The following is a 57,671-nucleotide window of genomic DNA, read 5'->3' on the forward strand; positions in this document are numbered from 1 at the left end:
GCTGGCCGTACCCGGAGGCGGCGTACCCGCCGTTCGAGCCCGACCTGGTGGCACCGGAGCCGTCCGACGGGGCAGCGGAACCGCGACCCTCCAGGTCACGCAGCTGCGACTCCAGGTAGGTCTTCAGACGGGTGCGGTACTCCCGCTCGAAGGTCCGGAGCTCGTCGATCTTCTTCTCCAGAACGGACTTGTCGCGCTGGATGGCGCCCATGATCTCGTTCTGCTTGCGCTCGGCCTCGCTGACCAGGCCGGACGCCTTCTCGCGCGACTGGCGCTCGAGCGTCTCGGCCCGCGTGCGGGCGTCGTTGAGCATGGTCTCGGCACGCGAGCGCGCGTCGTTGACCAGGCCGTCGGCCTTCGTCCGGGCGTCCGAGAGGAGCTGCTCGGACTTGTTCCGGGCGTCCGACAGCATCGTGTCGGCCTCGTTCTTGGCCTCCGCGGTCAGGCGGTCCGCCATCTCCTGGGCGAGGCCCAGGACCTTGGCGGCCTGCACGTGGTGGTCACCGCCGTCGGCATCGGCGGGTCCGGCACCGGCCAGCTGCGGAGCGGGAGCACCCGCACCACGGCCCATCGGCGACGGGGAGGCGGCCAGGGCCTGGGTCTGCGCCGGAGCCGGCTGGCTCCGCGCCTCCTCCAGGTCGGCCTCGGCATCGCCGAGACGCTGCTCCAGCTGCGCGACCTGGTCGCGCAGGTCGTCGTTCTCCCCGATCAGCCGGGCCAGTTCGGCCTCGACCAGATCGAGGAAGGCGTCGACCTCGTCCTCGTTGTAACCCCGCTTCCCGATCGGGGGTTTGCTGAACGCGACGTTATGAACGTCGGCGGGCGTCAGCGGCATCGGATCACCTCATGCGGTCCTCGGCGGCACTCCCGGGTGACTGGGGCTCATCCCAGGAGCTGTGATCTGACGGCGCTCATCGAGATGAACACCACCAGCAACAGAACCATAATCGACAGGTCCAGTCCTACGCCTCCGATACGGACCACGGGGATCACTCTCCGCAGCAACTTGACCGGAGGGTCGGTCACGGTGAAGACGACCTCGAGCGCCACGGCGGGCGCTCCGGCGGGTCGCCACTGGCGCGCGAACGACCGGACCATCTCGACGACGATGCGGGCCGCGAGCAGCAGCCAGAAGAAGAACAGGACGTAGTAGATCAGCGTCAGGATCGGGTCGGCCACGACTCAATCCTGTCGGAAAGCTCCGCGCTCGGCGAGCCTCCGCGCGTCGTCCGCGGAGACCTCGACGTCGGCCGGCGTGAGAAGGAACACCCGGTCGGTGACCTTGTCGATGCTCCCGCGCAGTGCGAACGCCAGGCCCGCGGCGAAGTCGACCAGGCGTTTCGCCGCCGCGCCGTCCAGATCCGTGAGGTTCATGATGACGGGCACACCGTCGCGGTAGCGCTCGCCGATGGTGCGGGCCTCGTTGTAGCTGCGCGGGTGCAGCGTCGTGATCGACGCCGGTCCCGCGGCGGCCCGGTCGCGCTGCTCCGGAACCGGCGCGGGAGCCACGACGGGCTCGCTCCGCTCCTCGCGTGCCGGGCCCCGGAGGGTCTCCGGGTCCATCGCCAGCGCCCCGCGGACGGCCGCTCCGGCGCCCCCTCCGAGAGGGGTGGGAAGGTTCCCGCGCTCCGGGACCAGCCCGAGCGTCTCCCGCTCGCCGCGTGGATCCTGCCGCACGGCGCGCGCCGGACGGAGGGTCTCCCGCGCCGGGCGGGCGCCCCATCCGTCCTCGTAGCGGACCGCGGTCTCGTAGCGGTCGTCGTCGTAGGACGCCTGGTCGGCGAACCGACCGGCCCCGGCGGACCAACGGTCACCGCGCGGGCCGGCGTGGTGCTCGTGGCCGCCCCGGTAGTGATCCGGTTCGTCCACGTAGTCCATCTCGTCGGCCGGGACCATGCCGAAGTACGCCTTCAGCCGGTACATCGCGCTCATCCGCTGTCCCCTCGCAGTACTGCTCGACTCCGTACGCGTCCCAACCGCACGCGCACCCCGCGTTCTGGCGACGGTCTCGCCGGCGGTGCGGTCTCCGCCACCTGCTCAGTACCCACACCCACCAGCGATTACTCGGAGGCTATCCGCCGATCCCCCACAAGGGCCGTACCGACACGCACCACCGTCGATCCGTGACCGATCGCCGACTCCAGGTCCCCGCTCATCCCGGCCGACAGGACCGTCGCACCGGGGTGCCGCCCGACGGTCTCCCGGTGCGCCTCGGCGATCCGCTCGAACGCCGCATCGGGCTCCCAGTCCAGCGGCGCGACGGCCATCAGCCCGGCCAGCTCCAGCCCCGGCAGCTCCGTGACCAGGTCCGTCAGCTCGACGAGCCCCTCCGGGGCGACGCCGCCGCGGTCGGCGTCGCCGTCGACGCTGTACTGCACGAGCACCGGCAGCGGGCCGCCGCGATCCCCCGCGTCGCGGGCCTTCGCGACCTCCTTGTCGATCGCGCGGGCCAGCCGGGTCGAGTCGACGGAGTCGATCCGTGTCACCCACGGGAGCACCGTCCGTACCTTGTTGCGCTGCAGCCCGCCGACGAAGAACCAGTCCGGGGAGACGCCCGGGCGCAGGGCCCGGACCTCGTCCACCTTGGACGCCGCCTCCTGCGCGCGGTTCTCGGCGAAGGCGTCCAGCCCGAGGTCGACCAGTGCGGCCACGTCGGCGGCCGGGATCGTCTTGGTGACGGCGAGCAGCCCGACCTCGGAGGGGTCGCGGCCGGCGGCGCGGCAGGCCTCGGCCACCCGCTCGCGGACGGCGGCCAGTCGGTCGGTCAGTTCGCCGACGCGGTCGGCGGTGGGGGTGCGGGGATCGGACACGGCGTCCATCGTTCCCGCCCGCGGGGGCGCCCGCGAGCCCCGCGTGGCGTGGATCGCCGGACCGGGGCGCCGGTCAGCGCGGGTCGAGCCAGGTGATCCCGGCCTGGCGGCCGCAGCGGCCGTCGCGGCGGTGGCTGAACAGGTCCGGGTCCTCGACGGTGCAGCGCGGGTCGGTCGCGACCTTCGTGACGCCGAGGTCGGCGAGGCGGCGGGTGAGCCCGGCACGCAGGTCCAGGCCGGCGGTGCCGGTGCGGGTGGTGGACGCGCTGCCCGGCAGCGCGGCGTCGACCTCGGCGCGCATGGCCGCGGGCACCTCGTAGCAGCGGCCGCAGACCGACGGCCCGAGCAGGACCTCCAGCCGTGCGGGCTGCGCGCCCAGTGCGGTCATCTCGGTCACGACGGCGTCGACGACGCCCGCGGCCGCGCCGACGCGGCCCGCGTGGGCGGCCCCGACGACGCCGGCGACCGGGTCGCCGAGCAGCACCGGTACGCAGTCGGCCGCGAGCACCGCGACACCGAGCAGCGGCACGTCGGTGACGACGGCGTCGACGTCGGCGATGTCCGGGGCGACCCCGCCGGTGCCGGGGCGGGCCCGCGGGGACTCGCGCAGCACGGCGACGTCGCGGCCGTGGACCTGGTTCAGGAACACCAGTCCGGACAGGCCGAGCTCACGCACGACGCGGGCCCGGTTCCCGGTCACCGCGGCCGGGTCGTCCCCGACCCCCGACGACAGGTTGAACGAGGTGAACGGGCCCTCGGACCGGCCACCGGCGCGGGTGGTGGTGACCCGGCGGATCCGCGCGCGGCGGGTGCCGCCCGCGCGGGCCGCCGTGGCCGGTGTCGGTGCGTCCGGCACGCGGGTCAGCGCCGCATGAACGGCGGGACGTCCACCTCGTCCTCGACCGGCTCGGCCGGACGCGCCGCGGGGTTCCCGCCGACGGTCCCGTGCTGGGCCGGGGCCGACGTCGGCGAGGCCGGCGCGGACATCGGACCGCTCGGGACGGACGCGCCGTCGCCGCCGTGGTGCTGGGTGTCGCCCTGGCGCGGGGCCGGGGCGGTGGGCTGCGCGGGCGGCAGCGTCCCGGTGCGCTCGGGGGCCTGCGCCGTGGCGGGCAGGTGCGGCGCCGACGGGGTGGTCGCGGTCGTCGCGGCCCAGCGGGACTGGCCCTGCGGCTGCTGGCCCTGGTGCTGCTGGGTGTGGTGCTGCTGGGTCTGCTCGGCCTGCTGCGGCGCGGGCGGCGCGGACTGCGGTGCCGGCTCGGCGGACTTCTGGGTGCCGCGGGCGAACACGGCGGGCTCGAGCTTCTTGTGGGTCGGCGTGCCGCCCTCGAAGCCGGCCGCTATCACGGTGACCCGCACCTCGTCGCCGAGCGAGTCGTCGATCACGGTGCCGAAGATGATGTTCGCCTCGGGGTGCGCGGCCTCCTGGACCAGCGACGCCGCCTCGTGGATCTCGAACAGACCGAGGTCCGAGCCGCCCGCGATCGACAGCAGCACGCCCTGCGCGCCGTCCATCGACGCCTCGAGCAGCGGCGAGTTGATCGCCTTCTCGGCGGCCTGCACCGCGCGGCCCTCGCCGCGTGCGGACCCTATTCCCATCAGCGCCGACCCGGCCCCGGACATGACCGACTTGACGTCGGCGAAGTCGAGGTTGATCAGGCCGGGGGTGGTGATCAGGTTGGTGATGCCCTGGACACCGGAGAGGAGCACCTCGTCGGCGGAGCGGAAGGCGTCCATCAGCGAGACGCCGACGTCGCCGAGCTGCAGGAGCCGGTCGTTCGGGATGACGATGAGGGTGTCGCACTCGTTGCGGAGCGCCTGGATGCCCTCCTCGGCCTGCCCGGCGCGGCGGCGCCCCTCGAAGGTGAACGGGCGGGTGACGACACCGATGGTCAGCGCGCCGAGCTTGCGGGCGATCGACGCGACGACGGGTGCGCCGCCGGTGCCGGTGCCGCCGCCCTCGCCCGCGGTGACGAAGACCATGTCGGCCCCCTTGAGGACCTCCTCGATCTCCTCGGCGTGGTCCTCGGCGGCCTTGCCCCCGACCTCGGGGTTGGCGCCGGCACCGAGGCCGCGGGTCAGCTCACGACCGATGTCGAGCTTCACGTCGGCGTCGGACATGAGGAGGGCCTGGGCGTCGGTGTTCACCGCGATGAACTCGACGCCCTTGAGGCCGACCTCGATCATCCGGTTGACGGCGTTGACGCCGCCGCCACCGATGCCGACCACCTTGATCACTGCCAGGTAGTTGTGCGGGGGCGTCATGCGCGGCACCTTCCAGTCGCTCGGGGTCCGGGGTTCGGGTGGGTCAAGCTCCGGGTGCCCCGGGCCTTCGGGTGCGCACGCTAAGTGGAGTGCGGTGCCCGGGTCCAGCAGGCGCGCCGCACGACGACAACACCCCGCCCGGGTGGTTCGACCTCGCCGCCGATGGAAACCCGCACGGTCGTCGGACGGTCACCCACCGCGACCATCGGGCCGGGTGCGGCGGGTCAACGCTGCCGGACGGTGACCAGCGACGGGCTGGAGACGTCGTAGACGGCGCCCTCGCGCTGCAGCACCGGTCCGAGGACCCGGGCCCGGGCGGCGGTCCGGTCGGTGTCCGGCCACGGGCCCCACAGGACCCGCCGGTCCTCGGTGAGCCCCAGCTCGAAGGTGGATCCGCCCCCGCCGAGCGACAGCGTCTGCACCTGGTCGCGGACCGGGGCCGGCAGTGCCTGCAGGACGCCGACCGCGGCGAGGGTGGCGGGATCGTCCGGGGCGACGCGCGGCAGCTGGAGCCGGGGCAGTCGCACGTCGGGCGGGGCGTCGCGGTAGACGAACCCGGTGACGTCGACGAGCTTCGGTCCGTCCGGGGTGTCGAGCAGCGCGGCCGGGGTGCGTTCGGTCACGGCCACCACCAGGGTGTCCGGCCAGGACCGGTCCACCTCCACCGCGGCGACGCCGGGGATGGCCGACACGCGGGCGGCGACGCCGTCGGTGTCGACCGCGGCGAGCGGGACACCGGTCTGGTCGCCCGCGGCGTCCTCGACGTCGCGGACGGGGATCTGGCGGGTGCCGTCGACCCGCACGGTGGCCACCGGGGGGCCGTACCGGCCCAGCGCCCACCAGCCGGCCGCGGACACCCCGAGGAGCACGACGGCGGCGGTGGCCAGCAGGGCGACGAGGCGACGGCGCCGGTAGCGCGGGTCGCGGCTGCGGGACCGTTCGGCCGCGCGGGCCGCCGTGCGCTCCCGGACCGCGGCAGCCGCGCCGCGCCCGCTCCCCCGGCCCGCCGGGCCGGCCACCTCGTCGGTGTCGGCGGCCCGGTCGCCGGTCTCCCCGGGCTCGTCGGGCTGGTCGTGGCCGTCGGCGGCGGGGGTCCCGGCGGCGGCGCGGCGTTCGGCGGCGCGGCGCTCCCGGATGCGCCGGGCGCGCTCGGCGGCGCGGCGCTCCTGCTCGGGGTCACGGCGGCCCGGCGAGCGGGCACCGTCCCGGGCCCGGTCGTCGCCGGTGTCCTGCTCGTCGCTGCTCATCGTGCCCCCGCTGTGCCGCCGCCGTGTCGCGCGCTCACCCCTCGCCGGCGAGCTCCCGCAGGATCTCCGGCCCGAGCGCGGTGACGTCACCGGCGCCCATGGTGATCACGACGTCGCCGTCGGTCGCGAGCGCGGCGATCGCCGCGGGTGTCCGCTCCCACGAGGGGGCTCGGTGCACCCGCCCGGCCGGCAACGTCACCGCGTCGGTGATGAGCGCCGGACCGACGCCGGGTTCGGGATCCTCCCGGGCACCGTAGACGTCGAGCACCATCACCTCGTCCGCCAGCGACAGCGACGCGCCGAACTCGGCGGCGAACAGCCGGGTGCGGGAGTAGAGGTGCGGCTGGAACGCGACCAGGACGCGGCCGCGTCGCCCGTCGCGGACCGGCGCGGCCTCGCGGGCGGCGCGCAGGGTGGCGGCGACCTCGGTGGGGTGGTGGGCGTAGTCGTCGTAGACCGACACGCCGCGGGCGCGGCCCTTGAACTCGAACCGGCGCTGCACCCCGCCGAACCCGGCGAGACCCTCCAGCAGCACGGCCGGGTCGGTCCCGACGGCGACGCCGGCGAGGAACGCACCGAGCGCGTTGAGGACCATGTGCTCGCCCGGGACGCCGAGGGTGAGCTCGTGCTCGGCGTCGCCGGTGCGGAACCGTGCGCGGCAGCCGGTGCCGTCCGGGGTGAACTCGAGCAGCCGGGCGTCGTGCGGGCCGGTCGCGGTGCGGCCGTAGCGCAGCACGGTGACGCCCGACTCCTCCGCCCGCACCGCGACCTCGGCGGACCCCGGGTCGTCGGCGCAGGCGACCAGCGTGGCGCCGGGGACGAGCCGTTCCAGGAACCGCTCGAACACCGCCCGGTAGGCGGCCTCGTCGCCGTGGTGGTCGAGGTGGTCGGGCTCGACGTTGGTGACGATCGCGACCGACGGGGCGAACGCGGTGAACGAGCCGTCGCTCTCGTCGGCCTCGACGACGAACACGTCGCCGCTGCCGTGGTGGGCGCCCGACCCGGACACCGACAGATCGCCGCCGATCGCGAACGACGGGTCGGCCCCGGCGTGCTGCAGGGCGACGGTGACCATCGACGTCGTCGAGGTCTTGCCGTGCGTCCCGGCGACGGCGACCAGCCGCCGTCCCTCGGTGAGCGCGGCCAGCGCGACCGCCCGGTGGACGACGTCGTAGCCGCGCTCGCGGGCGGCGGCCAGCTCCGGGTTGGTCTCCCGGATCGCGGTGGAGACGACCACGGTCGGCGGGGTCTCGCCGTCGTGGCGCAGGTGACCGGCGTCGTGCCCGGTCTCGACGCGTGCGCCGAGCGCGCGCAGCGCGGTGACCGTGCGGGAGTCCCGCGCGTCGGACCCGGAGACGGTCGCTCCGCGGGCGAGCAGGATCCGCGCGATCCCGCTCATCCCGGCGCCGCCGATCCCGATGAGGTGGACGTGGTCGGAGAGCACGCTCACCGGCCCGCCACCTCCATGACGATGCGGGCGATCCTCTCGTCGGCCTCGCCGTGCCCGGCGGCGCGGGCGCGGCGGCCCATCGCGAGGGCCAGGTCGGGGTCGGTGAGCATCGGCATCAGCTCGTCGATCGCGCGGTCGCCGTTCATGTCCTCGTCCTGCACGAGCTTGCCGCCCCCGGCCTCGACGACCGGGCGGGCGTTGAGCGCCTGCTCACCGTTGCCGTGCGGCAGCGGCACGTACACCGCGGGCAGCCCGACGGCGGTGAGCTCGGCGACGGTGGTCATGCCGGACCGGCCGAGGACGACGTCCGCGGCGGCGTAGGCGAGGTCCATCCGCTCGATGTAGGGCACCGGCACGTAGCCGGGCCGCGGGTCGGCGGGGGTGCCGTTCTTCCCGTACGCGTGCAGGACCGAGATGCCCCGCTCGGTGAAGGCGGGCAGGGACTCGGCGACCGCGTCGTTCAGGGTCCGGGCGCCCTGGGAGCCGCCGAAGACCAGCAGCACCGGTCCGTGCGGCGGGAGGTTGAAGTGCGTCCGGGCCTCCGGCCGCAGCGACGCCCGGTCCAGAGTGGTGATCGAGCGGCGCAGCGGCATCCCGACCACCTCCTCGTTCGCGAGTCCGGTGCCGGGCACCGCGACGCAGACGGCGGAGGCGAACCGCGCACCGACCTTGTTCGCGAGCCCGGCGCGGGCGTTCGCCTCGTGCACGACGATCGGCACCCGGCCGCGGGCGCCGAGGTAGGCGGGCAGCGAGACGAACCCGCCGAACCCGACGACGACATCGGCCTCGGCCGCCTCGAGCACCTCACGGACACGCTTCACCGCGCCCCGGACGTTCCCGGGGAGCTTGAACAGGTCGGCGGTGGGCTTGCGGGGCAGCGGCACCGGCGGGATCAGCTCGAGCGGGTAGCCGCGGGCCGGGATCAGCTGGGTGTCGAGGCCCTTCTCGGTGCCGAGCGCGGTGACCCGGGCTCCCGGGACGAGCCGCCGGATCGCGTCGGCGACGGCCAGCGCGGGCTCGATGTGCCCGGCCGACCCACCCCCGGCGACGACGACCGACAGGCCGCCCCGCACCGGTGCCGGCGCCTGCTCCCCCGCGGGTCGCGTGGTGGCGGGACCGAAGGTGCGGGTCGCGTCGGGGCCGGTGGGTCCGGGCACGCCGGGCCCGGGCACGCCGTCGCCCTGCGGGTTCTGCTGCGGGCCGTTCGGCTGGGGGCCGGGTCCCTGGGGGCCGGGTCCCTGGAGGCCGTGCGGCTGCGGGCCGCCGGGGCCCCGGGGGTCACCCGGGCCCTGCGGTCCGGGGGCGACCGGACCACCGGGGCCCTGGCGGCCGGGTGCACCGGGTCCGCCGGGGCCGTACGGCCCGGGGATGCCGGGGGCGGCCGGACCGGACCCGCCCGGGCCGACCGGGCCGACCGGGCGGAACGGGCCGGTTCCCGCGGGACCCGGGCGGCCGGGGCCCGCGTACCCGGGCCCCTGACGTGCGGGGCCCTGCTGACCCGGCGCCTGCGGACCGGGACCCTGCGGACCCGGGCGGGCGGTGCCCGGGCCCTGCGCTCCGGGGCCCTGCTGTCCGGGGCCCTGCTGTCCGGGGGCGGCGGGGTGGTGCGGGCCGGTGCCGGTCAGGGCGTTCGGGCCCGCGGGGCCGGGGCGCCCGAACTGCTGCGGGCCGGGGCCACCGGGGACGGGGCCGTGGGGACCGGCGCCGGGACGTCCGGGCGCGTACGGACCGGGGGCGAACCTGCCGTGCGGGGGGACCGGGCCACGGGGACCGGTCGCCGACAGCGCGCCCGGCTCGGGCGCGCTCTGCGGACCGGTGGCGGTGACGCCGGCGTGCTCACGCTCGCCGGGGTGCGCCGGGCGCTGCTGCGGGGCCGACGGGGTCCGGGTCTGCTGCCCCCCGGTACCCGACGGGGTGTCCGCCGAGGCGGCGGCCGGGAGCCCGGCGGCGTCGCCCGCGGGGTGCGCGACGGTCGGCGGTTCGCCGGCCGCCTGCTCCCGGCGGGCCGGGGTGGATCCGGTGGACTCCGGCCCCGGGGTCGCCGGGCCGGTCCGCCGGGGCTGCTGCGGGCCGGTCCGCTGCGGGGTGCCCCGCCCGGGGTCGGTCGCCGTGGGGTCCTCGGCCGCTGCGGTGCCCCGGCCGTCGGCGACGGGCTGCTGCGGGCCCGTCCCGGCGTCCGGTCCGGTCGTGTCGACCGGGTCCGGGCCGGTGGCGGCGACGGTGGGGCCGGTGTCCGTCCCCGGCGCGCCGGGGACGTGCGGCCCGGGACCGGCGGGTGCGGGGCCGGCGGTGGGGCCGTCCTCCCCCGGGCCGGTGCGCGGCACGCCGTTCGCCGGGGCGCCGGACCGGGTCGGGTCCGGGCCGCTGCGTCCGGTGCTCCCGCGGGGGGTGAACAGGTCGTCGGCCGCGCCGGGGCGCGCCGGCATCGCTCCGGGCGGCACCGGTCCCCCGGGCCGGCGGCGCGGCAGGCCGCCCGGCTGCTGTCCGGCGTCGTCGGCGGGGCGCGGTGCGCCGTTCAGGCCGCGCGGGCCACCGTCCGGGGCGACGCCGTCCGGGCCGTGGGACACGCCGTTCGGGCCCTGCGGAGCGCCCTGGTCCCCGCCCTCGGCCGCGCCGCGCGGGACACCGTTGCGCGGGGCGCCGTTCCGGGCGCCGCCGTTGCGGGGGGCGCCGTTCTGCGGAGCGCCGTTCTGCGGAGCGCCGTTCTGCGGAGTGCCGTTCTGCGGAGCGCCGTTGCGCGGGTCACCGTCGTGCGGGGCGTCGTGGCGGTCGGCACCGTTGCGTGCGACGCCGTTCCGCGGGCCGTCGGTGCGCGGCCCGTCGTGGCGGTCGGCGCCGTCGGGCCCGAGGTCCTCGTGCGCGGCGCCGTTCGCCGGCCGGGCCGCGCCGCGGTCGCCGTGTGCGACGCCGTTCGTCCCCTGCGGCCCGTCACCGCTGCGCGGGGCGGCGCCCGGGCGGCGGGACCGCGCGTGCGGGTCCCACCCGGTACCGGGCAGCCGCTGCGGACCACGCGGACCCGACTCCACGGACGGCTGCGACGCGGGGGCCGGCGCCGACGCGGACTCCGGAGCAGCGGAGGCACCGAACAGGTCCGCACCCGACGGGGACTCCGCGGGCCAGGCCGGGCGACCGCCCGTGCCACCCGCCCCGTCCGGGGCGCCGAAGACCACACCGTCCGGCCGGACCTCGTGGGGCCCGGGGGCGCGGCCGCCCATGGTCGGACGCCGGCCGGGCTCCCGGCCCGAGCCGGTGCCGTCGTTCCCGCCGGTCTGATCCGTACCCGTCACGCTCTCGTGCCCCTTGCGTCGTCCGTCGTGTCCGCTCCCACCCGGAGTGGGAGCGCCCTAACGCGCCGCCCACCGCGACACCGGTGCCGGTGCGCGGTAGGGCTGCGGCAACGGCAGGCGCAGCAGCTTCGCCAGCCGCCCCTGCCCGTCCTTCCGGAGCGCGGCGACCGCCTCCGGCTCGTGCCGGGCCGCGTTCGTGAGCAGCCCGAACAGGAACATGGTCACCACCAGCGAGGTGCCGCCGGAGGAGATCAGCGGGAGCTGCAGCCCGGTCACCGGCAGCAGTCCCACGACGTACCCGATGTTGATCGACGCCTGCACGACCATGCCCGCCGTCGACGTCGCGACGACGATCCGCAGCCACGGGTCGGTGTTGCGGGCGGCGATCCGCATGCCGGTGTAGGCCAGCGTCGCGAAGAGCGCGAGTACCGCTCCCGCCCCGACCAGGCCCAGCTCCTCGCCGATGATCGCGAAGATGAAGTCGTTGTGGGCGTTGGGCAGGTAGTCCCACTTCGCCCGGCCCTGGCCGAGACCGACGCCGAACAGGCCGCCGTCGGCGAGCGCGTACAGCGCCTGCGTCGCCTGGTAGGCCGGGCCCAGCGGGTCCGCCGACGACGACAGGAACGCCGTGATCCGGCTGGCCCGGTACCCGGCGGTCAGCCCGAGGATCACCGCGCCGGCCAGGCCGCCGCCCGCGATCAGCGCGAGCAGCTTCACCGGGGCGCCGCCGAAGTACAGCAGCGCGAGCATGATGATCCCGACCGAGATCGTCATGCCGAGGTCCGGTTCCAGGACGAGCAGCGTGAAGATCACCAGCGTCACCGGGACGACCGGGTTGAGGGCGTGCTTCCAGCGGTGCATCACGGCGCGGCGGGCGGCGAGCACGTGGGCGCCCCACAGCGTCAGCGCGATCTTCACGCCCTCCGACGGCTGCAGCGAGACCGGGCCGAACGCGAACCAGGACCGGGCGCCGCCGCGCAGCGCACCGATCCCCGGGATCAGCACCAGGACCAGCGCGACCAGGCCGATGATCAGCAGCACCGGTGCCGCGGCGCGCAGGCGACGCGGGGGGACCCGCAGGCCCACGTAGAACAGCACCAGCCCGACCACGCAGAACATCAGCTGACGGGTGAACACCGAGTACGACGAGCCGTCGCCGACCGACGACGCGGACAGCACCATCACCAGCCCGAACAGGGTCAGCAGCCCGAAGACGCCGAGGATCAGGTGCAGCGAGGTCAGCGGGCGGCGCAGCCAGCGCCGCAGCCGCCGCACGGCCCCGCGGGTGCCGGTCACGGCGGCCTGGCCGAGCGTGCGGTCCGGCGCGGCCGGGCTCACCGGGACACCCCGGCGGCGGCCAGGCCGGCGACGGCGGCGGCGAACGCGTCGCCGCGGTGGGCGTAGTCGCGGAACTGGTCCATCGAGGCGGCGGCCGGGGCGAGCAGCACGACGTCGCCGGGGCGGGCCAGGCCGGACGCGCGGCGGACCGCGGCCGGCATCGGGTCCTGCGGGTCGGAGGGCGCCATCGGACCATCGTGTCCCGGCGCGACCTCCTCGACCGGGAGGCCGGGCGCGTGTCGCGTCAGCGCCTCGACGATCGGTGTCCGGTCCGTCCCGATCACGACGATCCCCGCCAGCCGCTCGGCGTGCGCGGCGGCGAGCCTGCCGAGCTCGGCCGGGTCGACCCCCTTGAGCAGCCCGCCGACCACCCAGACGGCGCGGGCACCGGGCCGCCGGGCGGCGACGGCGGCCAGCGCGGCCCCGGCGGCGTGCGGGTTGGTCGCCTTGGAGTCGTCGAGGTAGGTGACACCGGCGTGCTCACCGGCCGGGGCGCTGCGGTGCGGGCCGGGGGTGAACGCCGCCAGGGCGGCGCCGACGTGTTCCGGGTCGACACCGTGCGCGCGGGCCAGCGCGGCCGCGGCGAGCGCGTCGGTGATCCCGGGCGGCCCCGGGGGGACGACGGCGTCGGCCGCGAGCAGCGCCCCGCCGCCGAACGCGCGGTCGGTCAGCACCCCGTCGGCGACGCCGAGCTGGTCCGGTCCGGGCGGGCCGAGGGTGACCCCGACGCGTCGCGGTGCCGGGGACTCCCCGAGCAGCCGTGCGGCCACGGGGTCGTCGACCCCGCCGACCGCGACGTCGCCCAGCAGCGCGCGTGCCTTGGCCGCGGCGTAGGCGTCCATCCCGCCGTGCCAGTCCAGGTGGTCCTCGGCGACGTTGAGCACCAGGCCCGCGGCCGGGCGCACCGACGGCGACCAGTGCAGCTGGAAGCTCGACAGCTCGACCGCGAGCACCGCGTGGCCCTCCGCGACCGCGGTGACCACCGGGTGGCCGATGTTGCCGCAGGCGACGGCGTCGACCCCGGCGCGCGCGAGGATCGCGGCGAGCATCTCGGTGGTGGTGGTCTTGCCGTTGGTGCCGGTCACGACCAGCCACGACGGCGGTGTGTCGCGCAGCGCGCCGAGCCGCCAGGCGAGCTCGGGCTCCCCGATGACCTCGACGCCGAGCCCGGCGGCCTCGGCGACCAGCGGGTGGTCCGGCCGGCGCCCGGGCGAGGTGACGACGGTGCGGACCCCCTCGGGGATCCCGCCGCCACGCCACGGCTCGACGCCGTCGGGCAGCGCGGCCAGCGCGTCCGCGCGGTCGTCGGACAGGAGCACCCTGGCGCCCGCATCCACCAGGGCCGTCGCGGCCGCGAGGCCGGAGACACCGGCCCCCGCGACCAGGACCGGGTCCCCGCCGAACGGGCCGCTCACCCGGAACCCGACATGGACAGCCACTCGGAGTAGAAGATGCCCAGCCCCATCGCGGCGCAGATCGCGGCGAGCAGCCAGAACCGGATGATGACGGTGGTCTCGGCCCATCCGGCGAGCTCGAAGTGGTGGTGGAACGGCGCCATCCGGAACAGCCGGCGGCGCGACGTGCGGAACACGATGATCTGCAGCGACACCGACAGCGCCTCGACGACGAACACGCCGCCGATGACGACCAGCAGCAGCTCGGTGCGGGTCACCATGGACAGGCCGGCGAGCAGGCCGCCCAGCGCGAGCGACCCCGTGTCGCCCATGAAGATGCGGGCCGGGGCGGCGTTCCACCAGAGGAACCCGATGCAGCCGCCCATCGCGGCGGCGGCGACCAGGCCGACGTCGAGCGGGTCGCGGACCTCGTAGCAGCCCGCGGTCGCGGCGATCGCGCAGTTGTTGCGGAACTGCCAGAACGCGATGATCACGTAGGTGCCGAGCACCATCGCGGCGGTACCGGCGGCCAGGCCGTCGAGGCCGTCGGTGAGGTTCACCGCGTTCGACCAGGCGGCGACGATCAGGTTGCACAGCAGCACGAACCCGACGACGCCGAAGCTCAGCACCGTGATGTCGCGGACGAACGACAGGCTCTCCGAGGCGGGCGCGAGGTTGCGCTCGTTCACGAAGCGCACCGCGAGCACACCGAAGATCGTCGCGGTCAGGACCTGGCCGACGATCTTGGAGGTCTTGTTCAGCCCGAGGTTGCGCTGGCGACGGATCTTGAGGAAGTCGTCGAGGAACCCGACGACGCCCAGCGCGGTGGTCAGGAACAGCACCAGCAGCGCCGAGGCCGTGATCGGCTCCCGGGTGAACGCGTGCGAGCCCAGGTAGCCCACCCAGATGGCGAGCAGGATCGCCACGCCGCCCATCGTCGGCGTACCGCGCTTGGACTGGTGGCTCTGCGGGCCCTCCTCGCGGATCTCCTGCCCGAAGCCCTGCCGCGCGAAGAAGCGGATCAGGTACGGGGTGAGCAGGATCGACACCGCGAGCGCGAGACCCGCGGCCAGGAACAGGCCCCTCACCGGCACACCATTCCCTCGGTCGTCAGCAGGCCGGCGGCGAGCCGCTCCAGCCCGGCGCTGCGGGAGGCCTTGACCAGCACGACGTCGCCGGGCCGGGTCCGCTCCCGCAGCAGGGTCAGGGCGGCGGGCACGTCGGCGACGTGCTCGGCGCCGGGCCCGTAGTCGGGTGCGCCGACGGCGACCACCCGGGCCCCGGCGGCGCGGGCGTTCTCCGCTGCCGCGGCGTGCTCGGCGGCCGCGCCGTCCCCGATCTCGGCCATCGGGCCGAGCACCGCCCAGGCCCGGCGGTCCGGGCCGGCGATCTGCCCGAGCGCGGTGATCGCGGCGCGGACGGACTCGGGATTGGCGTTGTAGGCGTCGTTGACGACGGTCACCCCGTCGGCGCGGTCGGTGACCTCCATCCGCCAGCGCGACGCCGGCGTCGCGGCGGACAGCGCCGCCGCGATCCCGTCCGGGGTGCCGCCCAGCTCGAGGGCGACCGCGGCGGCGGCGAGCGTGTTGGAGACCTGGTGCTCCCCCACCAGCCGCAGCGCGACGTCGGCGGACCCGGCCGGGGTGACCAGCCGGAACGACGCCCGGCCCGCGGTCAGGGTGACGTCGGTGGCCCGCACGTGCGCGTCCGCGGCGCGTCCGAAGGTGACGACCCGGGCGGGGGTGCGGGTCGCCATGGCGGCGACCAGCTCGTCGTCGGCGTTGAGGACGGCGACGCCGCCCCGCCCGCCGGGCAGGTCACCCGGCGGCAGCGCCTCGACGAGCTCGCCCTTCGCCGTGGCGATCGCGGCGCGGGAGCCGAACTCGCCGAGGTGGGCGGAGCCGACGTTGAGGACGACCCCGATCCGCGGTGGCGCGACCGCGCACAGCGCGGCGATGTGGCCGATCCCGCGGGCGGAGAACTCCAGCACGAGGTTGCGGGTGCCCGCGTCGGCGCGCAGCGCCGTGTACGGCGTCCCGAGCTCGTTGTTGAACGACTCCGGCGGCGCGACGGTCGGCCCCAGCGGGGACAGCACCGCGGCCAGCAGGTCCTTGGTGGAGGTCTTGCCCGCCGACCCGGTCACGCCGACGACGGCGAGGCCCGGCAGGGCGCCCAGCACGTGCCGGGCGAGGCGCCCCAGCCCGGCCAGGACGGCGGCGCCGGTCCCGTCGGGGTCGACCGCACCGAGGTAGGTGTGGCTGTCGCGGGCCTCGACCGGCGGCACGACGACCGCGGGGGCGTCGACCTCGCGGCCCGCCAGCACCGCGGTCGCACCGCGGGTGACGGCCTGCGCGGCGAAGTCGTGGCCGTCGGCCCGCTCCCCCGGCAGCGCCAGGAACAGCCCGCCCGGCCCGACCCTGCGGGAGTCGAACTCGACGGCGGTGACCGGCGCGGCGGCGGCCTCCTCGTCGATGCGGTGCAAGCGGCCGCCGGTCACGGCCGCGATCTCCGCCGGCGTCATCTCGATCATCGCCCGCTCGCCTCCACCGGTCCGATCCGTCCTCCTGCCCGTGCGCGGTCCGTGCCGGGTGCCGGCACGCCCCGCCCTGTCGCCCCGCGGCGCGTCACGTCGCCGCCCGGATCGCCGCCACCAGCTCGTCGGTGTCGTCGAACGGGTACTTGACGCCGTTGATCTCCTGGCCGGCCTCGTGGCCCTTGCCGGCGACCACCACCGCGTCGCCCGGGCGGGCCGAGCGGACCGCGTAGACGATCGCGCTGCGCCGGTCGCCGATCTCGATGACGTCACCGCGGGCGGGCTCGCCGAACGCGCCGTCGAGCATCGCGCGGCGGATGGCGCCGGGATCCTCGCTGCGGGGGTTGTCGTCGGTCACGACGAGCACGTCGGACCGGATCGCGGCGGCGGCGCCCATCAGCGGACGCTTGCCGGTGTCGCGGTCCCCGCCGCAGCCGAGCACGGTGATCACCCGCGCGTGCGGGCGGACCTGGCGGCGCAGCGCGTCCAGCAGCGCGGCGACGGCGGCCGGCTTGTGCGCGTAGTCGACCACACCCAGCCAGGGCTGACCGGCGTCGACGCGCTGCATCCGGCCCGGCACCGACGCCCGGGCGAACCCGGCCGCGGCCACCTCGGGGTCGATCCCGTCGGCGTCGAGCACGGCCAGCGCGACGAGCGCGTTCGCGACGTTGTAGCGGCCGGGCAGGCTCAGCGTGACCGGCACCGCGAGGCCGCCGGGGCCGACCGCGGTGAAGGTCTGGGTGCCGTCGGGGTGCGCGGTGAGGTCGCGGACCGTCCAGGTGGCGTGCGCGCCGCGCGGGTCGGAGGAGACGGTGACCGCGTCCCGGTGGCGGGCCGCCAGCCGGCGGCCCCACTCGTCGTCGACGCAGACGACGCCGTGCCGCGCGGCCTCCACGCCCGCCCCGCCGCCGCCGAACAGCCGGGCCTTGGCCTCGAAGTAGTCGGTCATCGTGGGGTGGAAGTCCAGGTGGTCCTGGGACAGGTTGGTGAAGGCCCCGGCGGTGAACCGGGACCCGCCGACCCGGCCGAGCGCGAGCGCGTGGCTGGAGACCTCCATCGCCACGTCGGTCACGCCGGCCTCGACCATGACCGCGAACAGCGCCTGCAGGTCCGGTGCCTCGGGGGTGGTGAACGCGCTGGGCAGTGCCCGGGCCGGGTGGCCGGGGACCTGGACCCGGGTCCGCACGGTGCCGAGCAGACCGGTGGCCCGCCCGGCGGCGGTCAGGCCCGCCTCCAGCAGGTGCGCGACGGTCGTCTTGCCCGAGGTGCCGGTCACCCCGAGCACCCGCAGGCGGGCGGTGGGCTCGCCGTAGACGGCGGCCGAGACCGGGCCGAGGACCTCGCGCGGGTTCGGGTGCACCAGCACCGGGAGCCGGGAGTGCCGGATCTCGGCGCGGTCCGCGCCCGCGGCGTCGGTGAGGATCGCGCCGGCGCCCGACGCGACGGCCTGCGCGGCGAAGTCGGCGCCGTGGGCGCGGGCGCCGGGCAGGGCCGCGAACAGGTCGCCGGGGCGCACCGAGCCCGCCCGCAGGGTGGCGCCGGTGACGGTGTGCGGTCCGGCCGCGGGGTCGAGCAGCGGGCCGGGCCCGCTGCCGGCGGTACGCGGGTTCAGCTCGGCGCCGACGAGCCGCCCGAGCAGGGCGACGTCGACCGGGCGCACCTGCGACGGGCGGTCCGGCAGCGACTCGAGGGATCCCGCCACGTCACCCGTCCCCGTCCGGTCGCCCTGCACACCACCCGGCCCGCCGCCGAGCGCGGATCCGCCGGTGCTCCGGGAGCGGGCGGTGGCTGCGGTGTGGAGGTCGGGCACAGGGCCGGAGGTTACCGACCGGCGCGGGCCGCCCCTCGTCCCGGTCAGGCGCCCGCGACCGCTCGCGGAGGCGGTCGCGGCGGGCGGCGGGACGACGACCGGAACACGGCCGTCCGACGATCCGGATACGGCCATCCGGCGCAGGTTCCGGGCCGGTGGGCGGCTCGTCGGGCGGGGTGCACGGCGGCCCGGCCGGCACCCGTACGGGTGAGCAGTGGCCGGGACCGTCCGACGCAGCCGGACCGCACCCGGCCGCGCCGTCACCTGATCTGCAGGGTCTGCACCGGCTGCGGCACGGTCTGGACCGGCACGGCGTCGCGCTGGGCCAGGTAGGAGGCGATGTCGTGGAACAGCGGCGCCGCGCTCGTCCCGCCCTTCGGGGCGTCGAGCATGATCCCGATCACGAACCGCGGGTCCTGGGCCGGGAGCATCCCGGCGAAGGTGATCCAGTACTGGGAGCGCGAGTAGGCCCCGGTCGCCGGGTCCACCTGCTGGGCGGTGCCGGTCTTGCCCGCCACCTCGTAGCCGGGCACCGCGGCGGCGGGCCCGGTTCCGGACTGGCCGTGCGCCTTCTGGGTGACGGCGGTGAGCATCGTCCGCAGGGTCTGCGCGGTCTGCGGCGACATCACCTGCACCGGCTCGGGCGCCTCGGTCGGCACCCGGATGCCGTCCGGGCCGGTCGTCGCGGCGATGATCCGCGGCGGGACCCGGACGCCGTCGTTGGCGATGGCCTGGTACATCCCGGCCATCTGCAGCACGGTCATCGACAGGCCCTGCCCGATCGGCAGGTTGCCGAAGGTCGAGCCGGACCAGGTCGCGCGGGCCGGGACCCGTCCGCCGCTCTCGCCGGGCAGCCCGACACCGGTCCTCTGCCCGATGCCCATCTTCGCGAGCATGTCCGAGAAGCGGTCCTCGCCGACCTTCTGCGCGGTCATCAGGGTGCCGACGTTGGAGGACTTCGCCAGCACGCCGGTCAGCGTGTAGTGGTCGACGCCGTGCTCCCAGGCGTCCTTGATCGTGCGGTCGGCGACCTCGATGCTGCCGGGCACGTCCAGCACGTCGTCGGGCTTGGCGACGCCGGCCTCCAGTGCGGCGGCCATGGTGACGACCTTGTTGACCGAGCCGGGCTCGAAGGGCGTGGTGACGCCCTTGTTGCCCAATGAGTTCGGGTCCGCGGACAGCAGCTGGGCCGGGTCGAACGAGGTGTTGTCGGCGAGCGCGAGCACCTGCCCGGTGGCACGGTCGAGGACCACGGCCGAGCCGCTGCGCGCGCCGGAGCGGCCCGCGTAGTCGGCCAGCATCCGCTGCACCTGGAACTGCAGGTCGGAGTCGATCGTCAGCTGCACGTCGGAGCCGGACACCGCGGCCTGCTCGGAGCGCACGCTGCCGGGGATGACGGTGCCGCTGCCCTCGGCGGTGTCGGCGATCTGGAAGCCGTCGCGACCGGCGAGCAGCGCGTCGTCGGAGGACTCCAGGCCGATCCGGCCGACCAGCTTCTGCGCGTCGGCGCTCCAGGTCGCGGCGCCGATGATGTTCGAGGCCAGCGTCCCGTTGGGGTACTGGCGCGCCTCGCGGCTCTCCTCGGCGATCTCCGGGAACTGTGTGCGCAGGTCACGGGCGGGCCCGGGGTCGACCGCGGTGGCCATCACGACGTAGCCGCGGTCGCTGTTCAGCGCCCGCTTCAGCTCCTCGGGGTCGCCGTGGGTCACCGCGGCGACGGCGTCGGCCATCCGGTTCTTGTAGGCGACCGCGTCCGCGCCCTTGGTGGAGTTGATCAGGCGCGGGTTGGTGACGAGCGCCTTGGACTCGGTGGAGAACGCCAGCACGGCGCCGTTGCGGTCGCTGATCGCGCCGCGCTCGGCCGGGATGACGATCCGGCTGGCGCGCTGCTTCTCCGCATCCGCGGTCAGCGTGCCCGCCTGCACCGTCTGGACGACGACGAGCTTCGCCCCGGACACCAGCAGGAGGGCGGCCAGCGCCACCCAGGCCAGGCGCAGCCGGAACCGCGGGTCGTCGGCCGGGGACCGGCGCCGGCCGCCCCGCGGACCCTGCCCCCGCGGCCGGGGGCGCGGCGGCGCGTAGACCATCAGTTCCCGCCCGCCGCCCGGGTGTCGGCCGGGACCTCGTGCTCGGTGCCCTCACCGGCACCGGCGGCGCCACCCGCGGCGGCGCCCGGTGCGGCGTCACCGCCCTCGGCGGCCGGGTCGGTGGTGGCCGCGCCCGGCTGCTGCGCCTGCGGCGCGGGCGGGGCCTGCGGGGCCGGTGCGTCGGCGGCGGGCGGGGCGGGCGGCGCCGCGGCGACGGCGGCACTCGGCTCCCCGACGACGTCGACGCGTCCGTCCGGTGCGACGACCAGGCGTGCCGGGTCGGTCACCCGGACCATGCCCTGGGCCGCGGCGCGGTCGGCGAGCGAGCCGGGGCTCTGCAGCACCGTGACCTCCTTGCGGAGCGCCTCGGACTGCTCGGTGAGCGACGCGGTCCGCTCCCGGGCCGCCTGCAGCGAGTAGGAGTCCGCCGCCGCGGCGGTCGACAGCCACAGCGTCGCGATCAGGCCCGAGACCAGCAGGACCATCACGACCAGCACGAACTTCGCGCGGCCGGTGTTCTCCCTGGCCGCGCTGCGGCGGCGCTGGTCGGCCACCCGTCGGGCGTCGCCGGGGCCGCGCTGGGCCGGGATCCGCGGGGGTGCCGCGGTACGACGGCTCTGGCGGGTGTCGGGCCGCGCCCGGCCACCGCCCGGGGTCCCCGGGCGCTCGATGACGGGTGTGCTCATCGTGGGTTCCTGCCTCTCCGCCGTGCCGGTAGTGCCTGCGTGCTCGGATCCGTGCCACGGGTGCTCACGGCCCGTCCTCCACGCGTTCCGCCGCGCGCAGCCGTACCGGGGCGGCCCGGGGGTTGCGGGCGATCTCGGAGTCGGACGCCTGCTCGGAGCCCCGGCTGAGCAGCCGGAACTCCGGTCCGTGTCCGGGGAGCTCCACCGGCAGGTCCACCGGGGTCCGCGAGCGGACGCGCTCGGCGAGCACGCGCTTGGTGATCCGGTCCTCCAGCGAGTGGTAGGACAGGACGACGATCCGCCCGCCCGGGGCGAGCGCGTCCAGTGCCGCCGGCAGCGCGTCGCGCAGCACCTCGAGCTCGCGGTTCACCTCGATGCGCAGGGCCTGGAAGGTCCGCTTCGCCGGGTGCCCGCCGGTGCGCCGGGACGCGGCCGGGACCACGCCGTAGAGCAGCTCGACGAGCTCGGTGCTGCGGGTGAACGGGCGCTTCTCCCTGGTCCGGACGATCGCGTTGGCGATCGGCCCGGCGAACCGCTCCTCGCCGTACTCCCGCAGGATCCGGCGCAGTTCGCCGGCGGTGTAGGAGTTCAGGACGTCGGCGGCGGTCGGCCCGGTGGTCGGGTCCATCCGCATGTCGAGGTCGGCGTCGCGGGAGTAGGAGAAGCCACGGGCGTCCTCGTCGAGCTGGAGCGAGGAGACGCCCAGGTCGAACAGGATGCCGTCGGCGGCGGACACGCCCGCCTGCTCCAGCGCGCCGGCGACGTCGTCGTAGACGGTGTGCACCCGGTGCAGCCGGTCGGCGTAGGCGGTCAGCCTGCGACCCGCGAGCTCGAGGGCCTGCGGGTCGCGGTCCATGCCGACGACGGTCAGCCGGGGGTGCGCGGCCAGCAGCGCCGCCGCGTGGCCGCCCATGCCGAGAGTGGCGTCCACGTAGACGGCGTCGCGGTCGCGCAGTGCGGGGTCGAGCAGCTCGGAGACGCGCTCCAGCAGCACCGGGGTGTGCCGGTCACCGGGCGCGCGCTCGTCGCGCGGGGCGGCGCCGTCGCCGGAAGTACCGTCCACGTCCCACCCCCCGGTGCGCCGTCCGTCCCCGTGTGGTGCGTGCGTGTCGTGCGGGCCGCCGGAGCGGCGGCCGTACCCGGTCCCGGCCGCGGGGGCCGGGACCGGGAGGGTCGATGTCCGTGGGTGTGGCGTGCCGGCTCCCACAACCGGTCCGCTCCACGCCCGAAGACGCGCGGGCGCCACCGCGCCACCCGAACTCCCCAGTCGGGGTGGGCGCCGGCGCCGTCCCCACCCGGGGGCCGTGCCGAGACGGACCTGGCACCGGGGAAGGTGTGCCAGGGCCGACTCGATCACGGCACCCGGGTCGGGGCGGCGACGGTGGTGTCGTCCGCTGTCGGTCGTGCTGTCCTGCTCAGGTACTGCCGCCGTCCGTCGTCCCGCCCGCCAGCGGAACTCAGAACAGCCCGGGCAGAACCTCCTCCTGGGCCTTGGCGAACTCGTCCTCGTGCCGCTCCTGGTACTCCTGCCAGGCCTGCGCGTCCCAGATCTCGGCGCGCGTGAACGCGCCGATCACCACGCAGTCCTTGGACAGTCCGGCGTACCGGCGCAGCTCGGACTGGATCGCGATCCGGCCCTGGCCGTCGGGGTTCTGCTCGTCGGTGCCCGAGAAGAGGTTCCGCTGGAACACCCGCGCCGACTCGTTCGTCAGCGGGGCCGCGGCGATCTTGCGCGCCATCTCGGTGAAGGCGTCACGGGTGAACACGTAGAGGCAGTGGTCCTGCCCTTTCGTGATCATGCAGCCGCCTCGCAACTCGTCGCGGAATTTCGCGGGCAGCGTGAGCCGCCCCTTGTCGTCCAGCTTCGGGGTGTAGGTGCCGAGGAACACCGACCCCACCTCCACCTGGGACCCCTGTTCGCCCCAGCGATCACCACACTACCCCACACTCACCCACCGTCAACCCGAGACGGGTGGATCCCCCACCGTTCATCCGATGTTTTCGCAGGTCAAGGACGGTGGGGAGCGGTGGGGGCACGCGACGTGCCACCCGGTCGCGCGACGTCCGGAGGCCGTTTCCGGCCACTCCGGCCGCACCTGCGCCCCCCCCCCCCCGCTCCCCCACCGGCGTCGTCGCAGGTCAGGGGCAGTTGCCGGGCCGATCGGGCCGTCCGGGGGTGGGGACGGGTGGGGAGCCGGTGGGGGGACCGTGGTGAGCCCGGGTGGGGGGCGGTGGGGGGATCGACGGACGCGCGGTGGAGCGGCGTGGGGAACCACCGTGGGGCGCCGTGGGAGACCTCCCGCCCGGGGCCGCCGGCGAGCCCCGGAGCGCGTCGCGTTCGGCCGTACGGAGCAGCGGGGCGAGGCGAGTGGCGGCGCCCGGTCCCGATCGGGGGACGTTTGACAGACTGGGGTCACCCGAGCCGTCTCCTGAGGAGGCCCGTTGTCGTCGAGCGCGCCGTCCGCGCCCTCCGTGCCACCCGTCCCGTCGCCGTCCGGTGGTCCCCTCCGCCGGGCCGAGGCCAGCGGTGCGCACCCCGGTTACGCGCCCGAGCCGATGGACGCCGTCGCCGTCGCCGACGCGGCGGGCCGGATCGCCGCCGCGATGGCCCGGATCATCGTCGGCAAGCCCGACACCATCCGGCTGGCCCTGGTCGCGATGCTCGCCGAGGGGCACCTGCTCGTCGAGGACGTGCCGGGCGTCGGCAAGACCACGCTCGCCAAGGCACTCGCCCGGGCCGTCGACGGGGCGGTGAGCCGGGTGCAGTTCACCCCGGACCTGCTGCCCGGCGACATCACCGGCTCGTCGGTCTACAACCGGCAGACCTCGGAGTTCGAGTTCCGGCCCGGCCCGGTGTTCGCGAACGTCGTGATCGCCGACGAGATCAACCGTGCGTCGCCCAAGACCCAGTCGGCGCTGCTGGAGTGCATGGCCGAGCACCAGGTCACCGTCGACGGCGGCACCTACCCGCTGGGTGACCCGTTCATGGTCGTCGCCACCCAGAACCCGGTGGAGATGGACGGCACCTACCCGCTCCCCGAGGCCCAGCAGGACCGGTTCACGATCCGCGTCTCGGTCGGCTACCCGGACCCGGCGGCCGAGCTGGCGATGCTCGAGGAGCACGGCTCGACCGACCCGCTGGAGCGGCTGCGGCCGGTGACCGACCTGCGCACGCTGCGGTCGATGATCGCCGGGGTCCGCGGCCTGCACACCGCGGCGGAGGTGCGCCGCTACTGCGTCGAGGTCGTCGGGGCGACGCGGCGGCTGCCCGAGGTCCGCCTCGGTGCGTCGCCGCGCGCGACCCTGCACCTGCTGCGGGCCGCCCGCGCCTGGGCGGCGACCGCCGGGCGCGGCTACGTCGTGCCCGACGACGTCCAGGCCGTCGCCGTCCCCGTCCTCGCGCACCGGCTGGTGCTGGGCCCCGAGGGGGTCGCGGCCCGCCGGACACCGGCGGACCTGGTGCGGGCCGCCGTCGCGCGGGTCGCGGTGCCGTCCCCGCCGCGGGGCTGAGGTGGCGCCGACCGCGCCGCCGTCCGGGCCACCGGCTCCCACCGAGCCCGGTGCCCCGGCGGCACCCGGGTCGTCGGCGCCGCTCGCGGCCGGCGGCGCGCCGCGCCGGGAACGGCGGGCCGGGCTGACCGTGCGCGGGCGCTGCCTGCTCGCCGGCGGCGCAGCGATGGTCGTCTCGGCGATCGCGCTCGACGAGCGCGACCTCGTCCGGATCGGGGCGTTCGTGCTGTTCCTGCCGCTGCTGGCACTCGTCGTCGCGCTGCGGTCGCGCCGCTCGCTGCAGGTCGGGCGCACCCTGGAGCCGGCGCGGCTGGAGGCGGGCAGCGGCGGCACGGTGCTGCTGCGGATCGCCGGCGGCGCCCTGCTGGGCGCGCTGCGGATCGCCGACCACGTGCCCGACGCCGCCGGTCCCGCCGACCGCTACCCGCCGCGGTTCACCGTGCACCGGCTCGGCCGGCGCGGTGCCCGGGTCGGCTACCCGGTGCGGCCCGCGGTCCGCGGCGCGTACCGGATCGGTCCGCTGCGCGGTCGCGGCACCGACGCGCTCGGCCTCGCCGAGTTCCGCCACGACCTGCTCCCCGCCGACCGGTTGCTGGTCCTCCCCCGGGTCACCCCGCTGACCGGGCGCCCGGCCCTGACCTCCACCGCCGCCGGGCGCGGCGCCGAGGGCGGCAGCCGTCCCGGCCCCGGCACCCCGGACGTGCTGATCCGCCCCTATCGCCAGGGCGACGAGCTGCGCCGTGTGCACTGGCGCTCCAGCGCCCGGCGCGACGAGCTGATGGTCCGCCTCGACGACCGTCCCGACCCGTCCGGGGTGACCCTGCTGATCGACCGGCGCGACAGCGCCCACCGCGGACACGGGCCCGCCTCCAGCCTGGAGTGGGCGGTGGCGTTCACCGCGAGCGTCGCGGTGCACCTGCTGCAGCGCGGCGAGGCCGTCGCGCTCGTCGACGAGTCCGGCGAGGCCGTCGGCGACGTGCCGCCCGGTGTGACCGGTGCGGACGCCGTCCCCCCGCGGCTGGAGTCGCTCGCGGTGCTGCGGCCCTCGGCGAGCACCGGGTTCACCGCGCCCGGCCCCGGGCCCGGGCACCCGGAGGGGGTGCTCGCGGTGCTCGGCGGGACCGCGCCGCAGGACGTCACCGCGCTGGTCTCGGCCTGGCCGCGCGGCGGGCACGCCGTCGTCCTCGACGTCGACACCTGGTCGGCCGCGACGCGGTCCCGCCCGGCGTCGGTCGCGGCGGCCGCGCTCCGCCGTGCCGGGTGGCACGCCACCGTCGTCACCTCCGACATGACCGTCCAGCGGGCCTGGGCGGACGCCTGCGGCTCGCCCGGTATCGCGGGGGCGACCGGATGAGCGCGCCGACCCGGCCCCCCGTCCGGCCCGCGCCGCCGCCCGCCGCGCCCGTCCCCGACGCCGCACCCGCGGGCCGGACACCGGGTGCCCCGGCCTGGACGGTCGTGCTGGGACCGGTCGCGACGGTCGTCGCGGTGCTGCTCGCCGGGACGGCGATGAGCTCGGTCGTGCAGGGCGCGACCTGGTTCGCCCACGCCGCCGTCGCGGTCGTGCTGGTCTCGCTGGTCGGCGGCCTGCTGCTGCCGCTGCGGGCCTGGCTGGTCGCGCCCGGCCAGCTGCTGGCCCTGGTCCTGCTGGTGACCGCGTGGTTCACCGGCAGCGGCGTGCTCGGGGTGCTCCCCGGGCCGTCGGCGTTCGGCGAGCTGTCGGGCCTGCTCGGCGGGGCCGGGCAGCAGATCGACAGCGGGCTGCCGCCGGTCGCGGCGAGCCCGGAGATCCTGCTGCTGGTCACCCTCGGGTTCGGCACGATCGCGATCGCGGTGTTCGGGCTCGCGGTGACCGTGGCCGCCCCGGCCGCGGCCGGGGTGCCGCTGCTGGTGGTGTTCGCGGTGCCGACGGCGCTGCAGCCGGACCTGCTGCCCTGGTGGGCCGTGGTCGCGGCGACGCTCGGCTACGGCGTGCTGCTGCTCCTGCGCCCGGACCGGCTGCGGCAGATCCCGGCCGGGGCCGCGGTCGTCGCGGTCGCCGTCGTGGGCTCGCTGCTGGCGGGACTGCTGGCATCGTCGGTGGGAACCTCGGGGCGCTTCGACGCCACCGGCGGGACCGGGGGCGACGCCGACGGCTCGATCGGGCTGAACCCGTTCACCTCGCTGCGCGGACAGCTGACCCGCAGCGAGCCGCGGCCGCTGTTCAGCGTCCGGGGTCTGCAGACCCCGACCTACCTGCGCGCGCTCACCCTGCAGTCCTACGTGCCGCAGGAGGGCTGGAAGGCGGGGCGCCCGCTGCCGGGCGTGCCGCTGACCGGGCCGCTGCCGCCGTCGACCTCCGGGCCGGCCGCGTCCCAGGACGTGCAGGTCGACAACCTGGGCTTCCGCGACTACTGGCTGCCGGTGTTCGGCGACCCGACCCGGATCGCGGTGAACTCACCGAGCTGGGCCTACGACGCCGACGGCGGCATCGTCTACAGCGAGCGCGCACAGTCCGAGGACGGCTGGACCCAGTCGATGCGGCTGCCGGAGCCGTCGGCCGACCAGCTGCGCGCGGCGTCCGGGCCGACCACGGTCGACCGTTCCTACCTCGACACCGACGGTGTCGATCCGCGGGTCACCGCGATCGCCCGGGAGGTGACCGCCGGGGCCACGACGCCGTTCGACCGGGCGATGGCGCTGGAGGACCACTTCACCGGGCCCGGCTCCCCGTTCACCTACAGCCTGGCGACCGCGCCGGGTGGCAACGGCGACGCCCTGGTCGACTTCCTGACCCGCGGCCGGACCGGCTACTGCGAGCAGTACGCCTCGGCGATGGCGGTCATGCTGCGCGCCGTCGGCGTCCCGGCCCGGGTGGCGGTCGGTTTCACCGCAGGCGACGCCGACGGCTCCGGGGCCCGCACGATCACCACCGAGGACGCCCACGCCTGGGTCGAGGCGTGGTTCCCCGGCTACGGCTGGATGACCTTCGACCCGACCCCGCTCGCCGACGGCCGCACCATCGACCCGGCCTACGTCCAGCAGGCCCGGGAGCAGGACGGCGGCACGCCCGCCGCCGAGCAGACCCCGCAGCCCGAGCCGTCCGCGACGCCGCCGCCCCCCGAGGCCGGTGGCCCCACCCCGGAGCCTCCGCCCACCGAGGAGCAGGCGGCCGACCGGCCGACGGCCGCGACCGGGTCGTGGTGGCCGCTGGTCGTGGCGCTGTTGCTGGCGGCCGCGGTGCTCGCGGTCGTGCTGACCCCGGGCCTGTGGCGCCGGCACCAGTACTCCCGCCGGGCCGGGCTGGCCCGGGCGGGCGGCGACGGCGCTGCGGCGGCGGCATGGGACGAGGTCCTGGCCGCCTCCCGCGACCACGGGGTCCCGGTGCCGCCCGGGGACACCGTCCGCGCGGCCGCCGACCGCATCACCGAGCGGCACGGCCTGTCCGGGCGCCCCGCCGAGGCGCTGCGGGAGCTCGCGGGCCGGGTCGAGGCGAGCTGGTACGGCGGGATGCTGCCCGAGCCCGGCACGCTCGACGGCCTGGTGGACGAGGTGCGGACGGCGATCGCGGCCGGCGGGACGTCGTTGCGGGCCCGGGTGCTGCCGGCCTCGGTGGTGCCGGAGGCGGTCCGGCGCGGGCGCCGCCCGTCCGACGACGACCCGACGTCCGACGACGGCGCCGCCGACACGGCCGGGGAACCTGCCGAGCGCGGCTGACCCGCCCGGCGCGCACGGCCGACCCGCCCACCGCGGCACGGGGTTCGCAGCCCCCGGCACCCCCGGATCAGCGCCCGGCATCCGGTCGGCGGCGTCGTCCGGTCGGCGGCCGTCGGACGGCGCGGGCCGGTCCCGATCGCCGGGCTCCCGTCCCCGGTGACACCAGGGCCCGACGCCGGTACAGCGGACGGCCGACGCCGGACACACGACGGCGGGGCGGGCCACCGCATCGGTGTCCCGCCCCGCCGGGTGTCGTACGGGCGGCCACGTGGGCCGCCCCGTGTCACTCCTGCTCGAAGCGGCGCCGGAAGCGCTCCTCCATACGGCCGGTGAAGCCACCGCCGCTCTCGCCGGACTGCTTGTCCTTCGGGGCGGCCCCGCCCTGACCGGTCGTGTCCTCGCCGCCGCGACGGGCGCCGATCGAGGTGACCGCCAGCAGCGCGCCGCCGAGCATGGCGAGGAAGCCGACGATGCTCAGGATCGGCAGGTCGCCGAGCCAGAGTGCCCGGAAGGGGATCCCGGCGACGAGCAGCACGAGGCCCACCACGAACAGGACGGCGCCCTGGATCCGGCGGCGCCGGGCGGGCTTGCTCCGCCGGCTACCGCTGACCGAGGACGCGAACTTGGGGTCCTCCTGGTAGAGGGCGCGTTCGATCTGTTCGAGCAGGCGCTGCTCGTGCTCGGAGAGCGGCATGCCTTCACCTCCGGCACACGTAATCGGACGGTAGGCCGCATTCGGCCCGGGCCTCCTCGCCCCGGCCGGTACGACGGGCGCCCCAACCTGGGCGTCTGATGTCCAGAGTACGAGGCGAATCGTGCCGCGACCACCCGGACCGTCCAACCCGCTCGGCTGATCGTCGAGCGGACGGCGTGGCGCGGCGTGTCGTCGCTCACCCGGACTGTCGCAGACCCACCCGGACGGGGGTGGGCAGCCGGGTGAACGCCGGACGACCGGTCACCGACGGCAGCCGGACGGCGACCGTCGGACACCGGCGACGGGGACGGGTGTCAGTACCGCCGGGCGAGCAGATGCAACCGCGGGGCGACCTCGGCGAGGGCGCCGACCTGCGACGCGAGCGCGTCCAGCTCGTCGCGCTCGTCGCGGCCCGCCGCCTCGCCCTCCTGGCCGGGGCCGGGCAGCCAGGCCTCGAGGGTGCCGTCACCCTGCAGGATCTCGGTCCGCAGCCGTCCCGTCTCGGCGGTGAGCTCCTGCAGCCGGTGCGCGTCGAACCGGCGCAGCAGCCGGTCGTCGGTACCGGTGCGGCCCTCGGGGTCGGTGAGCAGGGCACGGGCCTCGGCGAGCCGGCCGGTGGCCAGTCGCCCGATGAACGCGCCGTAGCGCCCCACCGTCAGCACCGACACCGCCCCGCCCGGGGCGGCGGCCGCGGCGAGCGCGGCGAGCACCCGGCCCGGTCCGTCGACGACCTCGAGCAGCCCGTGTCCCAGCACGAGGTCGGCGCCGTCGGCCGGGGCGACCTCGGCGAGGGTGTCGACGTCGCCGTTCACCGGGGTGATCCGGTCGGTCACGCCGGCCTCACCGGCGCGCCGGGCCAGCGTCGCCAGCGCGTTGGGACTGGTGTCGACGACGGTCACCGCGCAGCCGGCGATCGCCAGCGGCACCGCCCAGGTGCCGCTGCCCCCGCCGACGTCGAGCACCCGGGGCGCGGCCCCGGTGTCCCGGCGGACACGGTCGATCTCCCTGTCCAGCACCCGGAACACGGCGGCCCCGCGCGCTGCTCCGGCCTGCTCGCGTGTCGGCGATCCCACGGCACCGAGACTAGTGGCCCCCGCCGGTGCCCGGCCCGCCCGCCCGCCGGGACGCCCACGACCGGTCGCCCGACGATCACCTGCACTCCGCTCGGCGACCGTGCCGGACCGCACGGTAGGTTGGGTGGGTGCAGGTCGTCGCCACGCTCAGTCTCAAGGGTGGCGTCGGCAAGACCACGGTCGCACTGGGTCTGGCCGGCGCGGCGCAGCGGCACGGCGTCTCCACCCTCGTGGTGGATCTCGACCCGCAGGCCAACGCCACCACCGCGCTCGACCCGGAGCCCACCACGGCGACCGTCGCCGACGTGCTGGACGAGCCGCGCCGCGCGGTCGTCGAACGGGCCATCGCGCCGTCGGCGTGGGGCGAGGGCCTCGACGTGCTGGTCGGCGCGGAGCAGACCGAGCGGCACAACCACCCCGACCCGGGGGCGGCGCAGCTGTACCGGCTGGACCGCGCCCTGCAGCGGCTGGCCGGCGAGCTGATCACCGACGACTCCGGTGGCTCCGAGCACGCCGAGGAGCGCTACCGGCTGGTGATCGTGGACTGCCCGCCGTCGCTGGGGCAGCTGACCCGCAGCGCGCTGTCCGCCGCGGACCGGGCGATCCTGGTGACCGACCCGACGATGTTCTCGGTGTCCGGCGTGCAGCGCGCGTTCGACGCGGTCCAGACCGAGCGCGAGCGATCCAACGACCGCCTGCAGCCGCTGGGTGTGCTGGTCAACCGGGTGCGCCCGCGCAACACCGAGCACGAGTTCCGGATCTCGGAGCTGCGCGAGCTGTTCGGCCCCCTGGTGTTCAACAGCGTCCTGCCCGACCGCTCGGCGGTCCAGCAGGCCCAGGGCGCCTGCCTGCCGATCCAGGCGTGGGACACCCCGGGCGCCCGGGAGATCTCCGCGGTGTTCACCGCGTTGCTGGGCCGGGTGCTGCGCAGCGCCTCGCGCCCCGCCGCCTCGGCCTGACCGGCCCGTCCTCGGCCCCGTCCGCTCCCGTTCTCCTCCGTCCGCCGATCCGCTCCCCCGTGCGGCCCGCCGTCCCGGCGGACGGACCTCACCGGGGCAGCAGCAGCTGCACCCGGGTCACGAACTGCTCGGCCTGGCGCAGCAGGTCGTCGGCGGCGCGCCGGTCGACGTGCCGCCCGATCCCCGCCTCGGCCTCGATCCGCAGCCGCGAGCACCCGGCGAAGAACGCCGCCCACTCCTCCAGCTCCGGAGCGACCTCGGCGAGGAGCCGCCAGACGTCGCGCGGGGCGCCCCGGCGGGTCCGGGGCCGGGCCCGCATCGCCAGCACCGCCGCCCCGGCACGCAGCGCGGCGAGGTAGGCGGCCGGGTAGCGGCGCAGCGGCTCGGTCTCCCGGTGCGCCTCGGCGAGCTGCTCGGCGGCCTGGCGCAGCAGCCCGAGCGCGTCCCGCGACGGCGGGGCGGGCGCAGGCGACCGGAGGGGCGCCGGCCCGGCCGGACGGGCCGCGCCCCCGTCCGACCCGGCAGCGCTCCTGTCCGCCCCGGCAGCGCTCCCGGCCGGACGGGCCGTGCCCCCGGCCGACCGTGCGGTGCTCCCGGTCCGCTGCGGGGCGCCCCCGTCCGACGGCACGGGCGCGCCCGGCAGGGGGATCACCTGCCCGGACCGGCCGGCGGCGCCGGTCTCCCCGGCCCGGCCCGGCCGGCCGGTGCACCCGGTCCCGGCCGGGTCCGCACCGGTCCGGCCGCTCCCCCGCCGGGACGGCGCCGCCCCGGCGGCGGCCCCCGTACGGTCGGCGGCCCGTCCCGCGCCCCGGGCCGCGCCGCAGTCCAGCGGCCACAACCCGTCGGCGACCGGCCGCACCCGGCCGGACCGCCGCTCCGGCCGCGCGGCGCCCGCCGGGGCGTCGCCCGGCCGTCGCGCCCCGGCGGACCGCGGCGACGGCAGCGCCAGGTCCAGTTCCATCGTCCTGCTCCGCACGCGCACCTCCCGCATCTCCCGCACCTCTCAGTCGACCTTCACCAGGTCCCACACGCCCGGACCGGACCGCATCCGCAGCACCACCTCGCGCGGCGGCTCCTGCGGGTCCTGCACCGACCGGGCGAGCACCCGCCAACAGCTCAGCCGGTCCCCGCCCACCGGCATCGGCGACGGGAACGGCCACGGGGACTCCTCGATCCACTGGTCTCGAACCCCGGTGACCAGGAAATGTTCCCCGCGGCGCGACGGACGCCGCGAGAACTCGACCGGCTCACCGTTCTGCCAGCGCACGTCGATCGCCGCCGGCTGGCGGGACCGGAACAAACGCGAGAAGCCGCCCACTGGCATCACCACGCCCTCCACCCGGTGGCCGGGCCTCGGTTCCCACCACCGGAATCGGTCTCCGGGACGCCCGGCGACGGGGTGCTTCCCCCACTCCGCCCACCGGACGCCCCGGTGTCGAACGCGCGTTCGACGTACGTCAGTAGAACGCGTGTTCGATCGTCGCGTCAAGTCGGGCGACCGGGTGGCGCCACTCACCCACCGGCACCGCGGCGGGGTGCCCGGTCCGGACCCGCCGGGACCGGCCGGACGTGGTGTGATGGGGGCATGTACCCGGACACCGACCCCGCCCCGGCGCGGGCGTGCGGTCCCCACCGGGGCCGGTGCTCGCGGTGACCGCCGCACCGTCGCGTGCGCGCCTGGTCGGCCTCGGCCGCAGCGACTTCGCCGACCGGCTGGGCGAGGCGATCGACGTCTACGTCACCGCGATGGGCTACCCGCGGTCGACCGCACGCCAGCGCCGCTCGCTGTGGCTCGAGCACTCCTACCGGCCGGGCTGGCGCTCGGTCGGCTGGCTCGACGCGCAGGACCGGCTCACCGGCATCGGCTACGGCTACTGGGGCGGCCCCGGGCAGTGGTGGTTCGAGGAGGTCCGCCGCGGGCTGCGCGCCCGTCGCGGGGAGCCCGGGGCCGTGAGCGCCGACTGGCTGACCGACTACTTCGAGCTGACCGAGCTGCACGTCCACCCGCAGGCACAGGGCTCGGGCATCGGCGAGTCGCTGCTGCGGGCGCTGGCCCGCGACGCCGCCCGGGCCCGGATGCTGCTGTCCACCCCCGAGTACGGCCGCGCCACGCCCGGCCGGGCGTGGCGGCTCTACCGTCGTGCCGGGTTCGTCGACGTGCTGCGCGAGCACCTGTTCACCGGGGACCCGCGCCCGTTCGCCGTGCTCGGGCGCGAGCTGCCGCTGCTTCCCACGGATCACCCGACACACGCCCCCGAGTGACGCCGGGACCGTCGTACCCGGGTGGCACGATGACGCCATGCCGCCGCACCGCACCGCGCCACCCGCACGCCGTCGATCCCGGACGCGTGCGCTCGTGCTGCTCGCGGTGCTGGCCCTCCTCGCGCTGACCGGCTGCACCCGGGTCCAGGTGGCCCTCGCCGTGCAGCCGGACGACACCGTCGACGGCACGATCGTCGTCGCGACGCCCGAGGGCGCGCCGGACGGCCGCGGCCCGCAGATGGAGGTCCCGGCCGACCTCGCGGGCGAGGTCGAGCTGTCGCCGTACGACCAGGACGGCTTCGTCGGCACCCGTGCGGCCTTCGAGAACCTGACCTTCGCCCAGGTCTCGCAGCTGAACCTGCTCGGCGGGAACGCGTCGGGACGGGCGAACCTGGAGCTGCGCCGGGTCGGGGAGCGGATCGCCGTGCAGGGACGCGCCGACCTGACCACGATGCCGGTGGACCGGGCCGACGTGCGGCTCGCGATGAGCTTTCCCGGCGAGGTCGTCGAGTCCGACGGCGAGACCGACGGCGGCACCGTCACCTGGGAGTTCGTCCCCGGTGAGGTCTCGCAGATCAACGCCTCGGTGATCTCGACCGATCCGAACGCGCCGTCGATCCTGGGCTGGTCGCTGCTGCTGGCCGGGCTCGTCGTCGTCGCGGCGGGGGCCGCCGTGCTGCTGGCCCGGCGCGACCGGAACCCGCCGATCCGGCGCTGAGGGCGCGCCGGACCGGCGGGGGTGGCCGACCGGAACCGGTCAGAGGTCGACCACGACCTTGCCCGTCGTCCCCGCCTCGACGGCCTCGTGCGCGGCGACGACGTCGTCGATCCCGAACCGGGTGACCGGCAGCGGGGTCAGCGCTCCGTGCGCGGCCGCGACGCCCAGCCCGTGGGCCGCGTCGGCCAGCACCGGGCGGGGCACGGTGTAGAGCAGCGCGAACCGCAGCACCGCGTTCGCCCCCATCAGCGCGCGGACCGGGATCGACGGGTCCTGCGGGGTGGCGGCGTAGGAGACGACAGCGCCCCCGTTGCGCAGCACCGCGAGGTCCTGCGCCAGATTCTGGGCGAGCGAGACCTCGACGATCCGGTCGACCGGTCCGGCGGCGTCGAGGATCGCGGCGCCGGGGTCGCCGTCGCGGTAGTTGACGACGTGGTGCGCGCCGGCGGCCCGGGCCAGCTCGGCCTTCTCCGGACCGGACACGGTGGTCACCACGGTCGCCCCGGCCCAGCGGGCGAGCTGGATGCCGTAGTGCCCGACCGCGCCCGCACCGCCGGTGACCAGCACCGTCCGTCCGGCGACCGGGCCGTCGGCGAACAGGCAGTGGTAGGCGGTCATCGCCGGGACGCCCAGGCAGGCGCCGAGGTCGTCCGGCGCGCCGTCGGGCAGCACGGTGGCCTGCTCGGCCGGCAGCACCGTGTACTGCGCGCAGGTGCCCCACTCGGCGAGCGCGGCGCCGCCGGCGCCGCCCGGCGACGCGAGCCAGGTCCAGACCCGCTGCCCGACCCGGGACGGGTCGACCCCCTCCCCCACGGCGTCGATCTCGCCCACGCCGTCCTGGTGCGGGACGCGGACCCCGTCGAAGGGCCGTGACGTGGTGCCGTCGCGGGTCTTGGTGTCGGTCGGGTTGACCGCCGAGATGCGGACACGGACCCGGACCTGGCCCGGGCCGGGCTCCGGGGTGTCGATCTCACCGACGGTCAGGACGTCGCGGGCGGTGCCTTCACGGGAGTAGCCGGCTGCCTTCACCCCGGCCATCCTGCCGTCGCCGGTCCGAGCCCGCACCCGGTGCAGCACGACCGGCATCAGGCGGCGTCGCGGCGCTCCTCGGCCAGGGCGGCGACGGTCTCGCGGGCGGCGGCCCGGCGGGCCTCGGCGCGACGACGCCGCACCCGCCACCCGACGACGCCGGCGACGACCACGACCGCCAGGACCACCCAGCCGGCGATCCCGAAGGCCTTCTCGAACTGCTCGGCGGCCTCGCGCAGCAGGAACCCGGCGGTCACGTGCACGGCCGACCAGACCGTCGCCCCGACGACGACGGCGGGCAGGAACCGCCGCAGCGGCAGCCCGGACGCCCCCGCCGCGGCCGGGGTCATCGTGCGCACCACCGGCAGGAACCGGGCGCCGAGTACCGCCCACGGGCCCCAGCGGCGCAGGGTGCGGGCGGCGTCGTCCCAGGCGTCGCGGCCCATCCGGCCGATGATCCGCGACTCGCGCAGCCGCGGGCCGAAACGGCGGCCGATCGCGTAGCCGATCGCGTCGCCGCAGGCGGCGGCGACCGCGACCACGCCGGTGACCAGCACCGCGGCCGGGACGTCCGGGACGGCCATCGCGGCGGCGATGAGCACGGTCTCGCCGGGCAGGACCAGCCCGACGCCGATCGTGGTCTCGCCGAGGGTGACCAGCCCCGCGACGAGCACCACCACCCACAACGGGACGGAGGTCAGGAAGTCGATGATCTCGGTGATGGGAGGCTCCTCGGCCGGGGTGACGGGGCCGCGTCAGTCGACGCAGGGCACCCCGTCGGCGGTCAGCTCGGGCTGGGTGTCGGCGGCCGGGGTCGGGTCACCCCGGGGCGCCGCGGCCCGTCCCGCCCCGCTCTCTGTCGTGGCCGGGGCCGGTGTCGCCGGCGCGGCGGAGTCCGCGTCGTCGCCGTCCCCGGGCTCGGCCGGTGCCCCGGGCGCGGTCAGCCCGGCGAAGAACGCCGTGACCTCCCCCGGGTCGACCTCCACCGCGACGCCCTCGCCGCCGGTCCGGTAGTCGGCCCGGCCGGTGGGGACGGTGCGGAAGGTGACCCGGTCACCGCGCAGCTGCGCGGCGTGGGCGAGCATCGAGGTGAGGTCCCAGCCCTGGTCGAGCACGACGGCACCGTTGACCGCCTGCATCAGGTCGGCGACGGCCGTCGGGTCGGTGAGGGTGCCCGCCGACAGGAGCCGGTGGGTCAGCCCCGCGAGGAACGCCTGCTGGCGACGGACCCGGTCGAGGTCCCCCTCGGGCAGGCCGTGCCGCTGCCGGACGAACTGCAGGGCCCGGGCGCCCTGCACGGTCTGCGGGCCCGCGGCGAAGTCCGCGCCGGAGTAGCTGTCGCGCACCGGGGCCCTGAGGCACACCGGGACGCCGCCGAGCGCACGGGTGATCTCGGCGAACCCGGCCAGGTTGACCTGGGCGTAGTGGTCGATCGAGACGCCGGTGAGCTCCTCGACGGTGCGCACGAGCAGCCTGCTGCCCGCGGCGTTGGCCTCCCGCTCCAGGTCCGGCCCGCTCAGCCCCCGCCGGATCAGGTCCGGCCGGGCGATCGCCGCCCCGCGCGCCAGCGCAGAGTTGATCTTGTGTTTGCCGAGGCCGGGGACGTCGACCCAGGAGTCGCGCGGGATCGACACCGCGGAGGCGCCGAGGTCGGGGTCGTCCGGGATGCGGACCAGCATCAGGGTGTCGGTGTTGTCCTGGCCGTCGGCGTCGCCCGCGTCCAGGGCGTCGAGGACCTCGCGGGGCAGCGGGTTGCCGCGGGCGTCGACCCGGGAGTCGCTGCCGACCAGCAGGATGTCGGTCGCGCCGTCTGCCACGTGCGGTCCGGTCACGTCCGCGGTGGTCAGACCGCTGGTGCCGCCGACCATGGCCCAGCCGGCGCCGGTGGCGAGGAAGACCGCGACCGACAGTGCCGCGACGAGACCGCGGACGCGGTGCCGCCGCGGGGCGGGGGCGCCCTGCTCGGCGCGCGGCCAGGGGGCGACCGGGCGCATCGGGGTGGTGGGGCGGGCACCGGGGTCGGCGGGCCGGGCCCGCGGGCCGGCCGACGCGGGCCGATCGCCGGGGCGCGCCGGGCCGCCCGACGGAGCACCGGGGACCGCGCGCGACGGACGGGGACCGGCCGGGGCGCCGGGGCGCGCCGCCGGCGGGCCGCCGGAACGGGGCCACGCGCCCGGCGACCGGGTGTCACGCGGCGCCGCACGCCGGGTCCCGGTCCGCGGCGCGCCCGGAGCCGGCGGGACGCCGGGGACACGGGGTGCGCCGGCCCGGTCCGGACGCGGACGGTCCGGGGGCACCGGACCCGGCGGCGGCGTCACCCGATCCCCCGCCCGCGCACGGCGTCCGGCTCACGCCTGCGGTCCTGCGCGGCCACCACGGTCCGGACCACCTCGACCATGCCGGCGTCGGCGACGACGTAGATCTGGTGGCGGCCCTCACGGCGGGCGCGGACCAGCCCGGCGAGCTTGAGCTTCGCCAGGTGCTGGCTCACCGCCGCCACCGGCTGGCCGAGGATCGTCGCGAGGGTGCCGACGTCGCGCGGGCCGTCGGCGAGCAGCCAGACGATCTGCAGCCGCGAGGTCGCGGCGAGCATCCCGAACGCCGCGGCCGCGTCGGCCAGCAGCTCGGCGTCGAGGGGCTGCGGGTCCTCGGGGGCGGTCTCCACCGGGCCTCCAGACAGTTGCGTCACTTACGCAACTGTTACCGTACCGGGCGGCGCCGGACGCGGTGCCGGGGACCGGAGGGGCACCGTTGGACCGGACGATCGGGCGCGACGGTGCCGCGGCGCGGCCACCGCCCCCGTCGGCCGGTCCGCCCGTCACGCCCGGCGGGCCCGCGCTGCGGCACTGGGCGGGCGCCGACGCGTTCGCGCTGCTCCGGGGCCTGGAGTCCTCGCGCCGCGGACTGTGCGAGGACACCGCCGCACTACGCCTGCACGCCCACGGCGACAACGCCACCGATGCCGTCCGGCGCCCGGGCGCGGCCGTGTGGGCCCGCCGCGCGCTCGCCGGCCCGTTCTCCGGCCTGATGACCGTGCTCGGGGTGCTGCTCGCCGTCGCGGGCAGCCCCGGCAGCGCGACGCTGGTGCTCGTCGTCGCCGCGCTCGGCGTCGGGCTGCGCCTGTGGCACGCCGCCCGCAGCGACCGGCTGTCGCGGGAGCTGCGCGCGCACGCCGCGACCACCGTGACGGTCCGCCGCCGCCCGGCCCCCGGGACCGCACCGCGGGACAGCGAGGTGCCGCCTGAGGACCTGGTGCCCGGCGACGTCGTGCTGCTCGGCGCGGGCGACCCCGTGCCGGCCGACGCGCGGCTGCTGCACGCCCGGGACCTGCTGGTCGACCAGTCGTCGCTGTCCGGGGAGCTGCTGCCGGTGGCGAAGGCACCGCCGTCGTCGCGGGAGCCGCGTCCGGCGCCGCGGCGACGGCCGTCGCGGGCGGGGACCGACGACGGCCCGGTCACCGCGCACCCGGCGCTGCTGTTCGCCGGGAGCACCGTGGTCCGCGGCACCGCGACGGCGGTCGTGCTGGCCACCGGGGCGCACACCCACACCGAGGAGCTGGCCGGGCGCGGCCGCCGTCCCCGTCCGGAGTCCGAGGTGGACCGGGGTCTGCGGTCGGTGCGCCGGGCGCTGGTGCGCTGCATGCTGCTCGCGGCGCCGCTGGTGCTGCTGGTGAACGTCGAGGTGTCCGGTGACGTGCGGCAGGCGCTGCTGTTCGCCGTCGTCGTGACGGTCGGCCTGGCCCCGGAGCTGCTGCCGCTGATCGTCGGGACCACGCTGTTGCGCGGCGCGTCCCGGCTGCGCGAGTCCGGGGTGCTGGTGACCCGCCCGGAGGCCATCCACGACCTCGGCTCGATCGACGTCGCCTGCCTGGACAAGACCGGCACGCTCACCGAGGACCGGGTGGTGTTCACCCACTCCGTCGACGTCGACGGCCGCCCCGACCCCGCCCCGGCCGACGCGGCCGCGGTCGCGGTGCGCTTCCAGACCACCCCGCGCGACGGCCTCGACGACGCCGTGTCCGCCGCCGACCGGGACGGGTCGGCGCTGCTGGCCCACGGCCTGCTCACCCGGGTCGAGGAGCTGCCCTTCGACCACTCCCGGCGGCGCTCGGCGATGGTGCTGCGCGACGCGCACGACCCCGGCGAGCTGGTGATCGTGCGGGGCGACCCGGACACCGTGCTCCCCCGCTGCACCCGGATCGCCCGCGACGGCGGGGCCGTGGAGCTGACCGCGTCGCTGCGGGCCGCGGCCGCCGACGCCGCGGCCGGGCACCGCGCGACCGGGCTGCGGGTCGTCGCCGTCGCCACCCGCCGGACACCGCTGCTGCGTCCGCTCGGCGCCGGTGACGACGACGACCCCGAGCGCGACCTGTTGCTGCTGGGCTTCGTCGGGATGGTCGACCCGGTGCGGGAGTCCGCGGCCCGCGCGGTGGAGCGCTTCGCCGAGCAGGGCGTCGCGGTGAAGGTCCTGACCGGCGACGACACCGCCGTCGCCGAGCAGGTGTGCGCGCGGGCCGGGATCGCGGTCACCGGGGTGCTCGACGGCGCCGGGCTCGATGCACTCAACGACGTCGCGCTGACCCGCGCGGTGGCACGCACCACCCTGTTCACCCGGCTCGGGCCGTTGCACAAGGAGCGGGTCGTCGCCGCGCTGCAGGCCCGCGGGCACACCGTCGGGTTCCTCGGCGACGGCCTCAACGACGTCGGCGCGCTGCGGATCGCCGACGTCGGGATCGGCGTCGACGGAGCGGTGCCCGCCGCCCGGGCGGCCGCGGACATCGTGCTGGCCGACCGCAGCCCCGACGTCGTCGTCTCCGCGGTCGAGGAGGGCAGGCGGACCCTGGGCCGCGCCACCCGCTACCTGACCGTGACCGCGGCGCTGAACGTCGGCAACGCCCTGTCGGTGCTGGTCGCCTCGGCGGTGCTGCCGTTCCTGCCGCTGCTGCCCGCGCAGCTGCTGCTGCAGGGCGTGCTGTTCGGGGTGGCCGCGCTGTCGCTGTCGTTCGACCGGGTCGAGCCGGGCTGGACGGCGCGGCCCCGGCGCTGGGACACCCGCGGGATGCTGTGGTTCATGGCGGTCCTCGGGCCGCTGGCCTCGGCGTTCGACCTGGTCACGTTCTGGGCGGTGTGGCGCTTCCTGGGCCTGGACACCCCGCAGGAGCAGGCGGTGTTCCAGGCCGTCTGGTTCATGGAGGGGGTGCTGTCCCAGGTACTGGTGCTGCTCCTGCTGCGGACCCGGGCCGGGCGCGCCGCGCGGCCGGTGGTGGCGACGGTGACGGCCGTGGTCCTGGCCGGGCTGGCGGTGCCGTTCACCCCGCTCGCCCCCCTGTTCGGGATGGCGGCGCCACCGCCCGCGGTGTGGCCGCTGCTGGCGGCCGTCGTGCTGCCGTTCCTGTCGTGTGTGGCCGCGACGCGGCCGCTGTACCTGCGTCACGTGCTGGGGATCCGCGCCGCGGACGCCCGGCAGGAGAAGGAGAGGATCCGATGACCCCACCCGGACCGACCCAGCTGCTCGTCGTCCTGCTGGTCGTCGTGCTGCTGTTCGGCGCGAAGAAGCTGCCCGACCTGGCCCGCTCGGTGGGCCGGTCCACCCGCATCCTGAGGTCCGAGCTGAGCGAGACCCGCGAGGACGGCGCGGCGCGCTCCGAGGACCGGGCCCTCGAGGAGCGGCCCGCCGGGGAGCCGGCGGCCCGGGAGCGGGTCGCGGAGGAACGGACCACCGGCGAGCGCTGACCGTCGCGGGGCCGGGGACGCACGTCCCCGGCCCCGCGGGCCGGTTCAGAGCAGCGAGGACCAGTAGGTCCAGAAGCGCTGCAGGATCAGCCCGACGACCACCAGGAACCACAGCACCACCGGCACCGCGTGGTAGCCGGTGATCCGGGCGTGCAGCGCACGCGCGCCGCCGCCGAGGGCGTCCAGGGTCGCGAGCAGCGAGTACCAGAAGATCGGGATCGTCACGGCCCACACGACCATGCAGTACGGGCAGAGCGCGCCGATCCGGTACAGGCTCTGGACGATCAGGTAGTGCACGAAGACGACGCCGAGCGCGGACCCGGCCGTCAGCCCCACCCACCACCAGCGCGGGAAGCGGGCCCCGGCCAGCAGGGCCGCACCCGTCGTCACCACGACCGCGAACGCCCCGATCCCGAGCAGCGGGTTCGGGAACCCGAAGAACGCCGCCTGCGGGGTCGTCATGACCGACCCGCAGGACAGCACCGGGTTGATGCTGCACGACGGCGTGTAGGCCGGGTCGATCAGCAGCTCGATGCGCTCGACGGTCAGCGTGAACGCCGAGATCAGCCCCAGCGCGCCGCCGACGACGAGCAGCCACGGCAGGAACCGCGGCACCGGCCCCGGCACGGCCGGGGCGCCGGTGGTGACGCGGGAGAACTCCTCGGTCCGCGCCGCGGCGGGGACGCTCACCGGTTCACCGCGGCGTCGAGGGCGTCGGTGATGTCCTGCACCGAGCGGAGCTGCACCTTCTCACCGTTGACGAAGATCGTCGGGGTGCCCTCGACGCCGGCGGCGAGCCCGGCGTCCTTGTCGGCCTGGATCTTCGCGGCGGTCGCCGGGTCGGCGACGGCGGCGTCGTAGGCGTTCAGGTCGAGGCCGAGGTCCTGGGCGTAGCCGCGGAACACCGTCGCCGCGTCCGGGGACTCGGACCAGTCGCGCTGGGTCTGGAACAGGCGCTCGTACATCGGGTGGAACGCGCCCTGGGCGCGGGCCGCCTCACCGGCGAGCGCGGCGGCCTCGGCGTTCTGGTGCATCGGCAGCGGGAAGTTGCGGAACACGAACTGCACGCGGTCGCCGTACTGCTGCACCAGCTGGTCCATGATCGGCTGGACCTGGCCGCAGGCGGGGCACTGGAAGTCGGCGAACTCGACCAGGGTGGCCGAGGCGTTCGGGGCGTCGTTGAGGCGGGCGGCGTCGGCGGTGACGAGGGTGTCGGGCGCACCGGCGGCGGCGCCGGTCTCCGGGGTGCCGGGCCGCGTCGCGAACAGCAGCGCGGCGACGATCAGCGCGAACGCGCCGACGACGGCCAGGGAGATCTTGACGTTGCGGGTCATCGGGAGTCTTCCTCCACGGGGCCCGGCGCGGTGGCCGGGTCGGAACGGGTGCGGGGACGCGGTGGCGGGGTGACCGCACGCCTCAGTTGCGGTCCACGCAGAGGTGCTTCACCGGCGACGGCGCGCACAGCGTCCGTTCCGGTGCGGCGGGCGGCGCGGTGCCGGTGTGCCCGGCCGCCAGGACGGCGACCACGGCGACCGGCAGCAGCGACGGGACGGGCACGTCGTCGTCGCGGCGGGGGGCCTGCTCGCAGTCCCCCGCGTGCATCAGCGTGAGCGGGTGCTGCGAGCAGTCCGAGCCGACGACGACCGCCGGGGTGGTGCCGTGGGCGCCCGGGGCGGTCGCGACGGCGGGGCCCGCGCACAGCACCAGGGCCAGGACCAGCAACGCCATCGGGGCGAGGACGCGCACGTGCCTCACCCCACTCTCCGCTCCGACCACGGCCGGACGCCTCCGGCAGCGCCCACGACGATACCGAGGGGCCCGCGCCGCCCCGGTGCTCCCCCACGGCCCGCGTGGGTGGCGACCGGCCGCCGCGCCGGGACGCCCGGTCGGGCCGCTACGGTCGGTGCGTGAGCTTCCCCGAGCCCGGCGCGGTGTGGCGCCCCGCCGCGACCACCGAACGCGCCGTGACCTCACCGACCGGCTCGTGGACCCGGTTCGCCGCACCCGGCGCGGAGGTCGGTGGCGGGTTCGGGCTGTTCGAGTCGTGGATCCCGGCGGACTCCCCGGGCGCGCTGCCGCACCTGCACACCGGGTTCACCGAGAGCTTCTACGTCCTCGACGGCGCACTGCGGGTCATGACCGGCGACATCTGGACCGAGGCCGGGCCGGGCGACCTGGTGCACGTCCCGCACCGGGGGGTGCACGCGTTCCGCACCGGCCCGGACAGCGACGCGCGGTTCCTCATCCTGTTCGTGCCCGGCGCACCGCGGGAGCGCTACTTCCGGGGGCTGGCGGAGTTCGCGGCGCGGGCGACGCCGCCGTCGGCGGAGGAGGTCGACGCGTTCGCGCTGACCTGCGACCAGGTCAACCTGCGCGACCACCCCGGCTTCACCACGCCGTTCAGCTGACCAGACCCGCCCGGAACGCCAGCGCGACGAGCTGTACCCGGTCACGCGACTGCGTCTTGGCGAGCAGGTGTCCGATGTGGGTCTTCACCGTCGCCTCGGAGACGACGAGGTCGGCCCGGATCTCGGCGTTGGACCGGCCGTTGCCGACGAGGACGAGCACCTCCCGCTCCCGCGGGGTCAGGTCGGCGAGCGCGGCGACGGCGTCCACCGACGGCTCCGCGGCGGCCGGCTCGGGCGCGGTGAGCAGCGGCCGGGTGGCGCGCAGCAGCCGCCGGGTGGAGACGGGGTCGACGACCGAGTCGCCGCGGTGCACGGTGCGGACGGCCTCGATGAGGTCCTGCGGGGACACGTCCTTGAGCAGGAAGCCGCTGGCACCGGCGGCGATGGCCTCGGTGACGGACTCGTCGAGGTCGAAGGTGGTGAGCACCAGGACCCGCACCCCGGGGTGCTCGGCGACGACCCGGCGGGTGGCGGCGATGCCGTCGAGGCGGGGCATCCGCACGTCCATCAGCACGACGTCGACCTCGGTGCGGCCCAGCTCGGCGAGTGCGGCCTCGCCGTCGCCGGCCTGGGCGACGACGGCGAGGTCGTCGCACGAGTCGAGCACCATCGCGAAGCCGGTGCGGACCAGCTCCTGGTCGTCGACGAGCATCAGTCGTACGGGGTTCACCGTTCTCCTCGGGCCGGGGGTGTGAGGGGCAGGCGCAGCCGGACCGTCCAGCCGCCGTCGGCGCGCGGTCCGGCCTCGACCGAGCCGCCGTGCAGGGCGGCGCGCTCCCGCATGCCGGTCAGGCCGTGCCCGCCGCGCGGCGGGGTGGGGACGGGGCCGCGGGCGCCCTCGTCGTGGACGCGCACGGTCAGCTCGTCGGTGGTCCACCGCAGCTCGACGTGGGTGGGCACGCCGGTCCCCGCGTGCTTGATGACGTTGGTCAGCGACTCCTGCACGATCCGGTAGACGGTCAGGCCGGGCCCGGTCGGCAGCTCCCGCGGGGTACCGACGGTCCGCAGGTCCACCGGCAGCCCGCCGGTGCGGACCTGCTCGACGAGTGCGGGGACGTCGCCGACGCCGGGCTGCGGACGCGCCGGGTCGGTGTCGGAGTCGTCGTCCGGGCCGGTGTCGCGCAGCATCGACAGCAAGCCGCGGACGTCGGACAGCGCGGACCGGCCCGTCGACGCGATGCCGGAGAGCACCTCGACGGCCTTCGCCGGGTCGCGCTGCGCGGCGAACTGGCCGCCGTCGGCCTGGGCGATGATCCCGGACAACGAGTGGGCGACGACGTCGTGCACCTCGCGGGAGATCCGCGACCGCTCGGCCAGCAGCTCGAGACGGACCTCCTGGCGGCGGCTCTCCTCCAGCAGCCGGTTGCGTTCGCGCAGGTCCAGGGTGCGGCGGTGCGCGGCGCGGCGCAGCGACCCGAGCAGCCACACCAGCAGCGGGACCGTCGCCATCGCGCCGAGCAGGGCCAGCGCCACCAGCGGAGTCATGTCCGGGGAGGCGAACAGCGCCGCGGGACCACGTGCCACGAACGGTCCGAACACCCCGACGGTGAGCACGACCAGCGCCAGCCAGCCGGCCCAGCGGGGCCCGTAGGCCACGGCCGAGTACCCCATGACCAGCGACGGCAGGAGGAACGCGGCCATCGTGCCGGGCAGCGCGAAGGAACAGACCAGCGCGACGACCGCGGTCGCGATCGCGGCGGGCATCGGGTGGACCCGGCGCAGGGGCACGGGCAGCGCCGCGAGCACCGAGACGACGAGCGCCTCGATCCGCATGTCGGAGCGGACGCCCTTGCCCTCGAGGGTCCAGCTGACCGCGACCCAGATGAGCAGGGCGGCCAGCACCGCGTCGACGACGACGGGGTTGCGCCGCCCGAGGGCGACGGCCCGTTCGACGAGCGTGGGCGCCTCCGACGGGCTCGACCGGAGTGCGGGCAGCCGGCGCAGGGAGTCCCGCATCCGTGTCGCGATGCTCATCGTGCCTCCCCCGTGTGCGGCTCCGATGATTCCCGGTACCCGATCGTGTCGGCCGCCCGGCCCGCCGTCGTGCCTTCCATGTCCCCAGCCTCGCCCGGGGCCGCCCGGCGGGGCATCGGAGCGCGGTCCGATCCCGGGTCTCCGACCGTGGGCGGAGACCCGGCCACGCGGAGCGGGACGCCGTGCACCAGTGCCTCCAGCGGACCGCGCCCGACGAGCCCGCGCCAGGCCCACGCGGAGGCCACGGCCAGGACCGCGACCAGCGCCGTCGCCGCCCACGGCGCGGTCTGCGGCCACCCGCCGAGTGCGGCGAGCAGCGCGATGTGCCCGGCGTACAGGGTCAGCGCGAGCGCGCCGGTCGCGGTGAGCGGGTCGAGCAGCCGTCCCCCGTACCGCGCGGCGAGCAGGCACAGGCCGAGCACCGCGACGGCGACCCCGGCCGCCCCGACGACGTCGAACGGGCTGCCGCTGTGCGGGGTCGCGGCGAGCAGCCAGGCGGGCGTGGTGGTGGCGACCGTGCCCAGGGCGCTGCCGCCGAGCAGCTGCAGCGCGAGCTCGGCAGGGACACCGAGCCGGTCGGCGACGGGCGCGACCGACGCGAGCAGCGCGTCGCGGCCGCCCAGGACGTCCAGCGCCAGCCAGGACCCGCAGTAGCCGAGCACCGCACCGGCGGCCCCGCCGGCGACCAGCCGGGTACCCGCCGTACGCAGGTCGAGCCGGCCGACCGCCATCCCGAGCAGCAGGAACGGCATCCAGGTCAGGACCGGGTAGGCACCGCTGAGCAGCACCGTGTCGAGCGCGTGCACGAGCCCGGCGGGCGAGGTGAGGTCGGACAGCTGCACGGTCGCGCCGAGCACCGTCCGGCCGTCGGCGTCGGGGGTGGACCCGAACCGGGCACGCAGCACCCAGGACAGCAGCGGCCCGGCGACGGCCCAGACCGCGGCGGCGACCGCGAGCGCCCGGGCCGGCGCGAACAGCACCGGCAGGAGCAGCCAGAACAGCACCCCGTAGACGACGAGGATGACCATCGGCCCGCTGCTGATCTCGGCCAGGAGCAGCCCGAGGACCACCAGGAGCAGTCCGCGGACCGCGATCCGGCGACGCAGCCACACCCGGTTCCGCGCGGACGGCGCGGCGAGGACGGGCGCGGCCATCAGGGCCAGCGACACCCCGCCGAGCACCGCGAACAGCACCGCCGCGCGCCCGTTCACCGCCTGGACCAGCCAGGACGACCCCGCGGCGACGGCGACGTGCGCGACGATCATGCCGAGCACGGCGAGGCCGCGGGCGGCGTCGACACCGGCCACCCGGGCGCGCCCGGGACGGTGCCGGCCGGGACGGTGCCGGCCGCTGTCCGGTCCGGCGGGTGGCGTCGACGGTGGGGCGGGGGCCCGGTCTGTCGTGGTCATGCGGCAACGGTGCGGTCCGGGGCGGCCCGGGCGCGTCGGAGCGAGGGCCGATCTGCGCCGTCCGACCACGGTCGTAGGGTCGCCGTCGTGGGCGACCCCTTCTCCGTGCAGGTGGACGACGAGCGCACCCAGCTGACCGCGTTCGTCGAGGAGTACCGGACGCTGGTCGCCGGCCTCCTCGACGGTCTGACCGAGGAGCAGGCGCGACGGCGGCTGGTCCCGTCGGCGACGACCCTGATCGGGCTGGTGAGGCACGCCGCGTTCGTGGAGACCGTCTGGTTCGGGATGGCCGTGTCCGGCAGGTCGCGGGCGGAGCTGGGGATCCCCGACACCGTCGAGGAGTCCTTCCTCCCCGGCGCCGACGAGACCGTCGACTCGGTCCGCCGGCACTACCTGCAGGTGTGCGAACGATCCCGGGCCGCCGTCGCCGGGCTCGGGCTGGACGACACCGTGTCCGGCCGCGGGTACCCGATCACGGTGCGCTGGCTCCTCCTGCAGGTCCTGCGGGAGCTGGCGCACCACTGCGGACACGCCGACATCCTGCGGGAGCAGGTGCTGGCGGCGGGCTGAGCCGCTCGCCGCCGCCCTCCGGCGGTCCTCCGCGGGTCAGGACCCGGGCCCGGACGGGCTCGCGGTGCCGGTGCCGTCGCCGCCGGTGCTGCCCGCCTGCGGGGCGCCGGTCGACGGCCCGTCGGCACCCGCGCCGCCGTCCGGTCCGGGGCCGGTCGAATCCGGGACGCCGTTGCCGGTGTCCGGGCCGGATCCCGTCCCCGACCCCGGTGCGGTGCCGGGCGTGGACCCGGCCCCCGCCGTGGGCCCGGGCTCCGGCGCACCGCCGGTCCCGGCGCCGCCGTCGGAGGGCTGTCCCGTGCCGGACCCGTCGCCGGGGTCCGGTGTGGTGCCTGCGCCGGGGGTGCCGGGCCCGGCCGGGCCCGTTCCACCCGGCGGGGTGCCGGGCCTCCCCGGGGTAGTACCCCCGGCCGGGGCGCCGGGCGCTGCCGGGACCGTCCCGGAACCACCGGCCGCGGGAGCGGCCGGGCCGCCGGGTGCCGCCGGGCCGCCCGGTGCCGGTGCACCCGGGGCCGGCGGAGCGCCGGAGGCCGTCGGGGCGCTGCCGCTACCCGGGGCCGGGCGCGTGCCCGCGGGATCGGCCCGCCGCTCTCCCGGGCCCGTGGTCGGGTCCGGGCGGGACCCGCGGCCGGTGTCCGGGCCGGACCGGTACCGCTCCGGCGCGACGGCACCGTCGCGCTCCCCCGCTCCGGAGGAGTCCTCGGAGACCGGGGCGAGGGGCGCTGCGCCCCCCGGGAGGCCGGCGGTCACCCCGTCCGGGCGGGTCACCGCCGTCGGGTCGGTCGCGCCGGGCCAGCCCGCGCCGTCGCTCTGCTGCGAGACCAGCGCGACGGCGCCCGCTGCCGCACCGGCGGCCGCCAGCAGCGATCCGGCCAGCACCACGGCGGTGAGCCGTGGGATCGGGCGCGGCGTGACCGCGGGGACACCGTGCAGGGTCGGGTCGGGGCCGGTCGTGGGCGGCCGGGCGGACCCGTCCTCCGACCCCGGGGCGCCGCCGTCCGGCGCGGTCCGCCCGCTGTCCGGTGTGGTGGGACCGCCGGCCGGCACCGGGTGCTCCGGCGTCGGGACGCCCGGGAGCACGCCGTCCGGCACGACGGCCCCGGATCGCGGAGCACCCGGGTGCACCGCGTCCGGCTCCGCCGCCCGCTGGTCCGGGTCGGCGGGCTCCGGCACGGCAGCCGGGTGAGCCGGGGCCGGGTCGGCGGACACCGGACGCGCGGTCACCGGGTCGGCGGCGTCCGGCACGACGGCGTCCGACGCGGCGGCGTCCGACGCGGCGGTGTCCCAAGCGGCGGCGTCCCAAGCGGCGGCGTCCGAAGCGGCGGCGTCCGGCGCCACGGCGTCCGGCGCGGTGGACTCCGGTGGCCCGGTGGCCGGACGTTCCGGGGCCGGTCCTGCCGGAGCCGTGGACACCGGTTCGGCAGGTGCCGCGTCGCCGGGCACCGGGGCACCGGGCACCGGCCGGCGCGTCCCTCCCGCCCCTAAGTCCTCGATGCCCGGGGAACCGGGCTCGTCCGCGCGCGGCGCGACGGGTGGGGCCACCCCCAGGAACGGCGAGGTCGGCCGCAGCGGGGGCCGCGGAGGCGGCGGTCGGGACGGTCGGCGCGCCGGCCGCCCCACTCGGTCACCGGCGGCGGGGTCGGCGCCGGTGACCGGACGCCTCACCGCCCCTGCGTCGTCCGCGACCTCACCATCGGTGTGGTCGGCGTCCCCCTGCCCCGACACGAGGCCCCCTCTCCGCACGGCGTGCGCGCGATTGTCGAGCCCCCGGACACCGCACTCCAGGCACCGCGACGGACGTGCACCCGTCCGGGGGCAGGGACCGCACGGCCGGGTGACCGCGTCCGGACCGGCCCGCCGCCTCGGACCGTCGGTGCGCCTCCTGCGACGCACCGTGATCGGTAAGGGTGGCCTTCGCCTCGGATGATCGTTCAGGGCGCGCGATACCGCCGGTTACAGGTACGTTCGGTCACGATTCAGTGGGCCGTCCGGGTGATCCCGGACTGCTCGTCGCGGTGAGGAGGGGAGGTCGGGTGTCCGTGGCCGACCGGCGAGTGACCGTCCCGCACCACGGTGCGGACCGGTCGACGACGACCGCCGACCCCCTGCGCGAGGCCCTGCGGTCCCGTCACGACCGCGCCGCGACCGACGTGCGCGCCGCGGGACGCAGCGGCGACATGCCCGCGCTGCTGGACGCGACCCGCCGCGTCCAGCAGGTCCTCACCACCGCCCGTCGCGACCTCGGCCCGGACGACGCCGACACGCTCGTCGCCGAGGGGAGCCTCGCCGTCGCGCTGCTGCTGGGCTACGACCGCACCGGCGGGCTGGAGATCGCCACCCGCAACCTCGCCGCCCGCGAGACGCTGCTGGGCCCGGACCACCCGGCGTCGCTCGCGGCCGCCGACGCCCTGGCCGCGGCCCACCGGGTGACCGGCGACGCCGAGGAGGCGGTCCGCCGGCACGAGGACGTGATCACCCGGCGGGCGCGGGTGCTCGGCGGGTCCCACCCCTGCACGATCGCGTCCCGGGCCGCGCTGGCGCTCGCCCGTGCCGACACCGGCGACCTGCGCGGCGCGGCCGGCCTGCTCGCCGCGACGCTCGAGATCGCCGAGCGGGTGCTCGGCGCCGGGCACGCGGTGACCGACGACGTGCGGGAGCTGCTCACCGACTGCCGCGCCGCGGCCGACTCCGCGGAGCACGCCACGGCACCCACCACCGCGACCACCGGCCAGCCCGGCGTGCGACCGGCCGCGGTGCCCGCCACCGGTCCCGCCGTGCGGCCCGCCGGGGAACCCGCCGACGGGCCCGAGCCGCCCACGGGCGTCCTGCCGCGGATGCGCCCGCCGTCCGGGGAGCCCGAGCCCCCGACCGGCGTCCTCCCGCGGATGCGCCGTCCGCGGGAGGACGACGAGCCCACGACCGGGGTCCTCCCCCGGACCCCCGACCCGCGCGAGGAGACCCTCCCGCTGTTCTTCGACCGGCCCTCCGGCCCGCTGCCCGTGGTGCGCTGACCCGGCCCGACGGCACGGACCCGCCGGCGGAGATTGACCATGGGGGCCGGTGTCGTCATGGTGGGCGGTGTCCGACACCGGTGTCGGCGACCAGGAGGTGGACCGGCCCGTGGGCAGGATGGACGACCGGACGGTGCTCGTCACCGGGGCCGGGCGCGGCATCGGCCGCGCCACCGCACTGCGGCTCGCCGGGGAGGGCGCCCGGGTCGCGGTGACCGACCTCGACGGTGACACCGCCGCCGCGACCGCCGCCGAGCTGGGCGGGGCCGGAACGGCGTACGCCCTCGACGTCGCCGACCCCGACGCCGTGCGCGACACCGTCGAGCGGGTCCGCGGCGACCTCGGCCGGATCGACGTGCTGATCAACAACGCCGGCTGGGACAAGGTCGGCGCGTTCGTCGACTCCGACCCGGCCGACTGGGACCGGATCGTGCGGATCAACCTGTTCGGGGTGCTGCACACCGCGCACGCCGTCGTCCCGCACCTGATCGCGCAGGGCTCCGGGACGGTGGTGAACCTCGCCTCCGAGGCGGGCCGCGTCGGGTCCAGCGGTGAGGCGGTCTACTCCGCCGCCAAGGGCGGGGTCATCGCGTTCACCAAGACCCTCGCCCGCGAGGTCGCCCGGCACGGTGTCAACGTCAACTGCGTGTGCCCCGGACCCACCGACACGGCGCTGTTCGCCGACGTCGTCGAGGGGAACGACCGGCTGCGCGACGCCCTGGTGAAGGCGATCCCGTTCCGCCGCCTGGCCCGCCCCGAGGACGTCGCCGCCACCGTCGCCTTCCTCGCCTCCCCCGACGCCGACTACCTCACCGGGCAGACCGTCAGCGTCAGCGGCGGCCTGTCCATGCTCTGACCGCAGCCCCCGGGAGGACCCCCATGACCCTCGACCCGAGCTCCTACACCCAGCTGCGGTTCGAGCGCCGCGACGACGGCGTCCTGCTCATCACCATCGACAACCCGGCGAAGTACAACGCCGCCGACGAGGTCCTGCACGGCGAGCTCGCGCGGGTCTGGCGGGACGTGTCGTCCGACGCCGCCACCCGGGTCGCGGTGATCACCGGCGCCGGGAGGGCGTTCTCCGCGGGCGGGGACCTCGGCATGGTCGAGCGGATGGCCGGCGACCACGAGCGCGTCGCACACATGCTCAGGGAGATGTCCGACCTGGTCTGGAACATCATCGACTGCGAGAAGCCGGTCGTGTCGGCGATCAACGGGGTCGCCGTCGGGGCCGGGGTGGTCGTCGCGCTGCTGGCCGACATCGCGATCGCCGCCGAGGACGCGAAGCTGGGCGACGGCCACGTGAGGCTCGGCGTCGCCGCCGGGGACCACGCCGCGATCATCTGGCCGCTGCTGGCCGGGATGGCGAAGGCCCGCTACTACCTGCTGACGGGCGAGATGGTCACCGGCGCGGAGGCCGAGCGGCTCGGGATGGTCGCCAAGGCGGTGCCGCGCGAGCAGGTCCTCGACGAGGCGCTGCGGGTCGCGCACGCCCTGGGCACCGGCTCCCAGCAGGCCATCCGGCTCACCAAGCGGGCACTGAACTCGTGGCTGCGCAGCGCCGGGCCGGCCTTCGAGCAGTCCGCCGCCTACGAGATGTTGACCTTCATGGGCCCCGACGTGGTGGAGGGCGCCGCCGCGCTGCGCGAGAAGCGTCCCCCGAACTTCCCCTCGGCACGGGGCTGACCCTGGGGCAGGGTGGGTGCACGCGCGTCCCACCACACGCCAGGAGCACCACCGTGACCCTCACCGGATCGCCCGCGGAGACACCGCCCACCGACCCGGCAGGCCGCCCGGCCGTGCACGCCCTGCACGACCGGCTCGCCGCCGCGGTCCGCCCCGCCGCCGTCGCCACCCGGGCGATCGACCGGCTCCGGATGGCGCACGACGCGTCGCACTTCGCCCGCACCCCGGCCGCGGTGGTGACGGCGTCGAGCGCCGCCGAGGTCGCCGCGCTGTTCCGCGCCGCGGGCGGGGTGCCGGTGACCTTCCGCTCCGGCGGGACGAGCCTGTCCGGTCAGGCCGTCACCGACGGCATCCTCGTCGACGTACGCCGCCACTTCCGCGGCATCGAGATCCAGGGCGACGGCGCCCGGGTGCGGGTCGGGCCGGGCGCGACGGTGCGCTCGGTCAACACCCGCCTGGCCCGGTACGGCCGGATGCTCGGCCCGGACCCGGCCAGCGAGGTCGCCTGCACCCTCGGCGGGGTCGTCGCGAACAACTCCTCGGGTATGGCCTGCGGCACCGCCGCGAACAGCTACGCGCTGCTGGACTCCGTCGAGCTCGTCCTGCCCTCGGGCACCACCCTGGACACCGGCGCCCCCGGCGCCGACGACGAGCTGCGCGCCCGCGAGCCCCGGCTGTGGGCGGGTCTGGCGCGGCTGCGCGACCGGCTCCGCGGCGACGCGGCGCTGCGCACCGAGATCGAGCGCCAGTTCTCCCTGAAGAACACCATGGGCTACGGCCTGAACTCCTTCCTCGACCACCACGACCCGGTGCAGATCCTGGCCCGGCTGCTCGTCGGCTCGGAGGGGACGCTGGCGTTCCTCGCCTCGATCACCATGCGCACCGTTCCGGTGCTGGCCCACACCCGCACCGGGCTGCTGGTGTTCGACGACCTCGCCGCCGCCAACCGCGCGCTGCCCGGCCTGGTGGACTCCGGCGCCGCGACGATCGAGCTGCTGGACGCCACGTCGCTGCGGGTCGGACAGGGCGACACCGACGCCGACCCGCGGCTGCGGGCACTGACCGTCGACGAGCACGCCGCGTTCCTCGTGGAGTACCGCGGGCACACCGTCGAGGAGGTCACCCAGCTCGCCGGGGACGCCTCCGGGCTGATCTCCGGGCTGCCGCTGCGGGGCCCGCGGGAGCTGTCCGCGGACCCGGTCGCGAAGGCCGGGCTGTGGAAGCTGCGCAAGGCGCTCTACGCCAAGGTCGCGGGCGCCCGCCCGCCGGGCACCGCGGCGCTGCTGGAGGACGTCGCCGTACCCGTCCCGGATCTGCTCGCGACCTGCGAGGGCCTCATCGCGCTGTTCGCGAAGCACGACTACGACCACGCCGTGATCTTCGGGCACGCCAAGGACGGCAACGTCCACTTCATGCTCACCGAGGACCTCGACGACTCGGGCACGGCGGGCGGCCGGGACCGCTTCGGCCGGTTCACCGACGACATGGTCGACCTCGTGCTGGCCCACGGCGGGACGCTCAAGGCCGAGCACGGCACCGGCCGGATGATGTCGCCGTTCGTCCGCCGCCAGTACGGCGACGAGCTCTACGAGGTCATGCAGGAGATCAAGCGGCTCTGCGACCCGCAGGGGATCCTCTCCCCCGGCGTCGTCCTCGACGACGACCCGACCGCGCACCTGGCCGGACTCAAGTCCGCCCCGGCCGTCGAGTCCGAGGTGGACCGCTGCGTGGAGTGCGGGTTCTGCGAGCCGGTCTGCCCCAGCCGTGACCTGACCACCACCCCGCGGCAGCGGATCGTGCTGCGCCGCGAGATGGCCGCCGCCCGGGCCGCGGGCGACGATGCCCTGCTCGCCGAGCTGGAGGCCGACTACGCCTACGACGGAGTCGACACCTGCGCCGTTGACGGCATGTGCGGCACCGCCTGCCCGGTCCTGATCAACACCGGTGACCTGGTGCGACGGCTGCGCGGCGAACGCGACCACGGCGCCGCGGGCGCGGGCTGGACCCTCGCGGCGAAGCACTGGGGCGCCACCACCCGGGCCGCCGGGCTGGCCCTCACCCTCGCGCGGGCCGTACCCGGCGCCGCGCCCGTCTCGGCCGCGCTGCGCCGGGTCGCCGACCCCGAGCAGGTCCCGCAGTGGAGCCCCGACCTGCCCCGCGGCGGCGGGAACCGGGTCCCCGGCGGGCTCGTGTCCACCGACGCCGACCTCGTCCTGTTCTCCTCCTGCACCGGCGCCATGTTCGGCTCGGCGGGCACCGGCGCGGGCGAGGCGTTCGCCCGGCTTTGCGCGCGGGCGGGCCTGCGGGCGAGCGCACCCGCCGGCCTGGGGTCGCTGTGCTGCGGCACGCCGTGGAAGTCCAAGGGGCTCACCGACGGCGCCGCCGCGATGGCCGAGCGGGTCCTGCCCGCGCTGTGGACGACGACCCGCGCCGGGGCGGTCCCGGTGGTGTCCGACGCGTCGTCGTGCACCGAGGGGCTGCGGGTGATGGTCGCGTCCGGCCCCGAGCGCTACCGCGGCCTGCGGGTCCTCGACGCCGTCGAGTTCACCGCCGACCGGATCCTGCCCGCGCTCACCGTGTCCGCCCGGCTGGCCCGGCTCGTGCTGCACCCGACCTGCTCGGCCACCCAGCTCGGCCTGCTCGACCCGCTGCTGCGCCTGGCCGGGGCCGTCGCCGACGACGTCGTCGTCCCCGACTCGTGGAGCTGCTGCGGGTTCGCCGGGGACCGCGGGATGCTGCACCCGGAGCTGACCGCGGCGGCCACCGCACCGCAGGCCTGGGAGCTCGCCGGGGTCGACGCCGACGCCCACGCCTCCTGCAACCGGACCTGCGAGCTCGGCATGAGCCGCGCTACCGGGCGTGACTACGAGCACGTCCTGGAGGTGCTCGAACGGGTGACAAGATGAGCGATTCTCGTGATCCTGACGCCTCTTTTTCGGTCAAGTCCTTGTTTAGACCCCCCGGGACCGGGGATGAATGTCCGTGATGCGCGTTCCGTCGGGGGCGACGTGCACCCGGAAGGAGTCCGAGACCGTGACCGTGGTGACAGGTGGGGCCGCGGCGAACGCCGTGATGGCGGTCGTCCGGGTCGAGGCACCCGCGGGCGTCGAGGCGGACGTCGTGGAGGCCGAGCTGACCCGTGCCCTGTACACGCACCGCAAGCGTCCGATGACCGTCGAGCTGTCCCTGGCCGACGGCACCGGCCCCTGGCCGCGGCGCGGACCCGCCCGGTACGCCTTCGTCGCCGTGCTGACCATGTCCGGGTGCTCCGAGCCGGAGCGGCTCGCCGCCCGCATCGAGAAGACGGCCCGCAAGGCGATCCGGCGCCGTTTCGGCCGTCCGGCCACCGCCGAGGTCCGCACCGGGATCTCCGGCGCCGAGGCGGGCGCCTACTGGTTCAGCGTGCGGGGCACGCCGCACCGGCAGTTCTGACCCCGGCGGGGTCGCGGCGTGAGACGCGACACCGCCGTTTCCGTTCGGGCGCGTCCGTGCCGCATCCTGTGTGCCGCCGCCGGCCCGGGCGGGAGCCGACGAGACGGGGAACGACCACCGTGCTGACCATCCTCACCGCCGAGAACGGCGGTTGACCGCCGCCGCACCGCCTCCCGTCGTGGAGGCCGGCCCGAAGGGTCTCCGCACCGGAGCGCTGGGCCTGTGGGGCAACACCGTCATCGGGCTCGGCGCCACCGCACCGGCCTACAGCCTGGCCGCGACGCTCGGCTACGTCGTCCTCGCCGTCGGTGAGAAGGCGCCCGCGATGTTCCTCGTCGCGTTCGTGCCGATGCTGTTCGTCGCCGTCGCCTACCGCGAGCTGAACCGCGCGGTGCCCGACTGCGGGACGACGTTCACCTGGGGCACCAAGGCCTTCGGGCCGTGGGTCGGGTGGATGGGCGGCTGGGGCGTCGCGGTGTCGGCGATCATCGTGCTGGCCAACGTCGCCGAGATCGCCGCCGTGTACACCCTGCGCGCGCTCGGGTTCGTCGCCGCCGCGGAGAACACGCTGGTCAAGGTCGGCGTCGGGGTGCTGTTCATCCTGGTCATGACGTGGGTCAGCCACCGCGGGATCGTGCTGTCCGAGCGGTTCCAGAACGCGCTGATCGTCTTCCAGATCGTGGTGCTCGCCGTACTGGCCGCCGGGGCGCTGTGGCTCGTGTACTCCGGCGACGCCGGCCCGCAGGCCGTGCTGCCGAGCTGGAGCTGGTTCGACCCGACCGGGATCTCCGGCTCCGCCGCCGCGCAGGCGCTGATCCTGTGCATCTTCGTCTACTGGGGCTGGGACGCCTGCCTGGCCGTCGGCGAGGAGACCCGCGGCTCGACGAGCACCCCCGGCCGGGCCGCGCTGCTGGCCACGGTGATCCTGCTGGCGATCTACGTCGTCGTCGCCGTCGCGTTGCAGTCCTACGCAGGGTTCGGCGCGACCGGGATCGGCCTGGCGAACCCCGAGCACTCCGAGGACGTGCTCACCCTGCTCGGCGCCCCGATGGGCGGCTCGGTGCTCACCGCGGTGCTGCTGCTGACCGTCGCGGTGTCGGCGGCGTCGTCGACCCAGACCACGATCCTGCCCACCGCGCGCGGCGCGCTGGCGATGGCCGTCTACGGGGCGGTCCCGCGCCGCTTCGGCAGCGTCCACCCCCGCTACGCGACGCCCGGGTTCGCCACCGTCGTCATGGGGCTGTCCGCGGTGGTGTTCTACCTGGTGCTGGGGCTGGTCAGCTCCGACGCGCTGCTCGACACCGTCGCCTCGCTCGGCCTGGCCGTGGCGTTCTACTACGGCATCACCGCGTTCGCCTGCGTCTGGTACTTCCGGCGCACCCTGCTCCGCTCGCCGCGCGACCTGCTGCTGCGCGGTCTGCTGCCGCTGCTCGGCGGCGTGGTCATGGTGTGGGCGTTCGTGCAGAGCTCGGTCGACATGCTCGACCCGGCCTACGGCGAGACCTCCTTCGGTCCGGTCGGCGGGGTGTTCGTGATCGGCGTCGGCATGATCGCGCTCGGTGTGCCGCTGATGCTGGCCTGCGCGGTGCGGCTGCGGCCGTTCTTCCGCGGCGAGACCCTCGACGAGGACACCCCGGTGCTCGTCCCGGAGACGGGTGAGCCGCCCTACGGCGGTTCCTAGGAGGTCGCACGGGGTGCGGCGGCCCGGCCGGATGGACGATGATCGGGCCGGTGAACGCCCGCATCCTGCTCGTCGAGGACGACCGCACGATCGGTGACGTCCTGCGCGGCAGCCTGACCGGGCACGGCTACGACGTCCGGTGGGAGCAGGCGGGCGGCCCGGCGCTCGCTGCGGCCGGGCACACCCCGTTCGACCTGGTCCTGCTCGACCTCGGGCTGCCCGACCTCGACGGCGTCGAGGTGTGCCGTCGACTGCGCACGCTGCGCCCCGACGCGGTGCTGGTCGTGCTGACCGCCCGGACCGCGGAGATGGACGTGGTCCTCGGCCTGGAGGCCGGCGCCGACGACTACCTGACCAAGCCGGTGCGCCTGGCCGAGCTGCTCGCCCGGATCCGGGCGCACCTGCGGCGCGCCGGCGGCGACCGCACCGAGGACGTGCTGGAGGTCGGGGACCTGCGCGTCGACACCGGGGCGCGCCGCGCCACCGTCGCCGGGCGGGAGCTGGTCCTGCGCACCCGCGAGTTCGACCTGCTCGCCCGGCTCGCGACCGACCCGGGTACCGCGCTGAGCCGCGAGGTGCTGATGACCGACGTGTGGGACGCGCACTGGTTCGGCTCCACCAAGACCCTCGACGTGCACGTGGCCGCGGTGCGCCGCCACCTCGCCGCGCACGACGGCCCCCGGGTCCCGCTGATCACCACCCTGCGCGGGCACGGGTACCGCCTGGAGCTGCCCGGGGGCCTCCGGTGAGACGCCGCATCGTGCGCCTCACCCTCGTCGCGGTCGGGGTGACGCTGGTGCTGTTCGGGGTCCCGCTGGCCGCCGGGCTGGAGCGCTACACCGTCGCCCAGCAGCGCGAGTCGCTGCAGCGCATCGCGGACTTCGCCGCCCGCTCGGTCTACGACGACGTCGTCCACGACC

General features: G+C 76.6%; 51 protein-coding genes (2 of these 51 cut by a window edge). 18 read left to right on the forward strand and 33 right to left on the reverse strand.

The window, feature by feature from the left end:
• The 18 genes from KPF22_RS19495 to mraZ all read right to left on the reverse strand — a co-directional run.
• On the reverse strand, positions 1-835 hold the 5' portion of the coding sequence (locus KPF22_RS19495) for a DivIVA domain-containing protein (RefSeq protein ID WP_062402187.1). Its footprint begins 20 nt before the window's first position; only the first 835 of its 855 coding nucleotides appear in the window; its start codon is at positions 833-835; its stop codon lies off the left edge, out of view.
• Between the two features lie 47 nt (positions 836-882).
• Entirely contained in the window at positions 883-1,179 is a 297-nt protein-coding gene (locus KPF22_RS19500; RefSeq protein ID WP_373324230.1) for a YggT family protein, read from the reverse strand.
• 3 nt (positions 1,180-1,182) lie between these two features.
• The gene (locus tag KPF22_RS19505) at positions 1,183-1,932 is read right to left on the reverse strand and encodes a cell division protein SepF (RefSeq protein ID WP_062402184.1); all 750 of its coding nucleotides are present in this window, start codon (positions 1,930-1,932) and stop codon (positions 1,183-1,185) included.
• 128 nt (positions 1,933-2,060) lie between these two features.
• A complete protein-coding gene (locus KPF22_RS19510) occupies positions 2,061-2,819 on the reverse strand; it encodes a YggS family pyridoxal phosphate-dependent enzyme (RefSeq protein WP_208820705.1) in 759 nt (252 codons plus the stop codon).
• Positions 2,820-2,883: 64 nt separating this feature from the next.
• Positions 2,884-3,666: a peptidoglycan editing factor PgeF gene (gene pgeF / locus KPF22_RS19515; RefSeq protein WP_224400913.1), complete on the reverse strand. Its 783-nt coding sequence runs from the start codon at positions 3,664-3,666 to the stop codon at positions 2,884-2,886.
• Between the two features lie 5 nt (positions 3,667-3,671).
• A complete protein-coding gene (gene ftsZ / locus KPF22_RS19520; RefSeq protein WP_224400912.1) occupies positions 3,672-5,075 on the reverse strand; it encodes a cell division protein FtsZ in 1,404 nt (467 codons plus the stop codon).
• A 224-nt stretch (positions 5,076-5,299) separates the two neighbouring features.
• Positions 5,300-6,322 carry a cell division protein FtsQ/DivIB gene (locus tag KPF22_RS19525; protein ID WP_224400911.1) on the reverse strand — a complete coding sequence of 341 codons (1,023 nt, stop codon included), beginning with the start codon at positions 6,320-6,322 and terminating at the stop codon, positions 5,300-5,302.
• A gap of 34 nt (positions 6,323-6,356) precedes the next feature.
• A complete protein-coding gene (murC, locus tag KPF22_RS19530; RefSeq protein ID WP_244326383.1) occupies positions 6,357-7,721 on the reverse strand; it encodes a UDP-N-acetylmuramate--L-alanine ligase in 1,365 nt (454 codons plus the stop codon).
• Between the two features lie 47 nt (positions 7,722-7,768).
• Positions 7,769-8,845 (reverse strand): glycosyltransferase, encoded by a 1,077-nt coding sequence (locus KPF22_RS19535; RefSeq protein ID WP_208820799.1) that lies wholly within the window; start codon positions 8,843-8,845, stop codon positions 7,769-7,771.
• Positions 8,846-11,116: 2,271 nt separating this feature from the next.
• Positions 11,117-12,397, reverse strand: a complete 1,281-nt coding sequence (gene ftsW / locus KPF22_RS19545; RefSeq protein ID WP_224402902.1) for a putative lipid II flippase FtsW — start codon at positions 12,395-12,397, stop codon at positions 11,117-11,119.
• On the reverse strand, positions 12,394-13,812 hold the full coding sequence (murD, locus tag KPF22_RS19550) for a UDP-N-acetylmuramoyl-L-alanine--D-glutamate ligase (protein WP_224402903.1): 1,419 nt from the start codon (positions 13,810-13,812) through the stop codon (positions 12,394-12,396). Before murD ends, ftsW begins: the two co-directional genes overlap by 4 nt.
• Positions 13,809-14,879, reverse strand: a complete 1,071-nt coding sequence (mraY, locus tag KPF22_RS19555; RefSeq protein WP_062404548.1) for a phospho-N-acetylmuramoyl-pentapeptide-transferase — start codon at positions 14,877-14,879, stop codon at positions 13,809-13,811. Before mraY ends, murD begins: the two co-directional genes overlap by 4 nt.
• Entirely contained in the window at positions 14,876-16,321 is a 1,446-nt protein-coding gene (gene murF / locus KPF22_RS19560) for a UDP-N-acetylmuramoyl-tripeptide--D-alanyl-D-alanine ligase (RefSeq protein WP_224402904.1), read from the reverse strand. Before murF ends, mraY begins: the two co-directional genes overlap by 4 nt.
• 94 nt (positions 16,322-16,415) lie before the next feature.
• Positions 16,416-18,026 carry a UDP-N-acetylmuramoyl-L-alanyl-D-glutamate--2,6-diaminopimelate ligase gene (locus KPF22_RS19565; RefSeq protein ID WP_208826631.1) on the reverse strand — a complete coding sequence of 537 codons (1,611 nt, stop codon included), beginning with the start codon at positions 18,024-18,026 and terminating at the stop codon, positions 16,416-16,418.
• A gap of 368 nt (positions 18,027-18,394) precedes the next feature.
• On the reverse strand, positions 18,395-20,221 hold the full coding sequence (locus tag KPF22_RS19570) for a penicillin-binding protein 2 (RefSeq protein WP_208826633.1): 1,827 nt from the start codon (positions 20,219-20,221) through the stop codon (positions 18,395-18,397).
• Positions 20,221-20,907, reverse strand: a complete 687-nt coding sequence (locus tag KPF22_RS19575) for a septum formation initiator (RefSeq protein ID WP_224402905.1) — start codon at positions 20,905-20,907, stop codon at positions 20,221-20,223. The genes KPF22_RS19570 and KPF22_RS19575 overlap by 1 nt, the downstream gene beginning before the upstream one ends.
• Positions 20,908-20,971: 64 nt before the next feature.
• Positions 20,972-21,970, reverse strand: coding sequence for a 16S rRNA (cytosine(1402)-N(4))-methyltransferase RsmH (gene rsmH / locus KPF22_RS19580; RefSeq protein ID WP_208826637.1), 999 nt, complete (start codon positions 21,968-21,970; stop codon positions 20,972-20,974).
• A 394-nt stretch (positions 21,971-22,364) separates the two neighbouring features.
• Positions 22,365-22,796, reverse strand: a complete 432-nt coding sequence (gene mraZ, locus KPF22_RS19585) for a division/cell wall cluster transcriptional repressor MraZ (RefSeq protein WP_043276508.1) — start codon at positions 22,794-22,796, stop codon at positions 22,365-22,367.
• 667 nt (positions 22,797-23,463) lie between these two features.
• Here mraZ and KPF22_RS19590 point away from each other — a divergent pair.
• Genes KPF22_RS19590 through KPF22_RS19600 form a run of 3 tightly spaced genes read left to right on the forward strand, consistent with a single transcriptional unit; the run spans position 23,464 to position 28,113 of the window.
• Positions 23,464-24,417, forward strand: a complete 954-nt coding sequence (locus KPF22_RS19590; RefSeq protein ID WP_062402153.1) for a MoxR family ATPase — start codon at positions 23,464-23,466, stop codon at positions 24,415-24,417.
• A gap of 1 nt (position 24,418) precedes the next feature.
• On the forward strand, positions 24,419-25,771 hold the full coding sequence (locus tag KPF22_RS19595) for a DUF58 domain-containing protein (protein ID WP_208827051.1): 1,353 nt from the start codon (positions 24,419-24,421) through the stop codon (positions 25,769-25,771).
• Positions 25,768-28,113, forward strand: a complete 2,346-nt coding sequence (locus tag KPF22_RS19600) for a DUF3488 and transglutaminase-like domain-containing protein (protein ID WP_224402906.1) — start codon at positions 25,768-25,770, stop codon at positions 28,111-28,113. Before KPF22_RS19595 ends, KPF22_RS19600 begins: the two co-directional genes overlap by 4 nt.
• A gap of 283 nt (positions 28,114-28,396) precedes the next feature.
• Here KPF22_RS19600 and KPF22_RS19605 read toward each other — a convergent pair whose 3' ends face one another.
• Positions 28,397-28,807 (reverse strand): DUF3040 domain-containing protein, encoded by a 411-nt coding sequence (locus KPF22_RS19605; protein ID WP_224402907.1) that lies wholly within the window; start codon positions 28,805-28,807, stop codon positions 28,397-28,399.
• A 314-nt stretch (positions 28,808-29,121) separates the two neighbouring features.
• Positions 29,122-29,880, reverse strand: coding sequence for a bifunctional 2-polyprenyl-6-hydroxyphenol methylase/3-demethylubiquinol 3-O-methyltransferase UbiG (locus tag KPF22_RS19610; protein WP_224402908.1), 759 nt, complete (start codon positions 29,878-29,880; stop codon positions 29,122-29,124).
• 128 nt (positions 29,881-30,008) lie between these two features.
• On the opposite strand from KPF22_RS19610, the gene KPF22_RS19615 reads away from it, so the two are divergent.
• The gene (locus tag KPF22_RS19615; RefSeq protein WP_073573930.1) at positions 30,009-30,839 is read left to right on the forward strand and encodes a ParA family protein; all 831 of its coding nucleotides are present in this window, start codon (positions 30,009-30,011) and stop codon (positions 30,837-30,839) included.
• Between the two features lie 88 nt (positions 30,840-30,927).
• On the opposite strand, the gene KPF22_RS32735 is transcribed toward KPF22_RS19615, so the two are convergent.
• Together KPF22_RS32735 and KPF22_RS19630 are read right to left on the reverse strand one after the other, a co-directional pair.
• Positions 30,928-31,800, reverse strand: coding sequence for an SAV_6107 family HEPN domain-containing protein (locus KPF22_RS32735; RefSeq protein ID WP_305080341.1), 873 nt, complete (start codon positions 31,798-31,800; stop codon positions 30,928-30,930).
• A 42-nt stretch (positions 31,801-31,842) separates the two neighbouring features.
• Positions 31,843-32,163 (reverse strand): hypothetical protein, encoded by a 321-nt coding sequence (locus KPF22_RS19630; RefSeq protein WP_051050348.1) that lies wholly within the window; start codon positions 32,161-32,163, stop codon positions 31,843-31,845.
• Between the two features lie 326 nt (positions 32,164-32,489).
• Between KPF22_RS19630 and KPF22_RS19635 the strand changes: the two genes are divergently transcribed.
• Positions 32,490-33,101, forward strand: coding sequence for a GNAT family N-acetyltransferase (locus KPF22_RS19635; protein WP_062404536.1), 612 nt, complete (start codon positions 32,490-32,492; stop codon positions 33,099-33,101).
• A gap of 37 nt (positions 33,102-33,138) precedes the next feature.
• Entirely contained in the window at positions 33,139-33,819 is a 681-nt protein-coding gene (locus tag KPF22_RS19640) for a DUF3153 domain-containing protein (protein ID WP_208824510.1), read from the forward strand.
• A gap of 39 nt (positions 33,820-33,858) precedes the next feature.
• Here KPF22_RS19640 and KPF22_RS19645 read toward each other — a convergent pair whose 3' ends face one another.
• The 4 genes from KPF22_RS19645 to KPF22_RS19660 form a co-directional block, all read right to left on the reverse strand.
• A complete protein-coding gene (locus tag KPF22_RS19645; RefSeq protein WP_224402983.1) occupies positions 33,859-34,857 on the reverse strand; it encodes an NADPH:quinone reductase in 999 nt (332 codons plus the stop codon).
• Between the two features lie 47 nt (positions 34,858-34,904).
• Positions 34,905-35,525 (reverse strand): DedA family protein, encoded by a 621-nt coding sequence (locus tag KPF22_RS19650; RefSeq protein ID WP_224402909.1) that lies wholly within the window; start codon positions 35,523-35,525, stop codon positions 34,905-34,907.
• Between the two features lie 78 nt (positions 35,526-35,603).
• Positions 35,604-36,842, reverse strand: coding sequence for an LCP family protein (locus KPF22_RS19655; RefSeq protein WP_224402910.1), 1,239 nt, complete (start codon positions 36,840-36,842; stop codon positions 35,604-35,606).
• Positions 36,843-37,162: 320 nt separating this feature from the next.
• The gene (locus KPF22_RS19660; protein ID WP_224402911.1) at positions 37,163-37,513 is read right to left on the reverse strand and encodes a helix-turn-helix transcriptional regulator; all 351 of its coding nucleotides are present in this window, start codon (positions 37,511-37,513) and stop codon (positions 37,163-37,165) included.
• 86 nt (positions 37,514-37,599) lie between these two features.
• On the opposite strand from KPF22_RS19660, the gene mgtA reads away from it, so the two are divergent.
• Positions 37,600-40,335 carry a magnesium-translocating P-type ATPase gene (gene mgtA, locus KPF22_RS19665; protein ID WP_224402912.1) on the forward strand — a complete coding sequence of 912 codons (2,736 nt, stop codon included), beginning with the start codon at positions 37,600-37,602 and terminating at the stop codon, positions 40,333-40,335.
• A complete protein-coding gene (gene tatA, locus KPF22_RS32740; RefSeq protein WP_208824506.1) occupies positions 40,332-40,580 on the forward strand; it encodes a twin-arginine translocase TatA/TatE family subunit in 249 nt (82 codons plus the stop codon). The genes mgtA and tatA overlap by 4 nt, the downstream gene beginning before the upstream one ends.
• 45 nt (positions 40,581-40,625) lie before the next feature.
• Here the strand turns inward: tatA and KPF22_RS19675 are convergent, their stop codons facing one another.
• From KPF22_RS19675 to KPF22_RS19685, 3 genes are all read right to left on the reverse strand, one after another.
• Complete coding sequence (locus tag KPF22_RS19675) at positions 40,626-41,270, reverse strand: vitamin K epoxide reductase family protein (protein ID WP_374107504.1); 645 nt, start codon at positions 41,268-41,270, stop codon at positions 40,626-40,628.
• On the reverse strand, positions 41,267-41,914 hold the full coding sequence (locus KPF22_RS19680) for a thioredoxin domain-containing protein (protein WP_208824505.1): 648 nt from the start codon (positions 41,912-41,914) through the stop codon (positions 41,267-41,269). The genes KPF22_RS19675 and KPF22_RS19680 overlap by 4 nt, the downstream gene beginning before the upstream one ends.
• A gap of 82 nt (positions 41,915-41,996) precedes the next feature.
• The gene (locus tag KPF22_RS19685) at positions 41,997-42,335 is read right to left on the reverse strand and encodes a hypothetical protein (RefSeq protein ID WP_224402913.1); all 339 of its coding nucleotides are present in this window, start codon (positions 42,333-42,335) and stop codon (positions 41,997-41,999) included.
• 152 nt (positions 42,336-42,487) lie between these two features.
• Between KPF22_RS19685 and KPF22_RS19690 the strand changes: the two genes are divergently transcribed.
• Positions 42,488-42,988 carry a cupin domain-containing protein gene (locus KPF22_RS19690; RefSeq protein ID WP_208824502.1) on the forward strand — a complete coding sequence of 167 codons (501 nt, stop codon included), beginning with the start codon at positions 42,488-42,490 and terminating at the stop codon, positions 42,986-42,988.
• Here KPF22_RS19690 and KPF22_RS19695 read toward each other — a convergent pair.
• From KPF22_RS19695 to KPF22_RS19705, 3 genes are read right to left on the reverse strand one after another with little or no spacing between them, the layout of a single operon-like run.
• Positions 42,981-43,658, reverse strand: a complete 678-nt coding sequence (locus tag KPF22_RS19695; RefSeq protein WP_224402914.1) for a response regulator transcription factor — start codon at positions 43,656-43,658, stop codon at positions 42,981-42,983. The two genes, KPF22_RS19690 and KPF22_RS19695, sit on opposite strands and share 8 nt — an antisense overlap.
• Entirely contained in the window at positions 43,655-44,962 is a 1,308-nt protein-coding gene (locus KPF22_RS19700; RefSeq protein WP_208824500.1) for a sensor histidine kinase, read from the reverse strand. Before KPF22_RS19700 ends, KPF22_RS19695 begins: the two co-directional genes overlap by 4 nt.
• Entirely contained in the window at positions 44,959-46,371 is a 1,413-nt protein-coding gene (locus KPF22_RS19705) for a heparan-alpha-glucosaminide N-acetyltransferase domain-containing protein (RefSeq protein ID WP_224402915.1), read from the reverse strand. Before KPF22_RS19705 ends, KPF22_RS19700 begins: the two co-directional genes overlap by 4 nt.
• A gap of 87 nt (positions 46,372-46,458) precedes the next feature.
• Between KPF22_RS19705 and KPF22_RS19710 the strand changes: the two genes are divergently transcribed.
• Positions 46,459-46,941, forward strand: a complete 483-nt coding sequence (locus KPF22_RS19710; protein WP_224402916.1) for a DinB family protein — start codon at positions 46,459-46,461, stop codon at positions 46,939-46,941.
• A 36-nt stretch (positions 46,942-46,977) separates the two neighbouring features.
• Here the strand turns inward: KPF22_RS19710 and KPF22_RS19715 are convergent, their stop codons facing one another.
• Positions 46,978-48,399: a hypothetical protein gene (locus tag KPF22_RS19715; RefSeq protein WP_224402985.1), complete on the reverse strand. Its 1,422-nt coding sequence runs from the start codon at positions 48,397-48,399 to the stop codon at positions 46,978-46,980.
• A gap of 581 nt (positions 48,400-48,980) precedes the next feature.
• Between KPF22_RS19715 and KPF22_RS19720 the strand changes: the two genes are divergently transcribed.
• The 8 genes from KPF22_RS19720 to KPF22_RS19755 all read left to right on the forward strand — a co-directional run.
• The gene (locus KPF22_RS19720; protein ID WP_208824492.1) at positions 48,981-49,952 is read left to right on the forward strand and encodes a tetratricopeptide repeat protein; all 972 of its coding nucleotides are present in this window, start codon (positions 48,981-48,983) and stop codon (positions 49,950-49,952) included.
• Positions 49,953-50,070: 118 nt separating this feature from the next.
• The gene (locus KPF22_RS19725; RefSeq protein WP_100880943.1) at positions 50,071-50,808 is read left to right on the forward strand and encodes an SDR family NAD(P)-dependent oxidoreductase; all 738 of its coding nucleotides are present in this window, start codon (positions 50,071-50,073) and stop codon (positions 50,806-50,808) included.
• A gap of 23 nt (positions 50,809-50,831) precedes the next feature.
• Positions 50,832-51,638, forward strand: coding sequence for an enoyl-CoA hydratase/isomerase family protein (locus tag KPF22_RS19730; protein WP_062402079.1), 807 nt, complete (start codon positions 50,832-50,834; stop codon positions 51,636-51,638).
• 53 nt (positions 51,639-51,691) lie between these two features.
• Positions 51,692-54,544, forward strand: a complete 2,853-nt coding sequence (locus KPF22_RS19735) for an FAD-binding and (Fe-S)-binding domain-containing protein (protein WP_224402917.1) — start codon at positions 51,692-51,694, stop codon at positions 54,542-54,544.
• A 127-nt stretch (positions 54,545-54,671) separates the two neighbouring features.
• Positions 54,672-55,070 (forward strand): hypothetical protein, encoded by a 399-nt coding sequence (locus KPF22_RS19740; RefSeq protein WP_208824489.1) that lies wholly within the window; start codon positions 54,672-54,674, stop codon positions 55,068-55,070.
• A gap of 178 nt (positions 55,071-55,248) precedes the next feature.
• Positions 55,249-56,751, forward strand: a complete 1,503-nt coding sequence (locus KPF22_RS19745) for an APC family permease (protein WP_224402918.1) — start codon at positions 55,249-55,251, stop codon at positions 56,749-56,751.
• 50 nt (positions 56,752-56,801) lie between these two features.
• The gene (locus KPF22_RS19750) at positions 56,802-57,500 is read left to right on the forward strand and encodes a response regulator transcription factor (protein WP_374107505.1); all 699 of its coding nucleotides are present in this window, start codon (positions 56,802-56,804) and stop codon (positions 57,498-57,500) included.
• On the forward strand, positions 57,497-57,671 hold the start of the coding sequence (locus KPF22_RS19755; RefSeq protein WP_224402920.1) for a HAMP domain-containing sensor histidine kinase. The gene runs 1,121 nt beyond the window's last position; only the first 175 of its 1,296 coding nucleotides appear in the window; it begins with the start codon at positions 57,497-57,499; its stop codon lies beyond the right edge, outside the window. Before KPF22_RS19750 ends, KPF22_RS19755 begins: the two co-directional genes overlap by 4 nt.

The organism is Pseudonocardia sp. ICBG1034 (assembly GCF_020131375.1).
GTDB lineage: Bacteria > Actinomycetota > Actinomycetes > Mycobacteriales > Pseudonocardiaceae > Pseudonocardia > Pseudonocardia alni.

Excerpts from the sequence above, each read along its gene's own strand:
- KPF22_RS19730 (WP_062402079.1), top strand. The coding sequence starts at position 50,832 with ATGACCCTCGACCCGAGCTCCTACACCCAGCTGCGGTTCGAGCGCCGC.
- murF (WP_224402904.1), bottom strand. The coding sequence starts at position 16,321 with ATGATCGAGATGACGCCGGCGGAGATCGCGGCCGTGACCGGCGGCCGC.
- KPF22_RS19700 (WP_208824500.1), bottom strand. The coding sequence starts at position 44,962 with ATGAGCATCGCGACACGGATGCGGGACTCCCTGCGCCGGCTGCCCGCA.
- murC (WP_244326383.1), bottom strand. The coding sequence starts at position 7,721 with ATGAGCGGGATCGCGCGGATCCTGCTCGCCCGCGGAGCGACCGTCTCC.
- KPF22_RS19640 (WP_208824510.1), top strand. The coding sequence starts at position 33,139 with ATGCCGCCGCACCGCACCGCGCCACCCGCACGCCGTCGATCCCGGACG.
- KPF22_RS19600 (WP_224402906.1), top strand. The coding sequence starts at position 25,768 with ATGAGCGCGCCGACCCGGCCCCCCGTCCGGCCCGCGCCGCCGCCCGCC.
- KPF22_RS19505 (WP_062402184.1), bottom strand. The coding sequence starts at position 1,932 with ATGAGCGCGATGTACCGGCTGAAGGCGTACTTCGGCATGGTCCCGGCC.
- KPF22_RS19655 (WP_224402910.1), bottom strand. The coding sequence starts at position 36,842 with ATGCGCCCGGTCGCCCCCTGGCCGCGCGCCGAGCAGGGCGCCCCCGCC.
- KPF22_RS19575 (WP_224402905.1), bottom strand. The coding sequence starts at position 20,907 with ATGAGCACACCCGTCATCGAGCGCCCGGGGACCCCGGGCGGTGGCCGG.
- KPF22_RS19630 (WP_051050348.1), bottom strand. The coding sequence starts at position 32,163 with ATGCCAGTGGGCGGCTTCTCGCGTTTGTTCCGGTCCCGCCAGCCGGCG.
- ftsZ (WP_224400912.1), bottom strand. The coding sequence starts at position 5,075 with ATGACGCCCCCGCACAACTACCTGGCAGTGATCAAGGTGGTCGGCATC.
- KPF22_RS19680 (WP_208824505.1), bottom strand. The coding sequence starts at position 41,914 with ATGACCCGCAACGTCAAGATCTCCCTGGCCGTCGTCGGCGCGTTCGCG.
- KPF22_RS19705 (WP_224402915.1), bottom strand. The coding sequence starts at position 46,371 with ATGACCACGACAGACCGGGCCCCCGCCCCACCGTCGACGCCACCCGCC.
- KPF22_RS19725 (WP_100880943.1), top strand. The coding sequence starts at position 50,071 with ATGGACGACCGGACGGTGCTCGTCACCGGGGCCGGGCGCGGCATCGGC.
- KPF22_RS19645 (WP_224402983.1), bottom strand. The coding sequence starts at position 34,857 with ATGGCCGGGGTGAAGGCAGCCGGCTACTCCCGTGAAGGCACCGCCCGC.
- KPF22_RS19525 (WP_224400911.1), bottom strand. The coding sequence starts at position 6,322 with ATGAGCAGCGACGAGCAGGACACCGGCGACGACCGGGCCCGGGACGGT.
- KPF22_RS19605 (WP_224402907.1), bottom strand. The coding sequence starts at position 28,807 with ATGCCGCTCTCCGAGCACGAGCAGCGCCTGCTCGAACAGATCGAACGC.
- KPF22_RS19510 (WP_208820705.1), bottom strand. The coding sequence starts at position 2,819 with ATGGACGCCGTGTCCGATCCCCGCACCCCCACCGCCGACCGCGTCGGC.
- tatA (WP_208824506.1), top strand. The coding sequence starts at position 40,332 with ATGACCCCACCCGGACCGACCCAGCTGCTCGTCGTCCTGCTGGTCGTC.
- KPF22_RS19570 (WP_208826633.1), bottom strand. The coding sequence starts at position 20,221 with ATGGTCTACGCGCCGCCGCGCCCCCGGCCGCGGGGGCAGGGTCCGCGG.
- KPF22_RS32735 (WP_305080341.1), bottom strand. The coding sequence starts at position 31,800 with ATGGAACTGGACCTGGCGCTGCCGTCGCCGCGGTCCGCCGGGGCGCGA.
- KPF22_RS19590 (WP_062402153.1), top strand. The coding sequence starts at position 23,464 with ATGGACGCCGTCGCCGTCGCCGACGCGGCGGGCCGGATCGCCGCCGCG.